The organism is Bacillus sp. AFS077874 (assembly GCF_002566505.1).
Classification (GTDB): Bacteria; Bacillota; Bacilli; order Bacillales; family Bacillaceae_G; genus Gottfriedia.
This window is the reverse complement of record NZ_NUYF01000014.1, coordinates 1-56855: the sequence shown is the minus strand read 5'-3', so window position 1 is coordinate 56855 and position 56855 is coordinate 1. Positions and strand designations below refer to the sequence as shown.

General features: G+C 32.6%; 66 protein-coding genes and 2 pseudogenes (1 of these 68 running past the window's edge). 19 read left to right on the top strand and 49 right to left on the bottom strand.

The window, feature by feature from the left end; genetic code table 11:
- A protein-coding gene (locus tag COJ46_RS16615) for a GNAT family N-acetyltransferase (protein ID WP_286145519.1) crosses the window boundary here: on the top strand, positions 1-207 show its 3' end. 327 nt of this gene lie to the left of the window's left edge; 207 of the gene's 534 nt are visible here — the last part of the coding sequence; its start codon lies beyond the left edge, outside the window; its stop codon occupies positions 205-207.
- A 244-nt stretch (positions 208-451) separates the two neighbouring features.
- Here the strand turns inward: COJ46_RS16615 and COJ46_RS16610 are convergent, their stop codons facing one another.
- Together COJ46_RS16610 and COJ46_RS16605 are read right to left on the bottom strand one after the other, a co-directional pair.
- Complete coding sequence (locus tag COJ46_RS16610) at positions 452-1219, bottom strand: SDR family oxidoreductase (protein ID WP_097973864.1); 768 nt, start codon at positions 1217-1219, stop codon at positions 452-454.
- 31 nt (positions 1220-1250) lie between these two features.
- Positions 1251-2789 (bottom strand): FAD-dependent oxidoreductase, encoded by a 1539-nt coding sequence (locus COJ46_RS16605; RefSeq protein ID WP_097973865.1) that lies wholly within the window; start codon positions 2787-2789, stop codon positions 1251-1253.
- A gap of 173 nt (positions 2790-2962) precedes the next feature.
- On the opposite strand from COJ46_RS16605, the gene hpt reads away from it, so the two are divergent.
- On the top strand, positions 2963-3490 hold the full coding sequence (gene hpt / locus COJ46_RS16600) for a hypoxanthine phosphoribosyltransferase (protein WP_097973867.1): 528 nt from the start codon (positions 2963-2965) through the stop codon (positions 3488-3490).
- A gap of 45 nt (positions 3491-3535) precedes the next feature.
- On the opposite strand, the gene COJ46_RS16595 is transcribed toward hpt, so the two are convergent.
- The gene (locus tag COJ46_RS16595; RefSeq protein ID WP_097973868.1) at positions 3536-3952 is read right to left on the bottom strand and encodes an NUDIX hydrolase; all 417 of its coding nucleotides are present in this window, start codon (positions 3950-3952) and stop codon (positions 3536-3538) included.
- 139 nt (positions 3953-4091) lie between these two features.
- Here COJ46_RS16595 and COJ46_RS16590 point away from each other — a divergent pair, with 139 nt between their 5' ends.
- Positions 4092-5351, top strand: a complete 1260-nt coding sequence (locus COJ46_RS16590; RefSeq protein ID WP_097973870.1) for a TolB domain-containing protein — start codon at positions 4092-4094, stop codon at positions 5349-5351.
- Between the two features lie 23 nt (positions 5352-5374).
- Here the strand turns inward: COJ46_RS16590 and COJ46_RS16585 are convergent, their stop codons facing one another.
- From COJ46_RS16585 to COJ46_RS16575, 3 genes are all read right to left on the bottom strand, one after another.
- A complete protein-coding gene (locus COJ46_RS16585) occupies positions 5375-6139 on the bottom strand; it encodes a 2-phosphosulfolactate phosphatase (RefSeq protein WP_097973872.1) in 765 nt (254 codons plus the stop codon).
- A gap of 108 nt (positions 6140-6247) precedes the next feature.
- Positions 6248-6769: a hypothetical protein gene (locus COJ46_RS16580; RefSeq protein WP_097973873.1), complete on the bottom strand. Its 522-nt coding sequence runs from the start codon at positions 6767-6769 to the stop codon at positions 6248-6250.
- Positions 6770-6798: 29 nt separating this feature from the next.
- On the bottom strand, positions 6799-7161 hold the full coding sequence (locus COJ46_RS16575) for a VOC family protein (RefSeq protein WP_097973875.1): 363 nt from the start codon (positions 7159-7161) through the stop codon (positions 6799-6801).
- Between the two features lie 199 nt (positions 7162-7360).
- Between COJ46_RS16575 and COJ46_RS16570 the strand changes: the two genes are divergently transcribed.
- A complete protein-coding gene (locus tag COJ46_RS16570; RefSeq protein WP_097973877.1) occupies positions 7361-7753 on the top strand; it encodes a GNAT family N-acetyltransferase in 393 nt (130 codons plus the stop codon).
- A gap of 133 nt (positions 7754-7886) precedes the next feature.
- On the opposite strand, the gene COJ46_RS16565 is transcribed toward COJ46_RS16570, so the two are convergent.
- Positions 7887-9074: an RtcB family protein gene (locus COJ46_RS16565; RefSeq protein WP_097973878.1), complete on the bottom strand. Its 1188-nt coding sequence runs from the start codon at positions 9072-9074 to the stop codon at positions 7887-7889.
- Positions 9075-9180: 106 nt separating this feature from the next.
- Positions 9181-9633, bottom strand: coding sequence for a GNAT family N-acetyltransferase (locus COJ46_RS16560; RefSeq protein ID WP_097973880.1), 453 nt, complete (start codon positions 9631-9633; stop codon positions 9181-9183).
- Between the two features lie 265 nt (positions 9634-9898).
- On the opposite strand from COJ46_RS16560, the gene COJ46_RS16555 reads away from it, so the two are divergent.
- From COJ46_RS16555 to COJ46_RS16535, 6 genes are all read left to right on the top strand, one after another.
- Positions 9899-10450, top strand: coding sequence for a cysteine hydrolase family protein (locus COJ46_RS16555; RefSeq protein WP_097973882.1), 552 nt, complete (start codon positions 9899-9901; stop codon positions 10448-10450).
- Positions 10447-11916, top strand: a complete 1470-nt coding sequence (locus tag COJ46_RS16550) for a nicotinate phosphoribosyltransferase (protein ID WP_097973883.1) — start codon at positions 10447-10449, stop codon at positions 11914-11916. The genes COJ46_RS16555 and COJ46_RS16550 overlap by 4 nt, the downstream gene beginning before the upstream one ends.
- The gene (gene nadD, locus COJ46_RS16545; RefSeq protein ID WP_056471873.1) at positions 11909-12538 is read left to right on the top strand and encodes a nicotinate (nicotinamide) nucleotide adenylyltransferase; all 630 of its coding nucleotides are present in this window, start codon (positions 11909-11911) and stop codon (positions 12536-12538) included. Before COJ46_RS16550 ends, nadD begins: the two co-directional genes overlap by 8 nt.
- On the top strand, positions 12535-13356 hold the full coding sequence (gene nadE, locus COJ46_RS16540; protein ID WP_097973885.1) for an ammonia-dependent NAD(+) synthetase: 822 nt from the start codon (positions 12535-12537) through the stop codon (positions 13354-13356). The genes nadD and nadE overlap by 4 nt, the downstream gene beginning before the upstream one ends.
- 116 nt (positions 13357-13472) lie before the next feature.
- Positions 13473-13613 (top strand): lmo0937 family membrane protein, encoded by a 141-nt coding sequence (locus COJ46_RS24185; RefSeq protein WP_216853880.1) that lies wholly within the window; start codon positions 13473-13475, stop codon positions 13611-13613.
- Positions 13614-13768: 155 nt separating this feature from the next.
- A complete protein-coding gene (locus COJ46_RS16535; protein WP_097973887.1) occupies positions 13769-15277 on the top strand; it encodes a flavin monoamine oxidase family protein in 1509 nt (502 codons plus the stop codon).
- Positions 15278-15375: 98 nt separating this feature from the next.
- On the opposite strand, the gene COJ46_RS16530 is transcribed toward COJ46_RS16535, so the two are convergent.
- From COJ46_RS16530 to COJ46_RS16500, 8 genes and pseudogenes are all read right to left on the bottom strand, one after another.
- The gene (locus COJ46_RS16530; RefSeq protein ID WP_097973888.1) at positions 15376-15789 is read right to left on the bottom strand and encodes a hypothetical protein; all 414 of its coding nucleotides are present in this window, start codon (positions 15787-15789) and stop codon (positions 15376-15378) included.
- A gap of 394 nt (positions 15790-16183) precedes the next feature.
- A pseudogene (locus COJ46_RS25360) lies at positions 16184-16303 on the bottom strand (excalibur calcium-binding domain-containing protein); the annotation flags it as partial.
- Between the two features lie 63 nt (positions 16304-16366).
- A pseudogene (locus COJ46_RS16525) lies at positions 16367-16798 on the bottom strand (thermonuclease family protein); the annotation flags it as partial.
- 142 nt (positions 16799-16940) lie between these two features.
- The gene (locus COJ46_RS16520; protein ID WP_353652164.1) at positions 16941-17882 is read right to left on the bottom strand and encodes a DNA-3-methyladenine glycosylase family protein; all 942 of its coding nucleotides are present in this window, start codon (positions 17880-17882) and stop codon (positions 16941-16943) included.
- Positions 17883-17894: 12 nt separating this feature from the next.
- Positions 17895-18869 carry a DMT family transporter gene (locus tag COJ46_RS16515; RefSeq protein WP_097973893.1) on the bottom strand — a complete coding sequence of 325 codons (975 nt, stop codon included), beginning with the start codon at positions 18867-18869 and terminating at the stop codon, positions 17895-17897.
- A gap of 116 nt (positions 18870-18985) precedes the next feature.
- Positions 18986-19357: an NUDIX hydrolase gene (locus COJ46_RS16510; RefSeq protein ID WP_286133431.1), complete on the bottom strand. Its 372-nt coding sequence runs from the start codon at positions 19355-19357 to the stop codon at positions 18986-18988.
- 15 nt (positions 19358-19372) lie between these two features.
- Positions 19373-20308, bottom strand: coding sequence for a DUF1835 domain-containing protein (locus COJ46_RS16505; protein ID WP_097973895.1), 936 nt, complete (start codon positions 20306-20308; stop codon positions 19373-19375).
- 220 nt (positions 20309-20528) lie between these two features.
- Positions 20529-20663, bottom strand: coding sequence for a YuzL family protein (locus tag COJ46_RS16500; protein WP_082459488.1), 135 nt, complete (start codon positions 20661-20663; stop codon positions 20529-20531).
- Positions 20664-20766: 103 nt separating this feature from the next.
- Between COJ46_RS16500 and COJ46_RS16495 the strand changes: the two genes are divergently transcribed.
- On the top strand, positions 20767-21009 hold the full coding sequence (locus COJ46_RS16495; RefSeq protein ID WP_056471845.1) for a YkuS family protein: 243 nt from the start codon (positions 20767-20769) through the stop codon (positions 21007-21009).
- Positions 21010-21219: 210 nt separating this feature from the next.
- Here the strand turns inward: COJ46_RS16495 and COJ46_RS16485 are convergent, their stop codons facing one another.
- Genes COJ46_RS16485 through COJ46_RS16470 form a run of 4 tightly spaced genes read right to left on the bottom strand, consistent with a single transcriptional unit; the run spans position 21220 to position 22921 of the window.
- A complete protein-coding gene (locus COJ46_RS16485; protein ID WP_097973899.1) occupies positions 21220-21744 on the bottom strand; it encodes a chromate transporter in 525 nt (174 codons plus the stop codon).
- Positions 21744-22313, bottom strand: coding sequence for a chromate transporter (locus COJ46_RS16480; RefSeq protein WP_097973900.1), 570 nt, complete (start codon positions 22311-22313; stop codon positions 21744-21746). The genes COJ46_RS16485 and COJ46_RS16480 overlap by 1 nt, the downstream gene beginning before the upstream one ends.
- Positions 22314-22342: 29 nt before the next feature.
- Positions 22343-22546 (bottom strand): hypothetical protein, encoded by a 204-nt coding sequence (locus tag COJ46_RS16475; RefSeq protein ID WP_097973902.1) that lies wholly within the window; start codon positions 22544-22546, stop codon positions 22343-22345.
- A 30-nt stretch (positions 22547-22576) separates the two neighbouring features.
- Positions 22577-22921 (bottom strand): 2Fe-2S iron-sulfur cluster-binding protein, encoded by a 345-nt coding sequence (locus COJ46_RS16470; protein WP_097973903.1) that lies wholly within the window; start codon positions 22919-22921, stop codon positions 22577-22579.
- Positions 22922-23111: 190 nt separating this feature from the next.
- Here COJ46_RS16470 and COJ46_RS16465 point away from each other — a divergent pair, with 190 nt between their 5' ends.
- Positions 23112-23912 carry an aspartate dehydrogenase gene (locus COJ46_RS16465; protein WP_097973905.1) on the top strand — a complete coding sequence of 267 codons (801 nt, stop codon included), beginning with the start codon at positions 23112-23114 and terminating at the stop codon, positions 23910-23912.
- 154 nt (positions 23913-24066) lie between these two features.
- On the opposite strand, the gene COJ46_RS16460 is transcribed toward COJ46_RS16465, so the two are convergent.
- From COJ46_RS16460 to COJ46_RS16430, 7 genes are all read right to left on the bottom strand, one after another.
- Positions 24067-24735 (bottom strand): GntR family transcriptional regulator, encoded by a 669-nt coding sequence (locus COJ46_RS16460; protein WP_097973907.1) that lies wholly within the window; start codon positions 24733-24735, stop codon positions 24067-24069.
- A 262-nt stretch (positions 24736-24997) separates the two neighbouring features.
- Complete coding sequence (locus COJ46_RS16455; protein ID WP_097973909.1) at positions 24998-25477, bottom strand: GlcG/HbpS family heme-binding protein; 480 nt, start codon at positions 25475-25477, stop codon at positions 24998-25000.
- Between the two features lie 13 nt (positions 25478-25490).
- Positions 25491-26963: an aldehyde dehydrogenase family protein gene (locus tag COJ46_RS16450; protein ID WP_097973910.1), complete on the bottom strand. Its 1473-nt coding sequence runs from the start codon at positions 26961-26963 to the stop codon at positions 25491-25493.
- A gap of 58 nt (positions 26964-27021) precedes the next feature.
- Positions 27022-27750: an iron-containing redox enzyme family protein gene (locus tag COJ46_RS16445; RefSeq protein ID WP_056471818.1), complete on the bottom strand. Its 729-nt coding sequence runs from the start codon at positions 27748-27750 to the stop codon at positions 27022-27024.
- Positions 27751-27970: 220 nt separating this feature from the next.
- Positions 27971-29425 (bottom strand): hypothetical protein, encoded by a 1455-nt coding sequence (locus COJ46_RS16440; protein WP_097973912.1) that lies wholly within the window; start codon positions 29423-29425, stop codon positions 27971-27973.
- A gap of 27 nt (positions 29426-29452) precedes the next feature.
- Complete coding sequence (locus COJ46_RS16435) at positions 29453-30220, bottom strand: creatininase family protein (protein ID WP_097973914.1); 768 nt, start codon at positions 30218-30220, stop codon at positions 29453-29455.
- 112 nt (positions 30221-30332) lie between these two features.
- A complete protein-coding gene (locus COJ46_RS16430; protein ID WP_097973915.1) occupies positions 30333-30665 on the bottom strand; it encodes a 2Fe-2S iron-sulfur cluster-binding protein in 333 nt (110 codons plus the stop codon).
- 281 nt (positions 30666-30946) lie between these two features.
- On the opposite strand from COJ46_RS16430, the gene COJ46_RS16425 reads away from it, so the two are divergent.
- On the top strand, positions 30947-31282 hold the full coding sequence (locus COJ46_RS16425; protein WP_097973917.1) for a hypothetical protein: 336 nt from the start codon (positions 30947-30949) through the stop codon (positions 31280-31282).
- Between the two features lie 89 nt (positions 31283-31371).
- Here COJ46_RS16425 and COJ46_RS16420 read toward each other — a convergent pair whose 3' ends face one another.
- Entirely contained in the window at positions 31372-32553 is a 1182-nt protein-coding gene (locus tag COJ46_RS16420; RefSeq protein WP_286133433.1) for a hypothetical protein, read from the bottom strand.
- 653 nt (positions 32554-33206) lie between these two features.
- Between COJ46_RS16420 and COJ46_RS16415 the strand changes: the two genes are divergently transcribed.
- The gene (locus COJ46_RS16415) at positions 33207-33362 is read left to right on the top strand and encodes a DUF1540 domain-containing protein (RefSeq protein WP_088012223.1); all 156 of its coding nucleotides are present in this window, start codon (positions 33207-33209) and stop codon (positions 33360-33362) included.
- Between the two features lie 156 nt (positions 33363-33518).
- On the opposite strand, the gene COJ46_RS16410 is transcribed toward COJ46_RS16415, so the two are convergent.
- From COJ46_RS16410 to COJ46_RS16395, 5 genes are all read right to left on the bottom strand, one after another.
- Positions 33519-33839: an antibiotic biosynthesis monooxygenase family protein gene (locus tag COJ46_RS16410; protein WP_097973920.1), complete on the bottom strand. Its 321-nt coding sequence runs from the start codon at positions 33837-33839 to the stop codon at positions 33519-33521.
- A gap of 111 nt (positions 33840-33950) precedes the next feature.
- Positions 33951-34088 carry a hypothetical protein gene (locus tag COJ46_RS24550; protein ID WP_176522450.1) on the bottom strand — a complete coding sequence of 46 codons (138 nt, stop codon included), beginning with the start codon at positions 34086-34088 and terminating at the stop codon, positions 33951-33953.
- 116 nt (positions 34089-34204) lie between these two features.
- A complete protein-coding gene (locus COJ46_RS16405; RefSeq protein ID WP_097973922.1) occupies positions 34205-35368 on the bottom strand; it encodes an MFS transporter in 1164 nt (387 codons plus the stop codon).
- Between the two features lie 179 nt (positions 35369-35547).
- Positions 35548-35865: an ArsR/SmtB family transcription factor gene (locus tag COJ46_RS16400; protein WP_097973924.1), complete on the bottom strand. Its 318-nt coding sequence runs from the start codon at positions 35863-35865 to the stop codon at positions 35548-35550.
- The gene (locus COJ46_RS16395) at positions 35865-36290 is read right to left on the bottom strand and encodes an SRPBCC family protein (protein WP_069033304.1); all 426 of its coding nucleotides are present in this window, start codon (positions 36288-36290) and stop codon (positions 35865-35867) included. Before COJ46_RS16395 ends, COJ46_RS16400 begins: the two co-directional genes overlap by 1 nt.
- Before the next feature lie 400 nt (positions 36291-36690).
- Between COJ46_RS16395 and COJ46_RS16390 the strand changes: the two genes are divergently transcribed.
- Entirely contained in the window at positions 36691-38790 is a 2100-nt protein-coding gene (locus tag COJ46_RS16390) for a TerD family protein (protein WP_097973926.1), read from the top strand.
- 40 nt (positions 38791-38830) lie between these two features.
- Here COJ46_RS16390 and COJ46_RS16385 read toward each other — a convergent pair whose 3' ends face one another.
- From COJ46_RS16385 to COJ46_RS16360, 6 genes are all read right to left on the bottom strand, one after another.
- Positions 38831-39304, bottom strand: coding sequence for a GNAT family N-acetyltransferase (locus tag COJ46_RS16385; RefSeq protein ID WP_097973927.1), 474 nt, complete (start codon positions 39302-39304; stop codon positions 38831-38833).
- Positions 39305-39431: 127 nt separating this feature from the next.
- On the bottom strand, positions 39432-39722 hold the full coding sequence (locus tag COJ46_RS16380) for a hypothetical protein (RefSeq protein WP_097973929.1): 291 nt from the start codon (positions 39720-39722) through the stop codon (positions 39432-39434).
- Positions 39723-40460: 738 nt separating this feature from the next.
- The gene (locus tag COJ46_RS16375) at positions 40461-41657 is read right to left on the bottom strand and encodes a CapA family protein (protein WP_097978990.1); all 1197 of its coding nucleotides are present in this window, start codon (positions 41655-41657) and stop codon (positions 40461-40463) included.
- 317 nt (positions 41658-41974) lie between these two features.
- Positions 41975-43024, bottom strand: coding sequence for a TolB-like translocation protein (locus COJ46_RS16370; RefSeq protein WP_097978989.1), 1050 nt, complete (start codon positions 43022-43024; stop codon positions 41975-41977).
- Positions 43025-43112: 88 nt separating this feature from the next.
- Positions 43113-44570 carry a sensor histidine kinase gene (locus COJ46_RS16365; RefSeq protein WP_097978988.1) on the bottom strand — a complete coding sequence of 486 codons (1458 nt, stop codon included), beginning with the start codon at positions 44568-44570 and terminating at the stop codon, positions 43113-43115.
- Complete coding sequence (locus COJ46_RS16360) at positions 44567-45256, bottom strand: response regulator transcription factor (RefSeq protein WP_097978987.1); 690 nt, start codon at positions 45254-45256, stop codon at positions 44567-44569. The genes COJ46_RS16365 and COJ46_RS16360 overlap by 4 nt, the downstream gene beginning before the upstream one ends.
- 533 nt (positions 45257-45789) lie before the next feature.
- Here COJ46_RS16360 and COJ46_RS16355 point away from each other — a divergent pair.
- Positions 45790-46122: a hypothetical protein gene (locus tag COJ46_RS16355; protein WP_097978986.1), complete on the top strand. Its 333-nt coding sequence runs from the start codon at positions 45790-45792 to the stop codon at positions 46120-46122.
- Positions 46123-46361: 239 nt separating this feature from the next.
- Here the strand turns inward: COJ46_RS16355 and COJ46_RS16350 are convergent, their stop codons facing one another.
- Positions 46362-47207 (bottom strand): class I SAM-dependent methyltransferase, encoded by an 846-nt coding sequence (locus COJ46_RS16350; protein ID WP_097978985.1) that lies wholly within the window; start codon positions 47205-47207, stop codon positions 46362-46364.
- 74 nt (positions 47208-47281) lie between these two features.
- Entirely contained in the window at positions 47282-47995 is a 714-nt protein-coding gene (locus COJ46_RS16345) for a toast rack family protein (RefSeq protein ID WP_097978984.1), read from the bottom strand.
- A gap of 290 nt (positions 47996-48285) precedes the next feature.
- Between COJ46_RS16345 and COJ46_RS16340 the strand changes: the two genes are divergently transcribed.
- On the top strand, positions 48286-49728 hold the full coding sequence (locus COJ46_RS16340; RefSeq protein WP_097978983.1) for a flavin monoamine oxidase family protein: 1443 nt from the start codon (positions 48286-48288) through the stop codon (positions 49726-49728).
- A 103-nt stretch (positions 49729-49831) separates the two neighbouring features.
- Here COJ46_RS16340 and COJ46_RS16335 read toward each other — a convergent pair whose 3' ends face one another.
- The 4 genes from COJ46_RS16335 to COJ46_RS16320 all read right to left on the bottom strand — a co-directional run bounded on the left by COJ46_RS16335 (position 49832) and on the right by COJ46_RS16320 (position 52505).
- Positions 49832-50335 (bottom strand): GNAT family N-acetyltransferase, encoded by a 504-nt coding sequence (locus COJ46_RS16335; protein ID WP_097978982.1) that lies wholly within the window; start codon positions 50333-50335, stop codon positions 49832-49834.
- A gap of 23 nt (positions 50336-50358) precedes the next feature.
- Positions 50359-50928: a nucleotidyltransferase domain-containing protein gene (locus tag COJ46_RS16330; protein WP_097978981.1), complete on the bottom strand. Its 570-nt coding sequence runs from the start codon at positions 50926-50928 to the stop codon at positions 50359-50361.
- Between the two features lie 61 nt (positions 50929-50989).
- Complete coding sequence (locus tag COJ46_RS16325) at positions 50990-51253, bottom strand: hypothetical protein (RefSeq protein WP_097978980.1); 264 nt, start codon at positions 51251-51253, stop codon at positions 50990-50992.
- A gap of 1 nt (position 51254) precedes the next feature.
- Positions 51255-52505: a helix-turn-helix domain-containing protein gene (locus COJ46_RS16320; protein ID WP_097978979.1), complete on the bottom strand. Its 1251-nt coding sequence runs from the start codon at positions 52503-52505 to the stop codon at positions 51255-51257.
- A 439-nt stretch (positions 52506-52944) separates the two neighbouring features.
- Between COJ46_RS16320 and COJ46_RS16315 the strand changes: the two genes are divergently transcribed.
- Positions 52945-53442: a hypothetical protein gene (locus COJ46_RS16315; RefSeq protein ID WP_097978978.1), complete on the top strand. Its 498-nt coding sequence runs from the start codon at positions 52945-52947 to the stop codon at positions 53440-53442.
- 236 nt (positions 53443-53678) lie between these two features.
- Here COJ46_RS16315 and COJ46_RS16310 read toward each other — a convergent pair whose 3' ends face one another.
- The 4 genes from COJ46_RS16310 to COJ46_RS16295 all read right to left on the bottom strand — a co-directional run bounded on the left by COJ46_RS16310 (position 53679) and on the right by COJ46_RS16295 (position 56060).
- A complete protein-coding gene (locus tag COJ46_RS16310) occupies positions 53679-54140 on the bottom strand; it encodes a hypothetical protein (protein ID WP_097978977.1) in 462 nt (153 codons plus the stop codon).
- A 38-nt stretch (positions 54141-54178) separates the two neighbouring features.
- Complete coding sequence (locus tag COJ46_RS16305; protein ID WP_097978976.1) at positions 54179-54466, bottom strand: hypothetical protein; 288 nt, start codon at positions 54464-54466, stop codon at positions 54179-54181.
- A gap of 243 nt (positions 54467-54709) precedes the next feature.
- Positions 54710-55429 (bottom strand): YebC/PmpR family DNA-binding transcriptional regulator, encoded by a 720-nt coding sequence (locus COJ46_RS16300; protein ID WP_097978975.1) that lies wholly within the window; start codon positions 55427-55429, stop codon positions 54710-54712.
- A gap of 178 nt (positions 55430-55607) precedes the next feature.
- Entirely contained in the window at positions 55608-56060 is a 453-nt protein-coding gene (locus COJ46_RS16295) for a hypothetical protein (protein WP_097978974.1), read from the bottom strand.
- Between the two features lie 216 nt (positions 56061-56276).
- On the opposite strand from COJ46_RS16295, the gene COJ46_RS16290 reads away from it, so the two are divergent.
- Complete coding sequence (locus COJ46_RS16290) at positions 56277-56798, top strand: cupin domain-containing protein (RefSeq protein WP_097978973.1); 522 nt, start codon at positions 56277-56279, stop codon at positions 56796-56798.
- Positions 56799-56855: the final 57 nt, after the last annotated feature.

The window sequence follows — 56855 nt, the reverse complement described above, 5'->3', positions numbered from 1 at the left end:
GGAATTGGAAGTTTACTTGTCTCATCGATGGTGAATTACCTAGTTAATAATCAAAACGCAGAAAAAGTAGTAGTAGATCCACAAACATGGAATGTACGCGCGATTAAATGCTATGAAAAATGTGGATTTAAAAAAATTCGATTACTTCCGAAACATGAGTTACATGAAGGCGAGTATAGAGATTGTTATGTAATGGAGTGCAATTAAATTAAATTAAATTAAATTAAAGGCTGCCTAATTATGCTTACCTAATCATTTACCTGTTCATTATGGTTGGGTTCGACACGATGGAAAGTTTTCATCACAAATAGCTAAGACATTTTTGAATAGATTATCATTAGAGATATAAAAAATAAATTGTTGCTTCACGACTTAATATATTAGTTTACCATGGACTCCTCGGTATTTTTAAAAAGGATGTCTCAACATCTTACCTGAGACATCCTCTATATTATCTTATAAAGCCACCTTCAGAATGGATTATTTGGCCTGTTATCCAATCAGCATCTTCACTTACAAGGAATTTAATTAACTTAGCGACGTCACTTGGCTCTCCTATTCGACCGAAAGGAAAAAGAGGTAATAACTCTTTTTTGATTTCTTCTGTCATCCATCCCGTATTTGTTGGACCTGGATTAACTGCATTAACTGTTATACCTAATTTTGAAACTTCCGCTGATAGTGTAATTGTTAATGCATCAATTGCTCCTTTTGTTGTAGCATAAGCAAGTTCCCCTGGCATTGGTCCTTTAAATTGTCCAGATGTCAGATTTATAATTCTTCCACCTCTTTTATACTTAAATTTTTGTGCGAATAGTGTACTTAGAATGGTTGTCGCTCGAATATTCACTTTATAATGCTTATCTAGTTCTTGAAAAGTTAAATTGGAATAATCATTATTTGTTGAATATGCTGCATTGTTAATTAGTACTCGTGGAAAACCCAGTTCCTTTATCACATACTCAAATAGTAGGTTAGGTGATTCTTCCTTTGTCAAATCAAGCTCTAGACAAGATACTCGTACATCTTTTGCAAGTAAGTCATTTTTCAATTTAAGTGGCTCATTTAACTCAATTCCCCAAGGCATTTCAGTATCGTAACTAGTCCAATACGTAAAAAAGATATCAAACCCATTATCAGCTAATAAATGACAGATTGCCGCTCCGATTCCATTTAACCGACTTGCACCTGTAATAATTGCTATTTTATTTTCCCGCATAGTTTCTCCTCATAAATTTTTCTATTTTAAGTTATTGAACAAAAACTTGTTTTAAAGGTTGATCGGCTGGCCCTTCTAATACGTCACCATAAATTGAAAATCTTGAGCCATGGCAAGGGCAATCCCATGATTTTTCACCGTTATTCCACTCGACCTCACAACCTAAATGAGTACAAGTTGTGTCTACACAATGAACTTTACCATTTACATCTTTATAAGCTCCAACTCTTTTCCCATCTAGTGTTACAACTGAGCCTTCATCATTGTATAACTCTTCTATTTTTCTAGAAACGGGTTCTAATTTTCCTTCAATTAAATGTTTAGCTACATCTATGTTTTGCATTAAGAAATGCTTGATACTAGGGTCTGCTTGGAATCTTGAAGGAGTGAACACATCAGCATCAACAGCTTCTTTTCCTAATATTAAATTACTGATTAACTGGGCGGAGACTGTTCCACTTGTCATACCCCATTTACGGAAACCAGTTGCTACGTATATGTTTTCATGTTTTGATGATAGTCTACCAATATAAGGCATTTTATCTAAAGTGATCAAATCTTGCGTAGACCATCTGAATAATACATCTTCAATTCCAAAGGTTTCTTCACCAAAAAGTTTTAAATTTTCATAAAAACTCATAGTACGAGTTTCTACACCTGTTTTATGACTTTCTCCACCAATTAGTACTAGTTCTTCATTATTAAATTTAAATGATCTTAGAGACCTTTTCGGATTTTCCGCACTTATGTACATGCCTCCTGGATATGCTGTTTTTACTTTTGCAGCTAAGGCATATGAACGATCAGCATGTAATTTCGTAAAAAACAATTGATTACCATCGTAAAAAGGAAAATGGGATGCACTAACAACATGCTTACATTTAATTTTTCTTCCACTTTGAGTGACTACGACTGGATTGTTACCTGTTTCAACGTCAATGACTACAGTTTCTTCATAAACCTTTAATCCGTTTTCAATTGAAGCTTTTAATAAATGGATCAGGTATTTAAGTGGGTGAAACTGAGCTTGATCCCTCATTGTAATCGAATATTTTGTATCAAAAGGTAATAATGTTTTTACTGCTCCAAATGAGTCAATTCCTAACTTTTCATAAGCTTTCAATTCGTTTTCTAGATTTCTTACATAATCATCAGAAGTCGTATAAATTGTTGCATCCTGGGTCTCAAAATTACATTCTATTTGGTTATCATTCGTATATTTTTTAATAAAATCCATTGCATTTTTAGTAGAATGATAAAATATTTTTGTCTTTTCTAATCCAAAATGTTGAATTAGCTCATCGTAAATTAAATCATGCTGTGCTGTTACTTTTGCAGTCGTGTGTCCAGTTGTTCCATTAATTATTTTATTCGCTTCAATTAAAGCCACCTTCATACCCGCTTGCGTTAAAAAATATGCGGTTGAAATCCCCGTAATACCGGCACCAACGATTACGACATCAAACTCTTCGTCATCATTAAACGGTTCAAAAGTAGGAATATTTAGTCCACTTCTCCATATTGGCTTTGAGTGCTTAGGCAAGCCATTATAATCAATCTTTTCATTCATCTTTGAATACCTCCATTTATGTTATGTGGTTATTATTACCAAATTGATGGATGTTCATTAAACTAACTTTTCAATACTACTAATTAGTAAATATTGTTAAAATGGAGATAATGATGAATGCTCATCTAACAAAGCAAAAAAATAGTTAATAATTAGTAAAGAGGGTAATTTACATGGCTTATAGAATTAAAGACACTTTAATTTCTGAAACTGAATTAAAAAATAGAGTAAAAGCACTTGCCGAACAAATTGAACATGACTTTAATAACGAACCACTTATCCTTGTAGTTGTTTTAAAAGGATCATTTGTATTTGCAGCTGATCTAGTTCGTGAAATGAAAAGTAATATTAATGTAGATTTTATTTCTGTTTCCAGCTATAGTAATCAAACTGAATCAACTGGAAAAGTAAGACTGTTAAAAGATTTAGATGAGAATATCACAGATAAAAACGTAGTTGTAATTGAAGATATCATTGATAGTGGTCTAACATTGCACTTTTTACGTGACCATCTTCAAATGCATAAGCCAAAATCGATTAAGATTTGTACTTTATTAGATAAACCCGAAAGAAGAAAAATCGATCTACCAGTTGATTATGTAGGTTTTGTCATACCAGATGAGTTTATCGTTGGCTATGGAATTGATTATGCACAGCAGTATCGAAATCTACCGTATATCGCAACTGTAGAAGAATATTAATTTTATCAAAAACATGCCGTTTGATTTTTTATCAAACGGCTTTTTTTATTTCTTGTTAACTTTTTTATTAATTAAGTCGATTAATAAGTTTCGATCCTCTGGAAAACTAAGCTCTATGTCAAGAATTTCATCTGCAGATTTCCAAGCAATATCATATATTAGTTGATCAGGGTCTTGAATTTTAGCATAACCACCAATAATTCTAACTTCAAAATAATGTACTTCTACTTTAAAACCATACGAGATCCCTTCTTTAATAAACAATTGCTTAATTACTTCTACTTCATATCCTGTTTCTTCGAGTACCTCTCTTTTACAACACTCTTCAATCGATTCATTTTGTTCTAAACCGCCTGATGGAGTAGCCCAAAGCTTTTGTTCATCAGGCTTGCCTTGAAGAACCATTAAAACCTGCCCTTTACGATTGATACAAATACCAGTTGCCCCAATCCATTTCTCCATGAAATGCCACCTCTTTTAGTTACTTTATCTATTCTAGCTATTCGATCATTTAATGTTTTATCCTGTTGAAAATGGTCCTTTTGATATTTATATAATTTCTTGGGAAAAATAACTCAAAATTAGTAAACGGGGTGAATTTATGAATCGCAAATTACTACTCATTTTCTCGGTCGTTGTTTGTTTAATTTTTCCGAACTTTAGTTACGCCGAAACTACTGCTAACCCATTAAAAATTGCGTTTGTTCGCGATGGATTCGTTTGGATAAAAATAAATAATAAAGAGGAAAAAATAACAAAAACAAAAGGGGTTTATTCGAATCAGCCAGAGTGGTCATTTGATGGGAACTATTTAATGTATCAAAAAGAAATACCTACTGGTCCCACTGCATCTTATCCTACTCGCTCAGAAATATGGATCTATAATATGAAAACTAAAAAAGAACAAAGGATCATTTCCGATGGCGAGAATCCTAAATGGTCCCCTACTAAAAACATTTTTGCTTTTTTAGATAGTGGTGTGTTGAATGTTTCTGATTTTAAAAATTTTTACAATATTGCACTAGGTGTAGATGATTATAATTGGATTCCAAACGGTAAAGGCTTTATAGCTTCATCAGCGGCAGCACTAAATCCGGACGGATGGACAAATCCAGTTTTATATAAGATCACCTTACCAAATGATTTAAAAAATATTACTACTGCAACAAATACTGTAAAACAATTTTTTGTTGTTCCTAAAACCTTAACAAAAGGCAATACTTCCATTCCGTCCATAAATGCATCAACATTTCAATTTTCGCCTGATCAAAAATGGATTTCTTTTATCGTTAACCCAACAGCCTCTTGGTCTATGGATAGCGACATGCTTTGTATCATTTCTTCAGATGGAAAGGTTTTTGAAGTTCAAGATGAAATTATTTTACATTTAGATAATCCAAAATGGGCTCAAACTAAAAATATATTAGGATATATTGCAGGTGGGGGCAGATTAGTTTTCGGATACAAAAATAAAAAGATGAATATTACTGAAATGCCAGCATTTACATCTACAAATTTAACACCACCACATTATGCTGAATTAGGATTTACATGGTGTGATGACACTTCAATTGTAGTTTCAAGAGTAAAAGAAAGTGAGTGGTCAAATGATGAAAAGAAACGACCAAAACCATCATTAAATGTGATTAATCTTTCTACTCATAAACAATTAAAAATAACGAATCCACCAACTGGAAAAGGTGATTATAACCCAGTCTACTCTAAGTCTACCAATAAAATAACGTGGACCAGAAAAGGCGAATTAGATGTTGTCGGTAATGTATGGATCGCCAATTTGGATGGTAGTAAACCTAAAATTTTATTAAAAAATGTTAGTTCATATTCTATTTTTGAGCGGTAAAAAGGATGAGGATGAATTTAGTTTCATCCTCTTTCCATTTCAAGAGCATTAACGAAGCAATCATTTTGTAAAACTGGTACTACTTTAAAATGGTTTAATTGACTACAGTGCATAACATCATCTTCAAAGCCCTTCATTCTCAGCTCTCTTCCACTTCCACATTCCCAAATCAATTCTTTAATTTTATGTTTCGAGTGGAGAAACGCGCCAATACAAACTTCCGATTCTGGTGATTTTGTTCCTTCTAACTCTGATAAAATTGCTCCTGCTCCTAAATAATCTTCAATAGAAGGTCGCAGTGCATCCTCATTTTCATGTAAATCATTCCAAACCTCACCGCACGGAATGACTGTTATATTGACATTTTTTTCTTTTTTTAGGCGATTAGCCAAACTTGCAACCGAAGACGCATTAAGTAAAGAACCAATCAATAACACTGGCACCTTTGAAGCGATCCATGAACAAAATGCTCCATTTAGAGAACATAAAACAAATTTATTATTGGTATGACGTTCATTAAATGAGACCGGCGAAAGTGTTGCCTTCCCTAAAACTGCCGCTTCATTTCTTCCTAAAATATACTCTGCTCCAATCTTTTTAGCATAAGCTTTCCCATCTAAATTTGGTGGATACGGATAGACGATTGCGTTTTGAACTACTGCTGAAACAACAGTCGATGAAAAACTAAGAACATCAACAATAATCGTAATATCCCCACGTTCCGCTGCTTCCCTCGCACCCCTTTTCCCCCACTCTACACGGCATTCATAATTAGATTGATCGAACATATTCTCATCCCCTTTATTGGCCTTTTAAAATCATCATTCATAGAAAAAGCAATACTCTTTAAAAGTATTGCATCAGTGTGTAGACAAAGTATAAGATTTTCAGACTGACTAACGATATGTAACTTCTGTATACCCTAAACTATTTTTAGTTGTTTTCATCGGCTTATTAGGATAATAGAACACTAAATCTTTATAATTCATCTTATATTTACTTGTTTTAAAGTACTTGTTCAGATACACTGTTCTCATTTTTTCACCATCTACATAGATTGCTTTTCCTTTAGGGCGATCCTTATCAAATCCATAAATTAATTGATCATTAAAAAAATGCATCCCCTTTCCATCTCCTGCATACAAATGCTCTGCACCTGAAATGGAAGCAAAATTCATATTTAAAAACGATGATGTTTTAAATATATAGATACTATGCGGTATATCAGTAATACAAAGAATGTATGGACTACTCGGGATCTTAACAAACTTGTAGTCCACTTTTTTAAATTCTGGTAAATCCTTATGAATAGCGAAATTAACTGCTTTTTCTTTTGAATTAAAACTGATTGATATATATGTAAATATGCTCACTAATGCAACAAAAATTAGCAAGAATGTAATTCCCTTTTTACTCATGTTATAACTTCCTTATTTAGACATTTATTTTATTCAGGAAAAGAGCATACACCTAAACGATTACCTTCTAAATCTTTAAATTCAAACCATTTAAACGTTCCATCTTCATTCAATTGCTCTAATTCTACATTGTGTTCTTTTAAATGATTATAAGCTTGTTCAATATTTGAAGTATAAAAATTAAAACTCATATGCGTATTTGGATTATCTACTTGATTTGTTTTTCTCACTAACGTTAATGGTGTTTCGCCAATATTTAATGCCGCATATCCGTTCATTGGATCGTTCCATCTAATAGTAAAACCCAATACCGAGCAATACCAATCTACTGCTTTCTCAAAATCAGTTACTTGCAGAAAAACTGTATCAATTCGTTTAAAATGCTCTGACATAGCTAAGTCCTCCTTTTTTACTACTTACTATTAATTCAACACTTGTAAACTATTTCCTTTTCTATTTCATGCTAAAAATAAAGGGATTTGACTATAATTAGTCAATTATTTATAAATATTGAAACTAGACATTGGAGGGGAAATATTTGATAAAAATTGTTAAAGTAAAAAAAAAGAGGAATCTAAATTACACAATTTAATGCAATTTTATATTTATGAATTTACTAAATATCTTCCTGAAATTAAACTCGGGGAAAACGGTTCTTATCATAAGTTTAATTTGGAAAAATGCTGGCAGGATCTAGATTATCATGCTTTTTTTGTGTTGTATAAAGAAGAACTGATCGGATTCGCTATAATTGAGGCTTCATTAGAATCAACTTCAAATTGCATAGAAGAGTTTTTTATTATTGAAAAATATAAAGGACATGGTTTTGGTAAAAAAGTTGCAATTGAACTTTTCAATCTGTTTCCAGGAAAATGGAGTATCTCACAAATTGAAAAAAATGAACCTGCTAAGGCTTTTTGGAGAAATGTAATTAATTATTATACAAAAGGCAACTTTACTGAAAGAGTTGATGAAAAATGTTGATGTTTACTTACTCATGACAGGTTCATGAGTTAATAATTAAGCTAAAGTAAAAATCCAATATTCATAAATGGTTCATTAGTAAACAATCTTAAAGCCACCCTAAAGGTGGCTTTGTTATGTAATATAGATTGATTTAATTTGCTTTGAAATTATAAAGTGGTTTAATCACTTTTATAACTTCGATTGCATCCTTAGTATTTTCAATGATTTCTTTCATTTCCTTATAAGCCATTGGACTTTCATCAAGTGTGCTCTCTAAAACTGAAGTACTCCAAACATCCTTCATTGTTTCTTTAAACTCATCAAGTGAAAGAGTTGCTTTTGCTTTTGAACGACTAAGAATTCGTCCTGCACCATGAGGGGCCGAATAGTTCCAATCTGGATTTCCTTTTCCGATTGCAATTAAACTACCATCTCTCATGTTGATTGGAATCAATACTTTCTCACCTTTTTGAGCGGAAATCGCTCCTTTACGGAGAATCATATTTTCGATATCAATATAATTATGAACAGTCGTAAATTGTTCAACAACTGTTAAGTCCATATTCTTTACGATTTCATCCATCATTGCCTTCCGGTTCCATAAAGCATATTCTTGGGCAATTGCCATATCATGCATATATCGATCAAACCAAACTCCTTCTAAATAAGCTAAATCCTTTGGAATATATTGCGACGGAAGGCTTTTTAGAGCAGCCTCAATTTCTTTCTCACGGCCTTCATCCCTTAATTGCTGAATGACTTTTGAACGATTTTCTGACTGGCTCTTTAACAATTCATACGCCTTTTTCTGATAAAATTCCGCTACAACTTTACCTAAATTTCGGCTCCCAGAGTGAATGACGAAATAAATATTCCCGTCTTCGTCAGCATTGCATTCTATAAAATGATTTCCACCACCAAGCGATCCTAAGCTTAGTTTTGTTCTTGTTTCATTTAATTCTTTAAAACAGTACAGCTTTGAAAAATCAACTTTCTTCACAAATTCATGCTTATTATTACGAATTGAAAACCCTGATGGAACATGTTTACGAATGACAGCATCTAGTTTTTGAAAATCGATTTCTTTTTGTGAAACTGTTATTGTTTCCATTCCGCAACCTATATCGACTCCAACGAGATTGGGAACGATTTTATCTTGAATCGTCATTGTGGTTCCAATTGTACATCCCTTACCTGCATGAGTATCAGGCATAATTCTAATTTTAGAACTTTTCACGAACTCTTGATTACATAGTTCAATAATTTGCCCGATTGCTCCTTGCTCCACATTATCTGTAAATATTTTAGCTTCATTAAATGAGCCTTTAACTGTAAGCATCATGTTCTCCTTCAAGTTAGTTTTATTTTGAGGCCTAACTTTATTAAGCTATTTCAAAATATTTGATAATAGTTCATTAATTTTATTAGCTACAATTATTTGAAGATCACTTTAGATTTTCTAAATTTAATGAATACGAAAGAAATTCTTTATCAACTTGATAGCCATTTTTTTCATACAAAGCTTGTGCCGATTTATTATCAATCGCTGTTTGTAAATCTAATGCTTTTGCTTTCGATTCGATTGCAAATTTCTTTGCTGCATTTAACAACAATTGAGCTACTCCTTTTTGCCTAGCCGATTCAGTTACATATAAGTCATTTAAAATCCATAACTTTTTCATTGATACCGAAGAAAAAGACGGATATAACTGAGTAAATCCCATATATTGCTCTTCTTCTTTTACGAGAAAAATAACAGAATCTTTGTTATTGATTCGTTCCGTTATAAAATCAATCGCTCCGTTTAAATTGCTTTCTTGTTTATAAAACATTCTGTACTGATCAAATAAATTTGCTACTTCTGTAATATGCTCTGATTTTGCACGAACGACTTCCATCATGTCACCTCTTCTAACTAATAATTAATCTATTAGTTAGTTCGGTACATTTCATTAATTTCCTCTAATCGATACAAAGGATAAAAACCTACGAAAAATAGTAATTTTTAATGGTAAAGTTAATAATATAAACATGATTTAATAAATTTCCAAAATTTAGGTTTTCATATGAATTAACTTATAATAAGATTGAAGATGAAAAACTAATTTAATTTTTTCTATTATGTGAAGAAATTAACATTCTTACACTTGGGGTGATTAATCAATGGATAAAAAAGCGCTCATTATTATTGATTATACGAACGACTTTGTAGCAGATGCTGGTTCATTAACTTGTGGTAAACCGGCACAGGAAATTGAGCAAAGTATTCTTAAACTAACTAAAAGTTTCATTGAAAATCAAGATTATGTTGTATTTGCAGTAGATGTCCATGATGAGAACGATCCGTTTCATCCCGAAACAAAATTATTTCCACCTCATAATATTAGACTTACTAAAGGAAGAGATTTATATGGTGGATTAATGGATTTATACAATTCAACAAAAGGCAATTCAACTATTCAATGGCTCGATAAAACTCGTTACTCCGCTTTTGCAGGAACAGAACTTGAGATAAAACTAAATGAAAGAGGCATAAACGAACTTCATTTAATAGGAGTTTGCACTGATATTTGTGTATTACATACCGCGGTCGATGCTTATAATAAGGGTTATAAAATAGTCGTTCACGAGCAGGCTGTTGCAAGCTTTAATGCAGCTGGGCATGAATGGGCATTAAGTCATTTCAAAAACACTTTAGGGGCGGAAATAAAATGAATTACAACTTTCAAGATGATAGCTTTGCACTTCATACAGACCTTTATCAAATTAATATGGCGGAAACTTACTGGGGAGACAATATTCACAATAAAAACGCTATTTTTGAACTTTATTTTCGTAAACTCCCATTTGGAAATGGATATGCAATCTTTGCGGGTTTAGAAAAAATAATCAGTTATCTACAGAACTTTAAATTTAGCAGTTCAGATCTTGACTATTTAAAAGAAGAACTCGGATATAGAGATGAATTCATTCAATTTCTGTCTAATGTAAAATTCACAGGTTCAGTTAGAGCAATTCAAGAAGGTGAATTAGTATTTGGCAATGAGCCAATCTTAAGAATTGAGGCACCGCTATTAGAGGCACAATTAATTGAAACGGCCTTATTAAACATAGTCAATTATCAAACATTAATTGCTACTAAAGCTTCACGAATTAAACATATCGTTGGTAATGATACGTTAATGGAATTTGGAACAAGACGTGCTCAAGAATTTGATGCTGCCATTTGGGGAGCAAGAGCCGCTTATATTGGTGGATTTCATGCGACTAGTAATGTTCGTGCTGGTAAATTATTTAATATTCCTGTTTCAGGAACACATGCTCATGCACTTGTGCAAGCATATCGGGATGAATACATAGCTTTCAAAAAATATGCAGATCGTCATTACAACTGTACATTCCTAGTTGATACATACGATACACTAAAAAGTGGAGTGCCTAATGCGATTAAAGTCGCAAAAGAACTAGGTGATAAAATTAACTTTGCAGCGATCCGACTAGATAGTGGTGACTTAGCTTATTTATCGAAAGAAGCTAGAAAAATGCTCGATGAAGCTGGTTTCGTAAATACAAAAATCGTTGCTTCGAATGATTTAGATGAATATACAATTTTAAATTTAAAATCGCAAGGAGCAAAAATTGATTCGTGGGGAATCGGAACAAAGCTTATTACAGCATATGATCAACCAGCTCTTGGAGCTGTTTATAAATTAGTAAGTATTGAAGATGAAGATGGGAAAATGATTGATACAATAAAAATTTCCCAAAACCCTGAAAAAGTAACAACTCCTGGACTTAAGAAATTGTATCGAATTATTAATACAGTTAACCATCACGCTGAGGCTGATTATATTGCACTTGAAGATGAAGATCCAGAGTCTGAGGAAAAAATAAAGTTATTCCATCCAGTCCATCCATATATCAGTAAGTTTGTAACTAATTTTGAAGCTAGAGAACTTCATCACCAAATCTTTACTAAAGGTGAATTAGTCTACAAAGTGCCTGCAATTAAAGACATTCAGGATTTTGCTGAAAACAACTTAAGTGTACTTTGGGAAGAATATAAACGTGCATTAAACCCTGAAGAATATCCTGTAGACTTAAGTCAAAAATGTTGGGATAACAAAATGGAAAAAATAGCAGAAGCTAGAAAGAAAACAGAGGAAATGAAAAATGGCTAAAATTGGGATTTATGGCAGTTCGTTTGATCCGATTACAAACGTTCATTTATGGACTGCAAGTACGATTGCTCATCGTTGTCAATTAGACAAAGTTATCTTTTTACCATGCTCTTCAAAAAGAAGAGATAAACAATTACATAATACTGATGAACATCGTTGGAATATGTTAAAATTGGCAATTCAAAACAACTCAAAGTTTATTGCAGACGATTATGAAATGAGTAAAGAGGCTTGGGAAGTATTCACTTACTATACAATGAACCATTTTAAAGCGAAGTATAGTGAAGATGAAGTTTATTTCATAATGGGAGCCGATCTCCTTGAAGATATTGCAGAAGGAAAATGGAAATACGGGGATCAATTAGTTTCCGAAAATAAATTTATTGTTATGGCCCGTGATGGAATTGATATGCTAAAAACCATCTCTCGTTCTCCACTATTACGAAACAATGATAATGGTTCAAGATTTCACCTAATTGATAAAGGACTAGCGATGGAAATTAGTTCAACATATATCCGAGAAGAGTTTGCTAAAGGCGGCGAGCCAAGATATTTATTACCTGAGGATTGCTACGCTTATATTAAAAAATACAATCTGTATCAAAAGGAGAATGAAGATTGAACAGTTTACAAAAAGAAATCGTCGAAGAAATGAAAGTAAAACCAGTGATCGACCCTAAAGAGGAAGTAAGAATAAGTGTTGATTTCCTAAAAAGTTATCTTAAAAAACATCCATTTTTAAATGGTTTTGTATTAGGTATTTCAGGTGGTCAAGATTCAACTTTAACTGGTAAACTTGCACAAATGGCAATAGATGAATTAAATAGTGAGCAATCAGAAAAAAATTATCAATTTATCGCAATTCGATTACCATATGGCGTTCAAATGGACGAAGAGGATTGCCAGGAAGCGTTAAAGTTTATCCAGCCAACTAAGACATACACAGTGAATATTAAAGCTGCTGTAGATGCTAGTGTTAAAACATTAAAGGAAATTGGCGTTGACCTTACAGATTTTGCAAAAGGGAATGAAAAAGCTCGTGAAAGAATGAAAGCTCAATATAGCATTGCTGCTATGAATGGGTGTGTTGTCTTAGGTACTGACCATTCCGCTGAGGCTATTACTGGTTTTTACACTAAATATGGCGATGGTGGATCAGACCTATGTCCGATTTTCCGTCTAAATAAGCGTCAAGGAAAGATGCTACTAAAAGAATTAAATTGCCCACCTAAGCTATATGAAAAAGTTCCGACTGCTGACCTTGAAGAAGATCGCCCACAATTAGCAGATGAAGTCGCTCTTGGAGTTACATATGATGATATCGATGATTATTTGGAAGGTAAAGAAATTAATCGTGACTCTCAAGCAAAAATCGAATCATGGTTTAATAAATCTAGACATAAGAGACAAATGCCTTACACTGTTTTTGATAAATTTTAATTCATTGAAAGCCGCCTATTTTGGTGGCTTTTTCACTTATGTAATCAATAAACGGATATGAAAGTTAAAATTGGACAAGGTAATAATACAGTCATTAAGAAAGGAATGTTCATATTATGTGGATTTTATTTTTTATTCTTTTAATCTTATGGGTATTAGGTTATTTTACTTTCCATATCGCAGGTGGACTAATTCATATTGTATTAATTATCGCAATTATTGTATTTATCGTTAACCTATTTAGACGTAAAAAGTAGCAAACTTTAAGTGACTTTTTCAAAACTAAGAGCTTGATTTTTCAAGCTCTTTTTCTTATGCCAGTTCTATTCCTAAACCTGCTTTTAAACTCTTCTATATTCCTCTATTTTTGAATAAACTTCTATGAATGTCATAAATAAAGAGGAGCGAAATTATGCCAGTTAGTATGGAGCCTCCTATATCTATGGAACAAATGCTTCAAACAATTCGTACAGGACTTCCAAAAACACTTGAACCTAAAAAGATCATAATTGTTGGTGCTGGGATATCAGGTTTAGTAGCTGCTTCACTTTTAAAAGGAGCAGGACATGAAGTAACAATTCTAGAAGGAAATAATCGTATTGGTGGTCGTATTTTTACTAATCGTAATTTTTATGCAGGACAGTATATGGAAAATGGTGCTATGAGAATACCTTCTATTCACTTGCTTGTTTTAGAATATATTAAGAAATTTAACCTTCCTTTAGAAGAATTCATTAATAGCACACCAAACGATATTATTTTCGTAAACAATGTAAGAACCATTCAAAAGCTTTATGAAGACAATCCAGACATTCTTAACTTCCCTACTTCACCATCTGAAAAAGGCAAAACAGCCGAATATTTGGCTCAATACGCCATGCAACCTGTAACTGACTTCATTAAAAAGAATCCAAAAAAGAATTGGGAAATCGTTATTAAATTACTTGATCGTTATTCGATGGAATATTATTTGAAATATAATCCTTATGGCAGAACATTATCAGTTGGAGCCATTGATATGATTAAGGTTATGCTTGGGATGGAAGGCTTTCCTGAGCTTTCATTCACAGCCTTACTACGAGAAGTAATGATTCTATTTACTCCTGGACTAAAGTTTTATGAAATAAAAGGTGGAAACGATCACTTACCGTATTCATTCCTACCTGAATTACAAGAAAATATTATTTACCATCAAAAAATGAAAAAAATTGAACAACACGACTCTTCTGTAACGATTCATACTGAGGATACACAAACCTCACAGGCATATACGGTAAATGGAGACTTAGCCATTATTACCATACCTTTTTCTTTACTAAACTTCGTTGAAATCATTCCACGCGATTTATTTTCTTATAACAAATATAAAGCAATTCGACAATTACATTATGTTGCTTCGACTAAAATTGGTTTACAATTTAAAACTAGATTTTGGGAGAAAGCGGGTTTTATTGGAGGAAAAATGACGTCTGACCTACCTGTTCGTTATTCCTATTTCCCAAGCCAATCCGTTGGTTCAGAAGGCCCAGGTGTCATATTAGCAAGCTATACATGGGAAGATAACGCATCAATTTGGGATAGCTTAACTGAAAAAGAACAAATAGAGAATGCGCTAGAAGATTTATCGAAAATTTACGGAAAAGAAATATACAATGAGTTTATTACTGGTAATACATTTAGTTGGGCAGAAAATCCTTTTTCAGGTGGAGCTTTTGCTATTTTCAAACCGGACCAGCAAACAGAGATTGCCCCATATATATCAACTCCAGAAGGACTAATTCATTTTGCTGGTGATCACACCTCTACAGCCCCAGGTTGGATTCAAGGTGCAATCGAATCCGGAATAAGGGTGGCTTATGAGGTTAACGATTTACCTAAAACAACGGCAAATGAGAATTTTGAAACACATGATCAGGTTTAAACACTAGAGTTTTGGATTTCTAACCTTAGATCGTATGCCACGAAATTCAAGAAAAACATAAAACCCACAAGGAACAACTTGTGGGTTTCATCATGATATTATCCAATTTTTAAATAACCTACTGAAGGAACAAAAGAGTATCCTTGATTAATAACCATATCTGTTATTTCTGTCGTTTCAGTCTCTCTGACTTGATGAAACAATTTATATTTTATTGATTTTACTTTCTTTCCTCTTAATACATTATTTAAATAAATTAACTCAATGTCTAAAAAAGGTATTCTGTACTTTAAATTATTCGTGATTCTATTTGTGATTAGTTCATTAAACTCAATATCGGCAATATTAACTGAATTTTTTTTCATATCATCTACTAATTTATTCTGTTTATCAGTAAACTCACTAATAATATATTCGATTTCCACTTTTGAAAGGGAACGAGTTTCTTTTAATGGCAATGTAACTTGATTTGTTTTTTCTTTACTAAATAATCGTTTAAAAAATTTAATCATAGTCCCGTCCTCTTCAATTTTTCTTATTTATATTTTGTCATGTTTAAACAAGATTGTAAAAATAATTTTTTAGGCACTAATACTATTCTATTATTAAACCGAAATTCCTTTGTAGAATTGCCTCTCTTATAAAATTTTTAGAACAAAATTTAATAATTACAAAAGTTAGGAATTGAATTCGAAAATAAAAGACCTAATCAGATAAAAAACACCTAGTAATAGGTGTTTTATTGTGTAGACAAAGTACTAAAAACTTGATTTTCAGACTGATTGCAAGCGCTTGTCTTTCGAGGCGCGAAGNNAGGAGCGGAGTTACCCTAGAAGGTAATGAGCACCGAAGACAGGCGAAGTAACAAAGAAAGCGAGCGTTTGTCAACAGTCTGAATAGGTGTTTTTACTCCGTTTCACATGCATAATTATCATGATCACGATCCATTTGCGATTGGTAGGCTTTATTCCCTTTTGGTACTCCATTTGGATAGACTTTTCTTAAGTCTGCGCAGTTTTTAAAATACTGTTTATTATTGTTAGACGAATTATTCGTTTTTGTTTGATTGGTTTTATTTTTGCTCCATAATCCAACCCTCTGCTGCTGGGCAGTTGCTTGTAAGCTTCTAAGCTCTGATTCATAGGCATAATTTCCATAATCATAAAATTTTTCTACATAGCCTTTTTTTATGATTTCTTTTTGAATTAGTCTGCCATCAATCCAAACCCATGCAAGCGTTCGATTATATTTATCCTTTTTTGGACCATCATATTCTAGCTGAATTGTTTTTGCATTTTTTAATAGATTACATGTATATGCTGAAGCTTCTTTTCCATATGGCTCAATCGTCCTTGTGCTTTCTGGCGTATCGATATATAAGAATCTTGTTGTACCAACTTCAGTAAATTTGGCAGTATCCCCATCAATACATTTTATAAGCTCAACTGTAAATTTGGAATCGGTTTTCGTATTAACTGATGCTGTTGACTGTGAACATCCACTAAGTCCAAGAATAGCCATTACAGTTAATAAAATAAGTCTTTTCATGTTGTTCCCCCAGTTATTCTTGTTACTACACATTATTTTAACAATAAAAACCAATTATGTATTGAAATAGTGGGGGATTTTTCAATTTTAAAGGACTTTGCTTTGTATTACTTATTTAGGAATATAATGATCTCCATAAATAAAACGTTACGTAAGCTTCCCAGCCTTTCCATTTTTTACCCATTTTTTTAATTTCTTCAATTGAAGGTTTTTTCTCTAATGATAGTTGATTTTTTAATGCATTATGTATTCCTACATCGGCTATGGGAAACGCGGATTTCTCTTGTAAACATTTCATCAAGACGTAATCAGCCGTCCAGTTCCCAACTCCTCGAATTTCTAAAAGCTTATTTAACTTTTTCTCGTATGATTCTAAACGATTTAGAGATTCTTTTGAAATGAGTCCATCTGTCATTAATTTTGCAATCCCAATCACGTATTCAGCTTTTCGTGTAGTAAATTTCATACTAGTTAAATCGGAAACCTCAAGTTTGGATATTACATCTGGAGTTGGAAATAGCCAAACTATTTCATCCTTCCATCTAAAGCTTTCTCCATATTTTTCAACAAAGCTTCTTTTTAAAGAAAACGCAAATGTCAGATTGATTTGTTGACCCATAATTGCCCATGTAAATGCTTCAAATAAATCCGGAATTCCAATTACGCGAAGTCCAAAATGCTGATCAATTAACAACTGTAGCATTTGATTATTTTTACTTAATTGATAGAACTCTGTTAAGTCTCTGCCTAAATCAAATAAATCCCATATAAATGCTGCTGCAGCTACTTTTATTTCTTCACTTGGATGTTGGTCTGGAAATTCAATTAATAATTCGTTATGAGCACTACTTACTTTTAGTAAAATTAATCTATTTTCTATTTTAATAAGTTTTAAAAAATATTCCTCTTTAACCTGATGAAGTACCTCATTTTTAGATCGTGCTAGGAATACTAAGCATTCATTAAAACTAAAATCTATTGGTGTTAAGATGGATATCGAATTCTTATTTTTATCTAATACAAGTGATGCATTGAATTCTTTATACAGATTAATCACCTCTTTCCACATTCATAAATTAACAGTTTCCTTATCTTGCTGTACGGAATTTCCCCTCTGTGATAGATAGCTATGCAAGATCATGCCGATCATGATAATAATCATTCCAATCCAAGAAATAATTGATGGAGATGCCGTTGATAAGAAAATCATTTCACCAATTACTGTGAATAATACTTCCATGGATTGGGTTGCTTCTACTGCTCCTAATTTTTGCATATTTCCCCTTACTAAATCAGTAGCTTGAAAAAATAATACAGTAGCAATTACGCCTGATGAGATCGCTACAATTAATGATTGTGATACTTGATTTTGACCTGGTAGTCCTTCAGTATATAAACCATAGATTGATAGAATGATCCAAAACGGTAAACTGGCTAAGGTCATTCCTAAAACGCGTTGATATACATCCAGCTTTCCATCACATAATTCCATCATTTTTCGATTGCCAAGGGGGTATGCAAAGGAGGCAATAATAACTGGTAAAATACCTGTTAAAACTGTTGAAATAGCTATTTTTGTAGCTAACTCAATCTGCATTAATAATATACCAAATATAATTAATAAAGACATGCTTAATCCTTTAAAAGGAATTTTCCCACGAACCTTTTGGATTCCATTTGATGTTTGAATTGAGATGAAGAAAAATGGTGCTAAAAGTGACCCAGATAAAATTGTGATCTGCCATGAACTAGCAATTAGCCATCCTGGTGAATAAACTGCTGCTAGACATATTGGTGCATAAAATAAACCGAATCCAATTGTTGACCATATAACCCAACTTTTTAACTTGCCTTTCATTTCTTTCAATAGATCATTCAAATTTCTTCTAGAGATTACGATGATCAATAAAAAAGGCACCATAAAAAAGTATCTTAAGGATGCGCTCCAAATCCAACTTCCACCAGATAATTCCATCGAGCGGTTTAAAATAAATGTGATTGAAAAGAAAAATGCCGCTAATATTCCAAATAATATCGGGCGCATATGACCACCTCTATAACAATTTCAATTATCTTTTACGATAAAATGATTTTCGGTTGAAACTTCCTTTAATTTCTTCCGTAAAAATTCAGGGTATAATTCGATTTCTTCTAGATTTTCTAAACTGACCCATTAAAAATTAGTCGGTCCCCTTCAATACCGTAAAATGATTCATTCAATGAATTAGTAAGCTTGTTCTCTGAGTTTATTTTATAGTAAAGACCAACTTCGTGAATATCATTTCCTTTATAAGAAAAGAAATTTTCTACTGTCCACATCATCTGATCAATTTCAATTTCTATTCCTAGTTCTTCTTTGATCTCCCTTTTTAAGCTTAAATGTGACTCTTTATTGAATTTTATTCTACCACCAGGTAAGGACCAAATTGTGTCACTTGCTAGTCTGTGTATTAAGACATGCCCATTTTCAATCCATATACCTGCTACCCTAAAATTAAATACTTTGTTCTCTGATTTAAATACAACATCCATTATTAATACCTGACCTTACTTGTTATTATTAGAGGATTTTTCAACTAAATGAACCCCTCCAACCCACCAGTCTATTCCTATTAAATTCATTCGATTTGCTTTTCCCATTAGTACGTCTAATCCCCATTTAGTTAATTCAATTTTTGCTTTTGGGTTATGTTGTTTATAACTTGGTAATTCACTGTCACTACTTATTAAAGGGAAATCACCTTTCAATAATTCATTTAAAATTGCTGCGAAATATAAATCGCTTAATCCATCATTTGTTCTTTGTCTTACGAGTTTATTAAATAGTTCTGCAAAGGAGTTAATACCTTCATTGATCATTGATAATGCTAAAAATTCTACTTCATTTAATCCATTCTGTTTAGAAGGAAAATATGTCATATGACTTAATAAAGCTTGTTTTAGAAACGGAAGCGCATGACATTTTTGAATAAAATCATCAAGTTCATCTAAATTATTTGAACAATAAGCTTTCCATCCAGCACATGCTTCTTCTATTTGTTCGTCTGAAACTTCTTGTTTAGTTGGGAGTAATCCAATTAATTGTTCTGAAGATAATTGACCTAATCCGTGAAATGGTTCAATTCCTTCATATTCATTTATACTAACCATCGAAATTTTATGAAATCCAAGTGTCGATAATTCCGATAATAAATAAAGTATTGTCACCTGATCGTATCGATCATGTTCGAACCATAGGACAACTTCCTCAGAACGAGATAGTTCATTTAATAATTGAAATTGGCTTCGGCAATTTTCAATAAAAAAACTCGAAGGAATTTGTAGCTTTTGTTCAAAAAATTCTGCTCTTCTTTTATATGTTTTTTCTAAAGTCCAATCTCGACTCAGTGGCCCAAAATCATACATTTCTCGCCATACAACAATATTATCATTTAAAGACTTTATTTTTCCTCCAACCACATCACCATTTACAACATGATTCATCTATTCATCTACTTTCTCCATTGTTTATTTAAAAAGAAAATACAGTTCTTAATTCTTCTTAACGATCGTAGATTCCTCTTACATATAATATTATTATTTTTTTTCAAAATAAAACCACCTATATAAATAGGTGGCGAGACATTTTCTTATAAAATAGAGTTCTTGTCAGATTAATTTGAATGTCACTGACAAATTCCCAACATTTGAATTCTAAAAGTCTTTATTTAATCTCTCTTTTTTGTTTTTTTCTACTAGAAGACATCTCAACACCAGTTTCAGATGTTGTAGTCCCTTGACCTTGTACATTTGGTGATCCTAAGCCAACTCTCGATGGATCTTTTTTAGTTTTTCCCATTTTAAACACCTCCATCTTTACTTTTTCTAAACTTAAACTTCTTTATTCAAAGAATATTTTTCCTGTAAATTGCAAATCTTATATATCTGAGGAGGTGTTTTTTATGGCTAGAATCGGAGTAGAACAATCTTTAACTAATGTCCAAGAAGCATTACGTTCAGCGGGACATGATGTTGTTGAATTAAAACAAGAATCAGATGCAAATGGTTGCGATTGCTGCGTAGTAACAGGACTTGATTCAAATGTAATGGGAATGCAAAATGTAGCTACACAAGGATCAGTAATCGAGGCAAGTGGCTTAACAGCTGATGAAGTTTGTCAACAAGTTGAAAGTAGATTACAATAACAAATTACAAACAAAAGTTATATCAAACATTCAAAAGAAAACTCGCCGATTGGCGAACTTTAAAGCGAAGACAGAGACTAAAGTTGCACTTCTCCATTTCCTAAATATGCGACTACGTCAAATCCCCTTCGCCGCTAAAATATTTATACTTACTAATGTGCAAAAAAGGATAAGCAAAATTCAATGAAATTTGCTTACCCTTTTTTCAAATTATAAATTTAATCCACCGTATAGCAAAGCTCCTATTACAATAAAAGCCGGATGTAGCTTTACTTTCTCCATTAATATGTAACTGATTACTCCTAAAAATAAAAACTGTCCAATACCAATTTGAGAATATGAATCATGAAATGAATTATAAGCCATAACGCCAAGTAAAACTGCGATTGTTGGCTTGACGTAAAGAGTCATTCGCTTAACTTGAATCGAATGACGATATTTATACAAAATTCCCATTAAGGTCAGCATGAGGATTAATGACGGTGCAACTGTAGCGAATACAGCCAAAAATGAACCTAGTATACCACCTTCATGGAATCCGATATACCCTGCCATTTTCGTAGCAATCGGTCCAGGTAGGGAGTTTCCCATAGCAAGAGCCTCATTAAATTCTTGATGTGTAAGCCAACCTCTTGTGACAACTTCTTTTTGAATAAGAGGAATGGTCGCAGGGCCTCCTCCATACCCTAAAATATTAGCAACAAAAAACGCCCAGAAAATGTTCCAATATACCATTATGCAGACAGTCCTTTTGATTTTTTACCTTCAACTGATTTGGTTGGCTTAACGACCGCAAATAACAGTAGCCCTCCAATAATAAATCCTGGATGTATATGAAAATATTGCATTAAAACAATCCCTACTATAATATGTCCGATTGTAAAGGGCCATTTTAACCCCTTAACGGAAGCTTCTACAAATTGCCAAGTTAGTACACCAAGCATGACTCCAACCACTGGTACAATTGCTTTAGTCATTCCTTGCACCCATTTTAGATCTTTAAATGTCACTAGAGTAGTCAATAAAACTACCATTAAAATAATCGTCGGCAGGATCGTTGCAACTATTGCATTAATCATCCCAATTTTACCACCTACTTTGAACCCAATGTATCCAGCCATTTTTGTATTAATCGGTCCTGGCAGTGTGTTTCCAATAGCGAGCACATCTCCAAATTCTTCATCATTCATCCATTTAAAGCGTTCAACCACTTCTTTATGTACTAAAGGAATGGTCGATGGTCCACCTCCGTATCCGAGCATGCTGCTCCTAAAAAAGGCGATAAAGATGTTTAACTGTTTCATAAAATCCATCCCTTTAGTTTATCTTTCTTTTAGTTTGCAATAAGACAAGAGCACTTCACACAATTACCGCATGGTTTTTTCATCACTGGAATAGGTTGATTGACCATATTCATTAAAAGCGAAGTCTCCACATTACAAAACGAGCATGTCTCACCAGTTTGAGCTTTTTGAATATGAGGCATTTCTACTAACTGTAAGGCTTCTTTCATATGTTTGTCGCATACTAACAACATATCATTCACTCCCGCTCTTAAAATTGGATTTTATGGTGTAGATGTCACTTTCTTTTTCGGATGATCTAATTTACGTTTTTTTACTTCATCTGTTACTTCTTCGTTCCATGAAATCGTTACATCATCTTCAGTAATGAAAGCTTGGCAACCTAAACGGAACCCTTTGCTTAACCATTCTTCACCAAGTTTTCGACGCTCCTGTACTTTTATATGATCAACAGTACCCTCTTCAATTTTACAAACGCAGGATCCACAAACGCCGCCACCACATCGATTTGGTAATTCTCCATCAAATCTAAGAGACATACGTAAAATATTGGAGTTTTCCGGTACTTCTAATACTTTTCCACTAGTAGCAAAATTCAGTTTTGGCATAATTCAAATCCTCCTCTTCACCTCTTTGGTATACAATATACCATATTTATAATTTTCTGACAATATAAAAATTACATATATTAAGCTATTTTTCTTAATTTATATTACTCTATTTGTTTTTATATACCGGTCTGATATAATATTTTGTATACCAAATGCGTCTTAATATTCAAAAAATGAGGTGATGTATGTGCTTACTATTGGATTAATTGGATATGGAGCAATCGGACAAGATATCGTCAAATATATAAACGAAGGCAAGGCTGGTGATGTATCATTAAAGGCGGTTCTCGTACGGAGAAAGGATCAATACGAATCGCATATAAGCGATTTATTTTACGACAATGAAGAGACTTTTTTTGGATTGGGATTGGATCTCATAATTGAAGCTGCGGGTCATGAAGCTGTCTATAAGTATGGAAAAAGGACGCTGTCTACTAGTAGTGACTTTATCATCTCTTCTGTAGGTGCATTAGCAGATGACGCATTATTAGCAGAACTTGAAACTACTGCAAAGCTTACTAACAGCAAGATTATCATCCCTTCTGCTGCGATTGCTGGATTGGATCGTGTAGCTGCTTCTATACTACAAGGGGTTGATGAAGTAAAACTTGTAACGAGAAAACCACCGAGTGCATGGAGAGGAACGATTGCAGAGGAAAAGGTCGATTTAGACACCGTTACGGAGCCAATTTGCATATATAATGGTGTTGCTAGAGAATCTTCTAAGCTTTTTCCGGAAAGCACAAATGTTTCAGCAACCTTGAGTCTTGCTGGAATCGGATTTGATAAAACAAAAGTACAAGTTTATGTAGATCCAAACATAACCAGTAATACACACCAAATTTTCGTAAAGGGATTTTTTGGTGAAATGGAAGTAAAGGTGCAAAATATTCCTTCTTCTACTAATCCAAAGACGGGATATATAGTTGCAATGAGTATTTGTAATACTTTAAAAAATAGAACGTCCTCGATCGTTGTTGGTATCTAGTATTTTCTCTTTATTATTTGTGAAATACGAAACTAAAATAAAAAGCCCCCCTTAGTCTAGACGATCTAATAGTCTATCTAATAGGGGTTTTATTATTTATAGAAAATTGATTTTTCCATACAAGAAAAGAGACGCAAACATCCACAAACTATTTTTATGTCGTTTTTTCTTTTCTTTTTTCTATGTAGTTCATGTACGCACGTCTAGAATTTTCGATATGAATTTTCGTTAAATACTCCGACATTTCTATTTCTTTATTTCGTACTGCTTTCATAATTTCAATATGTTCCCTCAATGATTCCTTACGTCTTCCAGGCGTTTCGTACCCCATATTAGCAGACATATGGATATAATCTGTTAAGCCGGATAAAATTTCAAAAAGCTTCGGACTTCTCGCTGCCTTATATAGTAGGAGATTCATTTCGATATGCTCATTCTCGAAGGTTTCGTCTGAGTGTTCCTCAATATAAAGAAGCTCCTTGATTTTCTGATCAAACTCTTTTTGAATTTCGTCCGTCATTTTTTTAGCAGCCAATTTTGCTGCTAACACTTCTAATGAAGATAAAATCGTAAACACTTCCATAATGTCTTCATCAGAAATATTCGAAACGATGACACCTTTACGCGGAACCGTTTTTACAAACCCTTGTGATTCTAAGCGGAATAAAGCTTCTCTAATAGGTGTACGACTAATATTTAGCTTAACAGCAAGCTCCCGTTCAATTAAGCGATCACCTGGCTTATAATGCCCCTCTAAAATCAATTCTTTTAAATATCTATACGCATGTTCCCGGATTGAAAGAAAATTAGTTTCCATCTCCATTCCATTCACCTGCCTCCTATTTCTTGCCTATTTTAAAATAGTGTATCATCATTTTGTTAAAAGTAAATCGATATTTCTATTATAGTATCTTTTAAATGAGTAATCGAGCACATAGATGGAAATCCATTCCAATCATGTTCTACTTTTAGTTAACTACTTTTATAGCCTATAAATACAAACTTTAATCCCAACTATTTTCTATACGAATGTTAGTACACCAAAAAAGGCGATGTAGGAACAACACCTAACCGCCTCCAAAGTATTATTTTTTAATGTCTGCATCAGTAACAACTTCATAACCGTCATTTGAAAGGAACTCTTGCAATGCTTGTAAAGCAGCTGTTCCGACCTCTGTATCCTGTTCTCCATTTCCACCGCTGATCCCCACACCACCAATGACTTCCCCATTAACTACAATTGGAAATCCGCCTACAAAAATTGCAAATTTTCCATTTAGCATATGTTGTATTCCAAATGCTTCATTTCCCGGAAGGGCTGGTCCGTTTGGTTCTGTATTAAATAAATGAGTGGAGCGTTTATGTCCCGCTGCCGTATATGCTTTAGCAATAGCAATTTCAGGACCCGTAATACGAGCACCATTCATTCGTTCAAGTGCAATGACATATCCTCCGTCATCTACAATTGCAATCGTCTCAGGAACGTTAATATCCTCTGATTTTTTCTTAGCAGCCTCAATCATTACTTTTGCTTCATCTAGTTCTAATTTTAAAATTTTTTTCATTTTTAAATCCTCCTCAGTAACCGATATAGACTGTTTTTATTTGTGTAAAGAATTCAAGTCCAACTCTACCTGACTCACGGAATGTAGAAGTACTAGAACGTTTTACTCCACCAAATGGTGCATTCATCAAATTACCTGTCGTTGTACGATTTACTTTAACTGTCCCTGCTTGAACATCTTTAGTAAATTGATGAGCGAGTTTCAAATTATTCGTAACAATCGATGCAGATAATCCATATTCAACATCGTTAGCAATTAAAACGGCTTCTTCATAGCTTTCTACCTCAATTACAGCAACTACTGGGCCGAAAATCTCTTCTTTAGCAATGCGCATATCGGGCTTTACATTCGTAAAGATCGCCGGTTCAATATAGTAGCCGTTTTCATATTTTCCATATGCAAGCTGTTGGCCTCCATATTCAAGAGTAGCCCCTTCTTCTTTACCAATTCCTATATACTTCAGCACGTTTTTTAACTGCTTTTCATTTGCTAAAGGTCCAATAATGACACGATCGTCAAATCCATCGCCAATTTTTAAAGCACTTGTTTTTTCTACTAATTTCTGCACAAATTGTTCCTTTACTTCCTTCATAACAATTATACGGCTAGTGCCTGTACATGCTTGACCAGTAAGGTGAAAGCCTCCATTCACGGTTAGGTTAACTGCTAAGTCTACATCTGCGTCATCCATTACAATAAGAGGATTTTTTCCACCAAGCTCCATTTGTGTTCTTGTAGTAAAGGATGTGTTTTTATGAATATGTTCCCCAGCACTAGTAGACCCAGTGAAAGTAACTCCTCGTATAGCAGGATGTTTAACTAAGATATCCCCGATATCGGATGAACTTCCAGTTACAAAATTGATGACTCCTTTTGGTATACCAGCTTCATGAAGCGCCTCAACGAGTCGAAATGCAATTAAAGGTGTATCAGATGAAGGCTTGAAAACAACTGTATTTCCAGTAATTAATGCCGGAGCAATCTTTCTTGATGGTATGGAGATTGGGAAATTCCATGGTGTAATGACTGAAATAACACCAAGAGGCTCCCTTTCTGTTGTGACTCTCATATTTGGATCATCATTTGGGAACGTTTCCCCCGTAAAGCTTTGTCCTTCAATTGCATAATAACGAAGCGTTTCTGCTGAGCGAAGCACCTCCTGTTTGGCTGCGCTTATAACTTTTCCTTCTTCTCGTGTTAATTCCTCTGCTAGTTGTTCCACTCTCTGTTCTAATATTGCTGCCGCCTTATTTAAAATAGCAGCACGTTTAGAAGGTGGAGTTTGTGCCCACGCAGGAAAAGCCTGGCTTGCTGCATCAATTGCTTGAATCACGTCTTGTTCTGTCGAAGCTTGAAATGTGCCGACAATATCTTCCTTATTAGAAGGGTTTACGCTTTGGAACGTTTTATTATTTACTGACTCGACCCAACTTCCAGATATGTAATTTTTATAAGTTTCTAGTTTAGTAGTTAGCAAATTTATCATCCTTTCTGAACAAGATGGCAGTTCCCTAGACGGAAACTGCCATTTTATTTTCTAATTATTATGCTTGTACTAGAGCACCTAAATCTTTTTCAAGATATTCTCTCCATAAGCCATCCATATACATGCGACGCATTTTTGCACCAGTACGAACTACTTCTAAGCAACGTTGTTGTAACTCAGGAGTATCAGCATGATCAAGTACAATTTTGTATCCACGCTCTCCGTGAATTTCATCTGATACGATGTGTAAGTCGAAGAATTCAATCTCTTCATCTGTAAAGTTGTACTTCTCACGTAATGCTGGAGTTTGCTTACGATAAATGTCTGGAACTTGAGATTCAAGTCCTACAACTAATGCTGCAGTTGCTACTACGAAGTTTTCACGTGCTGCTACTGCAAAACACCAGCTTTGTAAACCTAGCGTTGTTGGAGCCATGTTATTAGGATCCAATACACGCTCACGAGTTGTTCCGCAAGCTTCAGCAAATCGAATTAATAAGTCTGTATGACGATCGCCAGCGATTTCTTCTTCGTACATGTTTTGTAATGTGAAATCTTTTGCATCTTCATATTTTGGTAAGTTTGGAGTGTTATGGTAGATATAAGCTAAGTAATCTGCAAAAGGTCCAACATAATGGTAATGATTTTCAGCCCAGCGAGCGAAGTGACTACGCTCTAATTTTCCTTCAGCCCATGCTACAGTAAAAGGTGCTTTTTGGCTGTGGTTCCCTTTAATCGCTTCTTCTAATTCCTTACGAAACTCATCTTTAGATAATAATCTAGTCATCCAAACTCCTCCTCCAATATGTTTATGTAGTTTAATAGTTTAGTTAAACAATCGAAGTATACCAAATCACTTAAAACACTTATAAAAACTACTAAATACGAGGTATTTATTTGTATTTTGTATTTGGTATACCAACTAACCTTATAGTAACCCATTGTTTTTTATTTGTAAATACATTTTCACTAAATTTTCTAATTTTTCTAAATTTTAAAGAGATGCTCTACCATATAACGAGAGCGACAATGGTAGAGACTATTAAGCCTGTAGCAACAGGAAGTAAGTTTTTCCTAGCTAACTCTAAAACATTCACTCCACAAAAACTAGCAACCGCTACTAATGAGGACCACGCAATTAACGTTCCACCACCTGTCCACACAGATCCCATTTGACCGATTGCTCCTAGCGTTCCAGGCTCCATACCAACTCCAGGTGCCAACGCTCCTGATAAAGCTCCCACTAGCGGTAATCCAGAAAACCCTGAACCCTCTAACCCAGTAATCGCTCCAGTAATTAATAGACCAAAAGATGTTAAAACCGAATTATGTGGAATGATTGATTGACCAGCCTGAACTAAATCAACTAAAAACGCTGGCTTTGCTACATTTTCTCCTAAGGAAAAAATGGTACCGCTAAAGTCCGAACTACCTAAGAAGAAGAATGCTGCAATCGGAATAACTGGTCCCATTGCACGAAATGCAAATACGAATCCTTCTGTAATATGCTCACTAATTTTATCAAGAGCTTGTAAACGACGGAACGCTACACATGTTACTACTAACAACATAGTGGCAACACCACCGATAAATGCTGCACCGTCCCCTCCCTCAAAACCACTCATTTTACCATTACCGATTTTCGTTGAAAACATAAATATGATAACTGCTAGTAGTGATAGTGGGACTAATACAGCAAAGATTTTCCCCCATTTTTCACGCTCTCTATCATCTATAGTAGCTTCTGTTGCAGCAGCTATTTCGTTTGCAGAAGAGTTTTTGTTTACAAGTGACTGTAAATGTTTCAATGAAGCTTCACTTTCTGATTTACCGATTGATTTGCGTTCAGTAAAGTAAGTAATCGCGATTGCAACTCCCCCTGTAATTAAAGAGAGAATCATGACCTTACCTGACACAGCTGATGTTTGAATACCTGCTGATTTTGCAGTAAGCATTGGAGCGATCTGCATAATATAGTCTGAAGATAATGCCATACCTTGTCCTGCAATAGAAACAACCATGGCACAAGCAATTGGCGATAAACCAGCACGAATAGCCGCAGGTACTAATAGCGTACAAATAAGCGGAACGGCAGGAGTAGGCCAGAAGAATAAAGAAATGACGTATGTGACAACTAATAGAACAGCAAAAGCAATATGTCCGTTTTTCATTACCTTTTGCATCGGAGCAATCATTCTTTCATCTGCACCAGTATCTTTTAAGGAATGTAATAATGCCACCATAAAAGTGATGATTAAAAAGATGGTAAATAGCTCCTTTGCTGCTACAAGATTTGCGTTGAATAACGCTTGAAATCCACCAACAACTGATCCTTTATAAGCAACAGAAACAAGAAAGGTTCCAATGATGGTAGGCAATACAACCCCTTTTCGAAACAGCATAGTCACAATTACAACAAGTGTCATGATACCATAAAGCCAGTGAGCAACAGTTAAATCCATAAACCCCACCCTCTCATTTATAGGTACTTACAACTTACATTCTTCTAGATGTAAAAGCTTTTGGAGTTCGTTTGAAAGGTTTTCGAGTGCTTCACCTACAATCTTTTCCCCAATTTCGAAACTTGATTTCGTTGCATCCCCAATGCAACCATTAGTCGTCATCTCTTCATATCGATAAAACCCTTGAATAGCTTTACCAGGTCGTAGTTGCTTCCATCTACCTTCGTTTTGGATGCTTCCTTTAGTAATTTTATTTGGTCTAATTAAGTGAGGAGCCAAGTAAAGTGCTTCTGACACTTCTCGTTCACAGCTGTGACCGAACAATGGCGAGTGAATAGATTCTGAGATTGAAAGTTTGGCAGATGCCGTCGTTTTAGCATAATAGATTTCTGTACCTAGCTCTTCTGACAACATGGTGCAAGCAACATTTAAAGTTGACTGATTGCCACCGTGAGAGTTTAATAATAAAAATTTTTGAATACCATGATGTTTAAGAGATATAATCATATCTTTTAAAATTGCTATAAGCGTAGTCGGTTGCAATGAAATGGTTCCTGGAAAGTTCAAATGATGGTGCGAGACTCCCATATTGACAGTAGGTGTCACAATTACATGAGGATACATTTTTTCAGCTAATTTCTCAGCCATTTTCTCAGCTAGTACAGCATCACAGCTTTCAACCATGTGAGGGCCATGCTGTTCGTGTGCACCGATTGGAATTATTGCTAGTTTTACAGTATGTAATGCATCCTTTACTTCTTCCCAAGTCATCTCAGTTAACAAATAGGCTTTCATATTTTCACCCCCTTTCATTGTTGTATCCGCTTTCAAAACCTTCTACTTTCGTCCTATGAATTCAACATTTAAATTAAAGAGGTATTTTGTATACCTAGATGATGCAAAAAAATTACTGTGCATTTACTGTCTTTGCAATTTTCGGTATTGGGGCGTTTATATTTTCTTGTGAAATGACAATATCATCTTTGATCGTTAACTGACAGCATAATCGAATGCCTTCTTCAACCTTTTCACCTAGCATTTTTTGCTCTTTCCAGTTTGGCGGATCAAGCTTTTCTGCTCCTTCTAGCACTCTACATGCACATTTTGTACATTTACCCATCCCGCACCCGTATTTCAGTTTTGGGAATTGACGGATGCCTGCCAACACAACTAAATTCGCGTGATCACGCACTTCTTGCTCAATAATTTCTCCTTCTACATGCAAGCGTACTTTTGGCATATGTATCCCTCCAATGTAATTTTCTTAAAATTTCAAAAATTTACTCTGATTATAATTCGAATTTTTTAGAAAGTAAATACTATTATTTATTTGGAAATCTTTAACATAAATGGCCATGTCCATTCAAACAAACTTGATCTTAAAAACGTTTATTGTTTTTATTAAAAATTCAGAAAATTATATTGATTAATATTTTTTTCTGTATTACACTATGAATAGAAATTTGGTATACAAAATACCTTATGCTCAATACTACATAATTTGATGAGGAGTGTGCAAAGATGGGTAAGTATATTGTTTTGACGAATAAAGACACGTTTCAAACTATTGTAGATAACGAAGGATTAAAGGCAATCGAAACATATCACTTCTATTTTTTTAACGAGCTAAAAGCTAAATATACAATTGCCGAAGTGTTGGACGACAATATTAAAATTAAACTTTACGAAAAGTATGAAGGAAAAGAATACGTGAATGATATTCGCGTAAAGTTCTTTGAGACATTTGAAACGATTGAAGCAGCACTAGAAGAGTTATACGAAATAGTAAAAGCTCAAGGAAACAGCGAGGACTCACAGGATTCCAAATTAGTGAAGTCAGACGTACTAACTGTATAGATTACATAGAAATAGCACTGATCCAGTGCTATTTCTTAATTTTACATATAAAAAAAGACAACTATCATAATGTTGTCCATAAAATCCCACTAAATAAGCCACTCTAAACCAAACAAATAAAACATTACAATGAGTAAATAACTAATTGTATAAGGAATATTCCAATTCGATACTTTAAAGGAGCTTTCTTTAACGATGCTCGACATTAATCCAATCGTTGCATTATATGGCCCTACTAAAAACGCAGAAATCGCTCCGGCTAGTAAAGACACCGTTAAAATATAAGGTGAAATACCTAAGCTTTGTGGATCAAGCGCTTCAGCCATTAACGTCAAGGTTACTGCAGGATGTAGCCCTGTAAACGCAAATGCTAACGGAATTAATGGTAATAGAATTAAAAATACCTCTGGACCTACAATATCTTTAAAATGAGTGACTGCTATATTGACCGTTTCATTTAAATTTGTACCTTTTACAACGGAAATAAAAAAACCAGCTGACAAAAAGATAAAAAATTGATCTTTCATTTTAAAGGAATAGGAATGAAAATATTCCTTTAAATTATGTAAAAATGCTTTTTGTTGCTTAATGAGAACAGACCACCCAAGAGCAAACGGAATTACTAGAATCGATACGATAATCACAAAAGAATACGAAAAAAGATGTTCTGCAAATGAAATGATGAGATTGAATAGAATAATAGCTATGAAAATATGAAAAACTTTTCTTTGAGGAGCTACACCTTCTAGTGAAGCAGCAGTTTCATCTTTTGCTAAATCATTTCTATGTCCTTTCGTAACACTTTTCCGTGAATTCCTTGACGCCAATACCCAATCTAACACAATCCCCAATATACTTAACGGTAATACATATGGCAAAATAGATATCCATCTTACCCCAGTTACGCCAATTACGATTCCTACGATTGGTGTAATTGGAGCCCATAGTAGAGGCATCGCAAATCCATGTGTAATAGCTCGACTCATAAAACGCTCTTCTTTTTTTATAGAAAAAAGACTTAAGGATGGTTGAATAGAATAGTAAGTCATTGGTAGAGTTGCCAAATTCATAAACATACTTAAAAAGTAGGATATTCCTGATGTCATTATGTACAACTGGCCAGATGTGTTTACTTTCTTCTGTATGATCGTTTGAATACCCTTTGCATATCCTCCCAGTTTAACCGGAAAACCTAATATTGGAATGACTGCAAACATAGTAAGCAAATCTAGCATTGGACCGAATGAAAGAATATATTCTTTTATACTCATATTGCTTCTCCAAAGAAGAATACATCCAATAAGTAAAAAAATACTCCCTATTGTTCTAACGAGCGATTTAACTGTAAACATCGTATAAAGAACAATAAAGGCACATAAAGAAGAAATAAAAAATTGTAAATCCCAATGGAACAAGCAAGAAAATAAATATAAAAAAATTACTAATCCAAACACATACTTCAACATTGTATCACCATCCTCCCTTCAACATTGGTATACCAAAAGATATTAATTAGTATATTTTACTAGAAATTATACCATAAATACCTAGTTTTGGTATACAATTTTATCTTTTCTGCTTTTCACTGAAAAGATCGGTATAAGTTATAGGTGAATACTTGTTGAGCTTTAAACTTTAAATAAGTTACTTCTTTTTAACTTCCTTTAAACTTTATAAAATTAAATAATTGCTTAAAAAAGCACAATCTTTATCTAGTTTTAACTGTTATTATATTCAATTTCCATTATGTTTAACCAACGTTCAAGGAGTGCACAATTTTAAAAACCTTACCGTATTTTGATAAGGTTTTTAGATTGCCTATTTAGATTTCCTCACTTGAATTAATTTACATTAAAAAAAGAGATAATGAATGTATCAATCCCCTTATTAATGTAAAAGATAAAATTAAGGGAGGTGTCTTATAATGGCAAAAGATGTACTTTGCGAAGTTGATAACTGTAAATATTGGGCTTCTGGAAACAAATGTAGTGCGGATTCCATTTATGTTGTGAGCCATAAAGGGAAACAAGCTAAAAACAATGCTGAAACAGATTGTAAAACATTTGAAGCTGGAATGTAATTGTCTCAAAGGGTAACCTACTTAGAAGGTTGCCCTTTCTTATTTATAGTATTGATAATAACTATCATTTTCATTCAAATTTATTCCAATTATTTTATATTATTTACATCTCGATATTGGGTCTGTATCAATTTAATCATTTTTCAATACTACATATCAAAAAAAATTATCCCTTTCAACTTTACACACCCTTAATGCGAAGGATTCATACCAGTCTTTTTTTCCACGCTCTTGAGCAACTTTGTGGGCTGCGTGCTCTTTCCATTTCTTAATTGCATTCAATGACTCCCAATACGATACCGTTATCCCCATCTCAAGATCACGAGCGCTTTCAACTCCTAGGAATCCTGGTTGACTCGATGCAAGTTTAACCATTTTTTCAGACATCTTACTATACCCGTTATCTCCAACCGTTCTTTTAGAACAAAAAATTACAGCATAATATGGAGGATTTGGCGTTTTTGCAAATGAACTCATTTTTTCCCCCTCCTTCTTCTATTAATCATATTTGATGAAAGAGTTAAATAACATAGACAAATTCAAAAAATGTAAATAAAAAAGCGATACTCAATGTATCGCTTTCAAATATTACTCAAAAATATATGGATTTCCGCTTATGTTATTTCTCATTTCTTCTGTTACTTGAAAATCCTCTTGTTGGTAATTTTGTTCTAATGTTTCTTCATTAATTCCACTACCATCATAATGTACTGGTTTATTTTCCATTAAAATCACCTTCTAATTAAGATTAGTTTTAAGTCGTAAAACTTCATTATTAGAATATCCAATTCTGGAAAATAAATAATAAAACGATGCAATAAAAAACGCATCGTTTCATTTTTTTATATTAATTTAGTCTCATTCACTTTATTCGTTAAAACAAAAGAATAAATCGCAGAAAGTAAAGCAAAAATAACAATAATTCCTCCTACAAATGCGTTCATTGTTACTGCATATTGAGTAATTAGGATCCCACCTAAACTTGAACCTAAAGCAATTCCTGTATGAGAAAAAGAGTTATTTAATCCAACTTGAATATCAGCCGAATCTTTTGCCACCCTCGCTAGACTATCTTGAACTGCTGGACTAATTGACCAAGATACAGTTCCCCAAAGAACAACTATAATAAATAAACTAATAATCGAACTAGGAGCGAATGTTAAGGTTAAAATAGAAATAGCTAATAACCCTAAATTAAACACTAATGTTTTACTTCCACCAAATTTATCAGTAGACCAACCACCTAACCATCCACCTAAAATCCCTGCCATACCAAATACTAGTAAAACAATACTGATCATATTAGTAGATAATCCCATCGTTTTCATTAAGTATGGTGTAAAGTAAGTATAAATTGTAAAATGTCCTGTTAATTGTAAAAAAGAAATTAGTTGAATCGATAAAATACGTTTATTTTTTAGTGTTGCTACTTGTTTAATCAATGGGATTGTAGGCTGACCTTTAACTTTTGGTAGAAATTTATAAATCCCTAGCATAGCCAATAAGCTTAATAAACCGACTAGAACAAATGTCATTCTCCAGCCGAATTTTTCACCGATCACTGTACCCAAAGGGACACCAAAAACTAGAGATGAACTGATCCCCATAAAAATAACGCCAATTGCTCTACCTCTTATTTCAGGCGAAACGATGTTTGTTGCGGTCGTTATTGAAACAACTATTACAACTGAGCAACTTGCTGCAAGTATAATACGTGCGATTAATAATACAGCGAAATTCGGACTAATAATAGAAAGAATATTTCCTAAGAAAAATACTGCTAATGCGATTAATAGTAATTTTTTACGTTCTATTTTTGAAGTGATCGCTATAAAAATAGGAGCCCCAAAAGCAAATACTACTGAAAAAATTGAAACTAGTTGACCAACCGCACCGACCGAAACATGTAAATCACCTGCAATCATTGACAGTAAACCAGTAATAATAAACTCAACGGTTCCTGCGACAAATGTTGCAATAGCTAAAATATATATACTTTTATGCATTGCTTAACTCCTCAAGTATGATCCTATTTATTCATATTAATTTTTTGCCACATTAGTTTATTATATAGATATAACTAAAAATGTCTATGCAAAAAAAACGAACCCACTTTAGATTCGTTTTGAAATTACTCTTCATTATTGTCTATATTTGATGTAACTAGTTTTATACTTTGATCTTCTTAATTTTCAACTAGATGTTGTAAAATGGATAATTTATTTGCCCAAAATTGCTCGTAATATGATAACCATTGTTTAATCTCTAAAAATGCTTCTGGTTGTAGTTTATATCTTTTTTCTCTGCCAACTTTTCTTCCACTAATTAATTCAGCTTCTGAAAGGATATGGAGATGTTTTGCAATTGCTGTTCGACTCATTGGAAAATTACTTGATATCTCTGAAATCGGCAATTCATTATTAGCTAATAATTTAAGTACTTCTCTTCTAGTAGGATCCGCGATTGCTTGAAATACGTCATATTTTTGTGCAGAACTGGACACTAGTTTTCAACAACCTTTTTAAGCTTCTGAACAATACCAGCCCAACCACCATTCATATTGTCGCGTACTATACCACTTTTTTGGTTTGGTTTTGGAAGAATTTCATCAGCAGTTTTCCATCCACTATGGATTAACGTAAATTCAGTTTGATCCCCTAAATCTTTTAAATTAAATGATACTACCCATCCATCAACATCCCAAGTAAATGATACTCGATTTGGTTCATCAATTTCTAAAACTTTACAAGGTGATGGACCGAATGGGCCTTGCAAATGAAACTCGTGACCTACGACTGGTTTAAAGTCATTTGGCATGAACCATGCGGATATACCTTCCGATGTTGATACGACCTCCCAGACTTTTTGAATAGGTGCATTATATATAAGAGTTTGTTTAATATCTTCAACTTGGTTTTGTACGCCCATTTTAATCCTTCTTTCTAGTTAATATAAAACCTTTTGGTTATATTTGAAATTATATACAACCGTTTGGTTTCATGTCAATCTAATTTTACGAACTTATTTTTTCCTTATGTTATTAAATTATTATAAATCGAAAAAATACCTTACATTAGTCAACAAGACTATGTTATCTGTTGCAAAACGCTTTCATACATACTAAACTAATAAAACAGGCTATGACTCAGCTTCCTTCTACATTCACTGATTAGAGCGTCTAGCGGGTCTCTTTCCTGTATTCCTTATCAGAATTGATAAGGTTACGAGGCTATATTGAATCTTCCTTCTATTAGGTTTGTACTCTAAGTACTTTTTCTAGATTCAATAATTTCCTCGTTTTTTTTATTATAAAATTTGGAGGCTATACATGAATCAAACAAACATCCTTTTCCGAAGAAAAAATTCCCTCTCTATCGAAAAACAAGAAAACAACCTCCCAAAACCATTACTTGCAACAGCCTTGAAGCAAATAGAAGCGTTCGGTTATACTTTTTCACTTGAGCTTATTGAAATTTTACAAACATGGAACGATCAAGAATTCATAGCTTGGTTTATAGATTTCAAGGAAACGATTACGAATGAATTAGGCTATAATATTGACCATATTCCTTTTTACAAAAACTTTCCTAATGACGTAATGAAAATTGATGAAGCGGAATTATATATCAATAGCTTATTGTATTATATATTTGATGTTCAGCCTCTTACTCTAATTCAAAAACGACCACCGCTTAGAAATAAAAAAAATCTAAAAATAATTAATCTTGCAAAACAAGATGATCTAATTCAAATTATTAAAAGATTAATTGATAGTACTGGTTCTTTTAAAGCCCAAGACATTGAGGATATTCAATTTGTACTCCTAGCTCAAAATAAACCATTAAACTTACTTCCAGAACTATTTTTATCAAAAGAAAAAATGGTTATAGTCCTAAAACTTTTGTATCAATCTAAAAAAATAAGTGAAAATGAAATCGGAAATTATTTAAAAACGGCAACAGATATTTTACGCTTTTGTGTTGCATTAAGTGATGGTGATCCTTCTTTAAGCATGAATACTAAATTTAAATCATTTAGTAGAAAAGAGCGTAAATTCGTACTTTCATTATTAAATGAAATCCCTCATGCAATTGAAGAAATGGTTAAAAGACGAAACGTATGGATAAGAATTGGAGAAAAACTACATCCTGGTGAATATTCAAAGCGTTTTCCTCATGCTGAAAATTTATTCAATATCCTTAGAAACGAAAAACAAGTAAGTACATACCAAAGTAAAATTACTAAATACTTAAGTGAAAAGAATCTCACTAATTTAACAAATGAATTAATAAAACGCCCTGGTGAGTTTGCTAGAAAACTAGATTTTGTTTTACGTTCATTTACTGAAGAAAATGATCAGCAATATATTGTTTCACAGTTTTCAAACGTTTGTAAAGATGTTTCAACTCCGGTTTTATTGAGTCTATGGAATCATTTTAATAAACGTAATGATGAGAGAAGAATTCGCACCTTTTTTCCTAAAGGAAATATTGCGAAACTCTATGCAATTGAAAATAAAATAACAAAACTTAGCGAAGTTATAATTGATGCTGTTTTAAATCTTATTAAAAAAACTTTGTCCGTACGTTTTTCTGTTAAAGAATCTCTTGGCAAAGTATGGATCGATGAGTCCTATCGTAACTTTACATTACCTACTGGATTGCGCTCGGCAAGTAAGTCGCTTAGAACAATACCTCGAGGTTCAACTATTCCGATTGGTGAAGGTGATATTATTAGATTCTTTCTTTATTGGAAAGAAGGAGATGTAAATGGAGTACATACAGGAAATGTTGATATTGATTTAAGTGCAGTATTTTACGATGATAATTTTAATTATATAAGTGATATCTCTTACTATGAACTAAAAAGTAAACAGCTTAAATGTTATCACAGTGGTGATTTCACAAGTGCTCCTAAAGGGGCTAGTGAGTTCATAGACTGCCATATTCCTACACTTAAAAATAATGGGATTCGTTATGTTGTATTAAGTGTAAATAGTTTTTCAGATCATTCATTTTGTAATTTACCTAGTTGTTTTGCTGGCTGGATGCTAAGAGATGATTTCAAGTCTGGCAAGGTCTTTGAGCCTAGTACTGTAATGGATCGCTTCGATCTAGCAAATGATCAAAAAATAAGTATTCCACTAATTTTTGATACTTTCGAACAGAAAGTTATTTGGTGTGATTTAGGTTTACAAGACAATATTGAGTACTATAACAACGCAAAAAGTAATTCGAATAGTTTAGCAATACTAACTGAAGCTATGACTGAAAAGAATAGTATTTCTCTTTATGAACTATTAGAGTTACATGCTGTTGCCCGTGGCGGGCTTGTTACGAATAAAGATGAAGCAGATACAGTATTTTCATTCAATGAAGAAGTTACGCCATACCGTTATGATTTAATAGTAAGTGAGTTTATGAGCTAAAGTTATCCCCCAGACAATCTAATAAAATCTGGGGGGATATTTAGTTTCCTCTTACCATCGTTATAAATCCAGCACGCTCAGTACAAAACTCATTTTCCTCTTTAAATCCAAAATTTTCATAAAGTCTAATTGCCCTTTTATTAAACTTAGCAACTGTTAATCTGAGTGTAAAAAGATTAGTCGTTTCATGAATTCTTTCAAGAATAAACTTGAAATATTCACTCCCAAATCCTTTCCCTGTTAGATCTGGTCTAACTCCTAATCCAATATCAACCATCCTTTTTTCATATACACCAAACTCGTTCCCTTTTGGTACTTGAGCTGACTGACCAATACAATAAAAGCCAATTAAGTTCTCATTTTGGTCAATAACTGCTAAATACTGATTATTTACTAGTTCATCTAGTCCTTCTTGAGACAATTCATTATTATAAAAATCGTAAGGGGGAGCATAGCTCCAATTAAGAATATCTGTAGCGTAAGACTCTGTCATATGACTAATGTATAATTCCATGGTTTCTCCTCATCTTTCTCCTTGTTAAAACTTCAAAAATAAAAAGCATTACTCATTTAAAATAGAGTAATGCTAGATTTAAATTAAAGTCTATCTAAACTTAACTACCTAATCGAGCATAATAAATTTACGAAACTACCCTATTTCTAACAAAGAAGAATACTCCGATATTAATTAATAAAATTCCAAAAAATGCAGCTAATAATAACTGAATACCCAAAAGCAGGCTTGCATTATCACTAGAATTAAGGATCCACCAAATACTCGCAATGCCTAAGATGAATAGGTTAATATTAAATGCAATCGACATTGTAGCTAAAACATTGTGTGTTTTATTTTGCATTTTAACTTCTACCCACACAGATAAAATCAAGGATACGAAAATAATACTAAGGAATTCAATAAACTGTAGATTCATTTCTTATTCCTCCTAAATTTTATTTGGCAATCAACTTACTATTAGGTTATTCTTTTGATTCGTTATAAAAAAAGATATTCCTTCCAAAAAATAGCATTATCCTTTTAAATAAGGACTTGTACCTATAACATTTGATCTAAAATTTATCGAACTTAAATAAAAAGGAACTTGTTCAATAAAATGTCAAAATTCTCATCACTAAATTAAATAAGTTCTGTCATGATAGATATTTCAGCACTCAATAAAAAAGCAATCTTTTCATAAAGAATGCTTTCAGAGTTTTGAAATATAAAATGGTCTATAGGGAAAAATTGACATTAAATGAACAGTTATTTAATGATGAAATTATCATTTTTTGGATGATCTATTAATGGTTTTAAATGTTAATTGTTTAAGCAATTTCATGATTCCAATAACACTAGTAATGATATTTTTCAGAAGTTAAAAATATTATGAGCTAATTTTTAGAAAAACAAATTCAACTGATTAATTTAATTTATGTTCGATATTAATTGTCCTGCAATCTGATTAATAAACAAATTTTAGTTTACGCTAAGTAAATGCTATTTGATTAGGATTTATTGCAGACTTTTTTTGATGAATAAGTTGATTGGAACGGAGGGATGCTCGACTCCTATGGGATNNTCCTTTTACGAAAATTTGGTAATTTAATTGAAAAGGTAGTTTTCCAACAGAGTGAAAGCAATCTTTTCACAAAGATTGCTCTCTTTTGTCTGTTTATTTTTCATATTGAGTCCAACTAGATCCATGAATCTTATTTGAAACATCGATTATTTTTTTCTTAACTCTTTGTTCTTCAGAGCCTTTTAAAAATAATGGTTGATAATTATTTCGGCTAGAAACTGAAGAAATTGAAAATGGTACAACTCTTATTTCTTTTTGATTTGTGAGTACTCCATTATTTAGATGAAAAGTTTGTTGGAAAACAAATGTATCTTTATCTTTTGGATTTTTATTTCCTCCGAACATAAAATTCCCTAAACTATATACGATAAATTTCCCTTTATACTCTTCAATTCCTTGAACAACATGTGGGTGATGGCCAACTATTAAATCCGCTCCATGGTCGATTGCATAATGGGCTAAATTCTTTTGAGTACTATTCGGTACATAATCTCGTTCGATCCCCCAATGGAAATGGATTAAAATAATTTTCACGCCACTTTTTCTTAAATTTTGTATATCATTATTAATTTTAATCCTTAATTCAGGTGAATCATTCCATCCTTCATAACCTAGTGCAGCAACCTTAGTACCTTTAATCGTTGTTACATATTGGTCGTTATAGCCAAAATAACCTATCTTTTCTTTTTTCAAATTGTTAATCGTATCTTCAAAACCTTTTTGCAAATAATCATGGCTATGGTTGTTAGCTAAATTGACCGCTTCAATACCACTTAAAGTTAATATTTTTGCATAAGAAGGATTCCCTTTAAAGCGAAATGTTTTAGTTGCTCTTATTTTCGCATTCGTTAACGTCGTTTCTAAATTAACAGTAGATAAATCATCTTGTTTAAAGATATTATTTAGCCCTTTTGTAAAATAAGCTAATCCATTTTTATTTGCTTCTGCTGGAAAAGAATTAATATATTGAAAATCCTCATCTGATCCAAGTGTAAAATCGCCAGCTGCGCTAATTTTTATAGTCGTTTCTATGTTTTCTGGTTTTGCCGTATTGTTATTTTCTGGCTTTTGAACTGGTGGCTTAATAGCTGGCTTTTTAATCGATTTTGGTTTATCTACTACTTTATTTTTAGTCGTCTCGTTTTTTACTAAATTGCTTTCTTCATAAACTTTCTTATAAACAAAATAACTAAATCCTGATATACAGCCAAATAGAACTAATATCATAATCCATATAAATATTTTTTTACTATTTCTTTTTTCAGTATCTTTATCCTTCCGACTCCTCATATGTTTTTATTTCTCCTTTTTATATCTTTGCTAGAAATATATTTTCGATTATTAGTGAAGTAAAAAAATCTATTTCTTTTTAGTACGGATGCCTGAACCTCCCCTACCACATTTAGACAAAGATTTCCGCTCAAAATATTGATAAAGAATACTCGTCGACTGACGAGACTAAGCGAAGGCAGAGACGTAGTTGAACTTATACTTTATTCCTAAAATTGGTGGTGACCACGCCTTAGCACGACTCCTCGCTGCTAATTTATACTTACTCAAGAGAAAAAAGAGAAAGTGAACTTTCCCCTCACTTTCTATAGAAGAAACTATTTCGTTTCTGAACTTTTCAACGTTAAAACATATGCCACAAATTCATTTTGATTTTCTTTTAACATCACTTTAGAAACCAATATTTTTTTACCGGATGGACTCCAAGTAATTGGCCCAGCAATCTCGTCCAAATCAGTCGATAATTGTGTTATCTTTCTAGATTTGACATCGATCACGAATAATCCTCTTTCTCCCTTATCTTCCGAAATGACGGAAAAAGCTAATGTTTTAGAGTTTGGCGACCAACCTGCACCGAAAATTTGAGTTCCCGTAGCTAAAGATACGGTTTTTCTTCCATTTTCATCGGTAATGAACAACTCTCTTTTCGTGGCTGCAATTTTTCTAACAATAGCGAATTGCTTTTGATTTGGTGATGGAATAACCCATTCAACTTTTTGCTCGTTGTATTTTTTTCTTATTAAATTAACTTTATCAGAGTTAGCATCAATCTTATTTACTTGTCCATTTAGATCAGCCGAATACATTTGCTGAAATATTGTTGAATAAATGATTGTCTGTTTATCGATCCATCTTCCTTCTGTCGCAAATGCATAAATGGTATCAGGATCTGACACTTTAACCTTCCCAGTTCCGTCAGAATTTATAATAAAACCTGTACCAGAATTTCCATCCTCTGTTTGTTTATAGAAAATATGCTTTTTATCAGGTGAAATAACGGCACCTACTTGATCATGCTCCTCGCTTGCTAATACTTTTGATTTGTTTGTGTTTAGATTATATGAGAATAAATTAATGTGATAAGTATAATCACCATTATCTGTCATTACTGATTTTGGTAATTTTGTATTTTTTTGTTCAGTTAAAATTGTATGATCATCCAACCAATCCGTCCCACGAATACCCTCATAACGATCTATTTTCTCAAGGGCTAACTCGTTTGTTACAACCTCTTCATTCCCTGTTAATACGGTAATTTTTTTATGTTTTTTTTCAATTACTATATCTTCATTTTGACTTTGACATCCAGATATTAATAGTATTGTACTACCTAGAAAAAATACTTTAAGCATGTACTTTTTAAACATCACATCACCTTCCTACATTCTTACAAATTTTATGATACGTTTAGAATGTTTCTATTTTTAACATATCATGTTTCCAATTTGTAAACTTTTACTTCGCTAGCGGAAATGTAATGATAAAATTTGATCCGCTACCTTCTATCGATTCAACATGAATCGTACCATTTTGCTTTTCAATTAAATCCTTAGTTAAAGCAAGCCCTAAACCCGATCCACCAGATTGACGAGAACGATCTTTATTTACAGTAAAAAATGGTTCAAATATTTTATCAACTAATTCCGACGAAATACCAATACCTGTATCTGATATATTAATAACTAAACGATTATTTTCAATCCTATTCGAAACGTTTATTTCACCATTTGTTTTATTATATTTAATTGCGTTATCTAATAAATTCATAATAATTAATGTAAAGCTTTCTTTATCAATAAGAATCGTTGCATGTTCAAAATTTGTATGGATAGATAAACCAAACTTAGTCATTTTCCCTTTCATTCTTAAACAGATATCTTCTAAAAGGGAATATACATCAACTTTTTCTTTTACAATTTCAAAGTCATATTTCTCAAGTTCTGCTAGCTTTAATATTTTTTCAACCATATCGTAAAGACGAAGTGATTCTTTTCCTATATTACTAATTGCTTCTTCTAATAATTTTGGATCATCCGAATACATGTCTAATAAATCAATATAAGCCCTAATTACAGTCAGTGGGGTTTTAAACTCATGTGTAATCGATCCGATAAACTGCTTTTGTTGTTTTTCTAAAACTTTAAGCTTTTCAACAGCTAATTGCAGATTTTCTTTTTCTTGTTGAATGCCTTTTATATTATTTTGAATTTCATTACTCATGTAGAAAATTGCTTGGCTTAAATAACCCAACTCATCTTTTCGACTTAAAGTAGATCGGTCTGGATAGTTTCCTAATTGAATTTCCTCCGTTACTTTTCTAAGTTTTAAAATACTCATAACAAGAGAATTAAAAAAGAAATAACCTATGATAAAACTAAGAATTGTAGTTACTAAACCTATTTTAATAAACAGGTTAATTGTATTATCATAAAATTTCTGATTATTAATTAATGTATAATCGAACTGAACAACTCCAAATTGATTATTCGCATTATAAATTGGGGCAAAATAAGATAATGTTTCACCGCTCTCCTGATATGCAATCTTACCTTTTAACGCATAACTTAAGGTATCTCCTACATCTCTTGTAGATTCTAAAGGAAGAGAATCTCCTACAACTTTTCCAGACATATTAAAAATTGTGACATGAAGACTACTAATAATCCCAATCTGTCTAGCAATTTCCCGACCATATCGTTTAAAAAAATCTTGAGGATTTTCTGATGTTTGACTTAAATAAACTTGCTTTACATATACATTTGCTAATTTACTTTGCCTAGCAAGTGTTTCTTCAGTTTGATTTTGCTGGTTTTGTTTGATACCTTGTAAGACTAATATACTTAATACAATGACAGTTCCGATTAATAGAATGGCTAAAAATAAACTCGACTTAACTTTAATACTCAGTTTCATTTATTTTCACTAGATATTTTATATCCGACTCCAAAAACAGTTTGAATTAATTGTTGATAGGAATTGCCTAGCTTTTTACGTAAACGTTGGATATGAATATCGACCGTTCTCGTTCCACCTATATACTCCATTCCCCACACTAAATCTAATAATTCATCTCTACTAAAAATTCGATCCATATTTGAAATTAATAAAACAAGAAGGTCGAATTCTTTAGGGGTTAATTCTATATTCGTTCCATCAACTGTCACTTTTCTTTGAGCAGGAATTACTTGTAGTTTATTAATTGAAATACTCTTTTTTTCATCAGGCGTTGATTGTTTTTTTAGTCTTCGGAGTAGAGATCTAGTTCTAGCAAGTAATTCCCTAATATCAAACGGTTTTGTTATATAATCGTCGGCTCCAAACTCTAATCCTAAAACCCGATCAATAATATCATCCTTAGCTGTAAGTAAAATAATGCCAAGTTCTTCTTTATTCCCTATTTGTTTACATAAATCTAAGCCGTTCATTACAGGCATCATAATGTCCGATATTAAAATATCTGGATTAAAATCTGATATCTTATCTAATGCTTCTTTTCCATTAAAAGCGTTTTCTACGATAAATCCTTCTCTACGAAATGCGTAAGTTAATGGATCTACAATACTTTTTTCATCATCTACAATTAATACTTTCCCTTGCAATTACCTCACCTAAATTCATAATTTATGTTTTTATTTTTACTTACTTAAACTTTATTTTTGGCTTATTAATATTTTCCTTAGGAAAAATTATAGATGGCTCAGTACTGAATTACTAAACGTTTTTACTATAAATGCAAAAAATTTACAACTTGGAAACATCTTGTTCTTTTTTAACATAATCAGGATGCTATACTTTTCCTATGAATTGTTCTTTGATAAGTAGTATATAAGGTTGAGTGGACAAATAAGACATAGTGCGAAAACCAAGCCCGTCACCCTTCCACTCGTAAAATAACTAAGGTAACGAAAGAACCTCCATTCGTTGGACATCTACCACAGGAACTGTGGGAAGTAACGCTCGTGGAGATGAAAGGTTGCTTTCGTCACGGAATCGAGAAGCCCCTACTTCAAGCGTTAACTAAGCGGTGGGAGTGGTTCACTTCTTTGTTCTGATCATTAATTAGTTTGGACAATATTCTAGTCCTTTATCTGACATCATACATTTAGTAATGAGTACAAATGGGAGGGATTCCATGGAAAGTTACCATATTCGAAATATGCAAGATAAATGTAAAAAATATAAACTCTGCCATGTAGTGTTTCAAACTTCTGAAAGAGCTTTATTAGAAGGGATTTTATTAGATAACAATTTGAGTAGCGCAGACTTACTTGTCCCAGAGGACCTCGCCGCACCCGAATCGCGTTATTTTGAAGTAAGACAAAGTAGCGGGGAAACTTTTCGCCCTAGATACCGAATATATAAAAAGGTCACTGTACCACTTTCTTCAGTTGCAGCAATATACTTGTATCCGTATTACTACCCAAGTTACCCATATATTTATCAAAGAAATTATCATCCTCAATAGTAAAAAAAGCATCTACTGATAATAGATGCTTTCAGACTGTTGACAAACGCTCGCTTTCTTCGTTACTTCGCCTGTTGAGCGGTGCTCATTACCGTTTAGGGTAACTCAGCTCCTCACCAGACTTCGCGCCTCGAAAGACAAGCGCTTGCAATCAGTCTGAAAATCAAGTTTCTTGGACTTCGTCTACATACTAAAAGCATCTAAAAAATAGATGCTTTTTCATTTTAGATTGTGAAGTTTTATTTCGCTACAAATGAAAATATCGATAAAGGTTTGATTTCATTAGAAGTAACAGACTCTTCTAGCATTTTTATTTCTGAACGAATCAGTCCATTTAATTTACTAGGCATATTCTCAATATCGTTGAGTTCAATATCGATATCAGCTAAAGTCTTATTAATCTCCCATTTAGCATCCTGTAATTTTGGAGAGAATATAGATGTTTCATTCATTATGTTCCACCCTGAAGCTTCACAGATATTTTTTATATCACTTGGAGTAAAAAGGGTGCGAATGTTTGATTCACTATTTTGTTTTAATGACTCATACTGAGCTTGAATTAAAATAGATAATAAATGTGGGTATTGCTCAATTGAGCTAATTCTTGTATCCCATTCGGCAAAGCATAATTTTTTACCCCATTTTTTAATCTTTTTTAAGACAGCAATAAATTCTTCATGTGATTTTAAATACCAAGAACAGTGAGACATCACAATATAATCAAACTCATTTTCATGAAAATCAACAGTTGGTGATAATATGTCAATTTCAAAATCCATTTTTAATTGTTTACCTAAATTCGATTGTAATAGGAAGTCTGCTGAATCTCCTAATGAAATTGGACTTCCGTATGTTCGTGGGCCGATATCAATTCCATGAACTAATCCATTTTCCCCGACCATGTATGCTAAAACGGCAGTCGTATCTCCTTGACCACAGCCTATTTCTAATACTTTACTTCCCTTTTCTATATTCCAAAACTCAACTAATTTAAAACGATGTTCTGTTTGAATTCTTTGTATATCAGACATCCCCTTACCTGATGCCATACAATCAATAACTGATTCAACTGCAATTTTTAGCATTGAATTCCTCCTTAGAGATAAAAGTCTTTATGAAACTATTTTTCTATTACTTTCAAATTGATTTTTATATTAATCTATTTAAAGTTTACCTCTCCTACACCTAAATCCACGTTTATTGTTAATTTAACATCAGCTTTTTCGAACGCTTCATTAACATAAACACCATTTCCTTTCGAAATTAAATCGACTACATTTGCCTTGCCAATTCCCTTACTTAGATTGATCTTTACACCAACATCAGAAGGTAACACGATGGTCGTTTTCCCAACCCCTGTTTCAATATTTGCTTCGAAGCTTTTATTCCAACTTCCACCTAAATTAACATTTAGCTCTCCGACTCCAGCCTCGATTTCTAAATCATTTAAATTCAATCCACGTAAATCGAGATTTGTTTTTGAAGCACCAGTATTAACATCTAAATCAATCGGAAGTTTATTCGAAAGCTTCAAATTCCATTCATTCTTTAATTTACCAATTTTCACTTTTGGAAAATGCTTTTTAGATTGGTCAATTCTTATTTCTCCCGTTGAATCTTTAAGCTTATATGATACATCTGGATTAAAATATTTATTGTTATATTCGATCGTTCCGTCTACCCAATTTTTTGTACCTTTAGAAACATTCATTAATCCGGCACCTAAATCTAAACTAACATCCAATTTTTTAGCTTGATCTTTATGAATAGAAACAGTTTCTTCTTTTACCTTTTCATCGTTAAAAATTGAACAACTAGCAAGAACGAATACCGAAGTAATCATTAATAAAGCAGAAATAATAATTTTTTTCATTTTTTAACCTCCAATTAAAAACTTCTAATAATCACATTTTATGGAAATTAAAAAATCTAGATAACATCCTACAGTATCAATCCGTCTACGACCAAAGTATGAAAGTAAATAAAGTACGAGATATCCATTAATAATTATTAGATTTTTTGACCGCATTCTCCTTTAATTGTTGATAAAAAGATGAATAATTCCAACTGAAACTAGCTATTCCTTCAAATTCAAATCAATTTACATACGTTTTCTTGAATGCGAATAAAATGTTATGAAGGAATTGTAAAGGAGGAGAATATATGACAAGTTCTCCACTAACAACTGATCAAATGATTTCAATCATTCAAAACGGCCTTAGAAAAACCGAATCCACAAAAAAAGTAATGATCGTAGGCGCTGGAATGGCTGGTTTGACGGCAGCTTCATTATTAAAGGATGCAGGACACCATGTCACAATCATTGAGGCAAATGATCGAATTGGTGGTCGTGCTTATACTTTACGTGCTCCATTTAGTGATGGGTTATATTTAAATGCTGGTCCATTACGAATCCCAAATGTCCATCATTTAACTTTAGAGTATATTAGAAAATTCAATTTACCAGTAAATGAATTTATTAATGAAACCCAAAACGATATCATTTATGCAAATGGAATAAAAACGAATCAAGCTAACTATAAAAGCAATCCCGACATATTAAATTATCCAGTAGCACCAAACGAAAAAGGAAAAACTTCAGATGTGTTATTGGATCAAGTATTGCAGCCATTTATCAATTTTATTAATCAAAATCCATTAACTAATTGGGAAATAGTCGAAAAAAGGTATGGTAATATTTCATTTGGTTCATTCTTAAATTCGTACTTTTCTGTTGGTGCAGTCGATATGATTGGAGTGCTCCTTGATTTTGAAGCATTTATGGGAATGTCCTTTTTAGAAGTATTAAGGGAACAGGTCGCTTTTAAATCCGCAACAAAATTCTACGAAATAACAGGAGGAATGGATCTATTACCAAAAGCGTTTCTTCCTCAATTAAAGGATAATATACTATTAAATCAAAAAATGACGAAAATTATTCAAAATGGTAATTCCCTAACAATCCAAACAACTGACAATAATACCGCAAACCAATACATTATGAACGCAGATCTTGCCATCATAGCTATACCATTTTCACTCTTAAGATTTGTGGAAATTGAACCATTCCATTCCATATCTTATTACAAGCGAAAAGCAATTCGCGAAATCAACTACATGTCAGCAACAAAAATTGGCATTGAGTTTAAAAGTAGATTTTGGGAGAAATATGGTCAATTCGGTGGTATGTCTACAACCGATTTGCCTACTAGACTCTCACTCTATCCTAGTATGGGGATTGGCACCACTGGTCCAGCAGTAGTGAATGCAAGCTATACGTGGGCAGATGAGGCGCTAACATTGAGTGCCTTAACTGAAGAAGAGCGCATTCATTATGCTTTACGGGACTTGTCTAAGATTTGGGGCAACCAAGTTTATTCTGAATTTGTAACTGGAACGTCCTTTAGCTGGAGTCAAAATCCATTTTCTATTGGTGCCTTTACATTTTTTGAACCGGGGCAAGAGGAAGAACTGAATTCTTATATAAGCAGTCCAGAGGGAAGGTTACACTTTGCAGGGGAGCATACTTCTCGGTCTCATGCTTGGATACAGGGCGCGATTGAATCTGGCGTACGTGCTGCTAATGAAGTGAATAGCATATACTAAACTACTTAAAAAGAAGAAAGACCGGGTAATCACTGCCCGGTCCGCTTTAAGGTCTGTTCAACTTGCCCAAACAAAACCTAATTTCAACAATAAATAACTATTATTATTGTATAATACCATCTGGCCTAAATCGGCACATCATAATTTCATCAACAAAACGGCCATTTGCTTTAATATTCCCTTTCTTAACTCCCTCGACCTTAAACCCAAACTTTTCATATAATGCTTGTGCCTTAGGATTTGTCTCCAATACTCCTAGCTCTACTCTTTCTAGCATTAACCAATGATCTGCCAAATCTAATACTTTCGTAAGCAAAGCTTTTCCAATTCCTTTATTATGATGATTTCCATCAGTTGCGATAAATAAATCTCCTACATGTGACCTGTGACCTGTTCTTTTCACTAAACCAACTAACCCTACTACATCTCCATTACATTCTGCGACAAATTCAAATTCGTTTGCTTGTAAGTTTCTAATTCTATTTTCCATCATGTCTACTCGCATACTAGGTAGAAATATCATATATGGAAAAACATTTTCTTGGGTGCATATACGATGAAGTGCCTTAGCATCATTTATTTCTACTGGTCTAATCAATACTTCCATCTATGCTCACTCCTACAACTTTTTTATATTAAATCTTCAAGCCATTCATGATTTGGATGATGGATTAAGATTGATTCACGTAACCATGTTTTCTGTGAAAGGTTCAAATAATCTTTCACGTTTTTAAAGTCCTGATGATCCTTTTCTCTTGTATTTCTAACCTTATATAAAAGCACTATTTCTGGATTCAAATAAGGAATTCCTTCATTTGTAACACGATAAAATGAGTCCAGCTTACAAGTAATCGATTCATCCCTTCTAAACTTCCAATCATTTAACTCGATTTCATTTAATAAGACTTCTAATTCATCTTTTGTCTCATCATTTTTGCCATGTATTTCGTGAATAGGTAATTCTAAATATTCATTCTCCCAAGTTGATAATACCCCTTTAATGACCTTATTAAACGTCCAGTTATGTAAATATTCTTTAAGATAAAGTTGATCCTTACGCGCAATGGCGATTTCAATATCATAGTGGTTTCTCGTTTGTTTTCCTAAGAAAAGGTCAATCGCCCATCCACCAGCTATATACCATCCTTTATTAAAATCCTTTATTCGTTTAAGAACTTTATAACATTGTTCAAAAGACATACCGTTCCTACCTCCTAATTAAAAAAGTACCACACAAAATGTATGATACTAATTAATTGATTTATTTAGTTCGAATAAATAAAAATTTTTCTACCTTAGGATGAATTGGCTCATCTGCATAAGAACGATTTGATCGATTATATGGTTGAAACCCATTATCTGAAGACTCACTTTGATCATTATTATCCGAATAAAGTTGTGTTCCTGGATTACCTGAAACAATTGAGGTCTCCGAACCATCAGAAACTAAATTAGGACCATAATTAATAGATAGTACAGTGAACAAACACAATATTGTCATCATGTGGGATAGTCTTTTCATCATGTTATTTCCTACTTTCGATAATTTTTAATAGTGTGCTATTGTATTCTTTATATAACATGTTTTGTTTTTCTAACGATTCGTGTTTTTCATAGTAATCTGTAACAACATCATAGTATTTGATTAATTTTTCATGATCATTGGTTTGAACCCATAATGGCAAGCCAACTTCACGTAAATATGGAACTAAATTTGCTTCATCCTTTTTTGCTTCTAGTAATAAAACCTTCATTCGAATATAGGATGCACTATTTTTATCCTTTATTTTGGAGAGATTCTTACATAACAACTCAGTAGCCGTCTCGTAATCATTTATGATCATCATATTATTCGCTATATTTGAAATGACTAAAAAGTATTCTTCAGTCCCCTCTTGTATATTAGATAAATAGTCTTGATAATACTTTATTGCTTTTTTATGTTGATGAGAATGATAGTATAAAAAGCCTAAATTATGTAAAGCACTCATATGTATTGTTTTATCACTTAATATGACAGAAGAATCTAGTATTTCAATTAGAAATTGTTCGGCTCGATCTAACAACTTGCTCTTAATTAATTGAAGTGAAAGTAACATTTTTGCATCAAGGATCCGTTTAATATTATTATTTTGTAAAAAAATAGGAATTGCTTTATTACAAAAATACATCGATAAGGAAGTCTGATTAATAAAGCTATATACTAAAGCTCTATAGAAGCAATATTCCTGGAAATCGATCTCTAGGTTTGGCGTAATTTCTTGTACTTCATCCATTACTAGAAGAGAGTCATTATATCTTTTTTCTTTTATGTAATATATTGATAGTGTAAACAAATATTTTATCGTTTCATATTGGGAAAATTTCTTCTTTTTTGCCTCAAGTTGTTTCCATTTTTTCTTTGCCATTTTAAGATCTTCAACAAAAATATAATATCTCCAAATTGTAATACAAAAATCATTTGATATATTAGTATAATTTATACTTTCTTCTTTACCAATCAATTCTTCAAACAGTATTTTACTAGAATCATAGTCAGCTCGTTCTATTGAATTCCATAATCGTTTAAGTTGAACAGTCACTTCATCTATACTATCATTTTCATCTATTTCAACTCGCATCTTTCTTAAAAGTAATTCAATTGTTTCTATACCAGCCTCTTTTGTACCGTTTTCAATTTTACTTAAATGCGAAACAGAGCATATTCCTTCACATAATTTCTCCTGGGTCCACCCTAATTTTTTTCGATGATGAAAGATCATCATGCCATAATCCATAATAAAATCTCCTGTTCACCTTTATTTAAAATAGATATTTATATGACTAGAAACTATTAATTTCTTATATTAATATTTTTAATTTTCTCTTAATAATTAGATTTTATTAGATTTTCCGATACATTTATATACTTTTTCGATTTTTTTCAGACAAATTATATTCAAAAAATTTTCCCAATACAAAAAAGTCAAACAGAATGGTATGATTTTAGTACAAGCAATTAAACGATACTAACGACTAATAACTTCATTAGTATTTTTTAAATGCACCCCCATTTAATAACCAGTTTAAAGCAAGATGTAATCATTACATCTTGCGATTTTTTTGATTAAAGCCATTTTTAATAAATAATTTAAATATAGTTTTCTAGCCATCAAGTAATTTAATAAATTCAAGCTAGTAATCTTCCAAATTAATTTATACTCGTAGAGGTCCCATATGACAAAAAAACCAATTACTTTATATTTGGTAATTATTGGAATATTCATCATTATTATATTAACATTAAAACTATCTATTGAAAAAGAAAAACAGAAGAGATTGGACGATGAAGCGTCTACAGAATTAATAATTGAACAAAATGTTCAAAATTCTGTAAGAAACTACATTACCGCTTTAAAGTGGAAAGATGTTGAGATTTATAACTCTGTTGTAGTAGATTCATTAAAAATCAGCAATCACTCTTACTACTTTACTAAGATAATGTCTAACGTACTTGATGCAAAATTCATCGGTGATAATTTATCTGTCATTCATTTAAATAAGAAAGATCATAAAACTACGGTACATATAAAATACGAAATAACATTTGTTGACGGGATAAAGCCTGAAGGAAATTATAAAAACGGTAGAAATAGATGTAATGTAACACTGGATCTTGTTAAATTAAAAAATAAATGGGTCATTTCAAGTATTTATGATTTAAAAGTTATTTAAATAAAATTACGTTCTTAATAAAGACCTTTATAAATGAAGAAAGTCCACTAGGTGATTAATTTTCCTTGTGGATTTTTTATGAATTTAATTTTTTTCCTGCATTAATCTAAGCATTTTTGCCAAAAAATTTATACAAAAAAGGAGAACTCAAAAGTACTCTGACTTTGAGTTCTCCTTTTTAAGTCATTTGTAGTTTCTTCCCAAATCAATTAGCCTAATTACTAAAACAAAACTGATTAAATTTTATCTAAATCTTTCAGCAACATCTCTTTACTGTCTTCAAACTTTACGTCTTTTACATATTCATATGCTTTAGTTTTAGCAGCTAAGCTTTCAGCAGACTGATTTAGTTTTGCATACGCTCTTGATAAAGCCTCATATGCATATGCTATATAAAACGGCTCAACCTCTTTTTCTAAACTAATCTTGACACATTTTTTTGCGTAATCTAAAGCCGTTTCTCCTTGCCCTATAACAGCGTACACTCGTGATAATTGCCAATATCCAATCGATATGTTTCTTGGTGTATGGCTCTCTACTTTTGTCCAATGCCAAAAAGAGCTATGACATAAATGAACCATTTCTTCTGTTTCACTTTGAGATCTATTTTCTAATTCAAGTAGATCCCACACTTTATTAAAACATGAAGCAGCAAGCTCCCTATGTGTGAAGCTATTTTGTTTAATCGTCTCTTCCATAATTTACTCCTCCATATACCTCAAATCTAGGTATAATTTTATTGACATACCGAGTTTGAGTCAGCATCACAGCTAACTTTGGTTTCAAAGCCTGTTGAACTATTTTTAATTTGAATAACTGCATTTCTTCGTTGCTCTTCTAACTTCAATCCTTTTTCGCCAACGGATTGTTCGTAATAGTTTATTTCTTGGTCTTGTCGCTCATCAGCATTAGCATTAAAGCTCATTAAAATACCAACTGGAGTTGCTAAAACTAACAAAAATACACCAATTCTAAGAGCCGCGTACTTAAATGCTTTGTACCCGTTTTTTAATAATTTATCCATATGTATAGATCTCCTCAAATTGAATATAATATTCGAAATTAATTAGCAAATATTGACTAACAATACTATTCTCTGTCCTAGTCATATTTTCCTGTCTTCCTCTTATGGAACATAAAAATTCTATGAGTAATCCCGACCAAATGAATTCAAAAAAAAACAAAAAACGTGTTCATACAGATGAAAATTAATTCATCTATATGGACACGTTTATCTTAATTCATTGTGTTTTTTGTTGTTAAGCTTCTATTCACCTAAATCTACATTGTGGTAAACACGTTGAACATCTTCAATATCTTCAAGAACGTCTAACATTTTTTCGAACTTTGCAAGGCCATCTTCTGGAAGAGTTACATCACTTTGCGCTAACATTGTTAATTCTGCTACTGTAAACTCCGTAATACCAACGTTTTTAAACGCTTCTTGTATTGCATAGAATTGGTCTTGATCAGCATAAACAATAACAGCTTCATCTTCTTCTAAAATATCGCGAACATCAACATCTGCTTCCATTAAGATTTCAAGAACTTCATCAGAAGTTTTACCTTCAAGTCCAATTACAGCCGTTGCATCGAACATATATGATACTGAACCTGTTACCCCAAGGTTACCACCGTTTTTACTAAATGCAGCACGAACCTCTGCAGCTGTACGGTTTACATTATTAGTAAGTGCATCAACAATTACCATTGATCCATTTGGTCCGAAACCTTCGTAGCGAAGTTCATCGAAGCTTTCTTCAGAACCACCTTTTGCTTTTTCGATTGCACGATCAACAATATGTTTCGGTACACTATAAGTTTTCGCACGCTCTAGTACAACTTTTAAAGCTTGGTTTGATTCTGGATCCGGCTCACCTTGCTTCGCTGCTACATATATTTCACGTCCAAACTTTGCATAAATACGACTAGTATTTGCATCTTTTGAAGCTTTCTTCTCTTTAATATTATTCCATTTACGACCCATCTTGTTCCACTCTCTTTCAACTTTAAATCTACGTTTAATTTTCTATGTATTTGACTTAAGTCAAACATTTACCATTTAATATTATACCTCATTTATACTTTTTTTCGAAATTAATCGTTATTAAAAATTAGTGGAAATAAAAAACATTACTTCTTGTTTTGAAGTAATGTTTTTATTTTTATATTACTTTTACCTTTATCAAATAAGTAAAATAATTATTCCCCTTCCAGATACCTTTTACTTCATATATTCTTTCCCCTTTTTTAGATCCAAGTTGGAATGAGTAACTTCCGTAATTATCTAAATTGTGGTCATAAATATATGCTTTTTTAGTCCCACTGTGTTCTAATATTTCCACATTTTCAGGTTGTTCCGAAAAATATATCTTTAGAAAATCACCTTCAAATGCTGGAATAGCTACTTCTTCTTTAATATTTTTATATGTACCATTTGTAGATATATCTTTATCTAATAATTTTCCCCAAGAATAATTTGCTATTTTATAAGGAATTGTTTTATCTGCTAGCTCAAATTTAACTTCCGGTTTTTCATCTTTTGACAAAATTGTTTGGTTAATAATGATCGAAATCGTAAAAATTGCAACTAAATATAAGATCCCTTTTTTAAACATCGAACTTCCGCTCCATATTTTTTCATTTAATAAGTTTAATGTAATCTATTTCTATTAAATTGTATATTGGGAAAATTCTGTAGTTATTTAAAATGTTCCATCAATTAATTTATTATACTCACCTTTTTAAAATAAGATAATTTTCAACATATTTTTTATAGAAATAACAAAAATTAAGGTAATATGGTGGGAGAAGTAATAGAAAGGATTGATAAAATGGTTAACAATAATCCAGAATATTGGATCTCTAAGCTAGGACTAGAAGCACATCCTGAAGGGGGATATTACAAATCTACCTATCAATCAAAGGAACAAATATCTGATCGTGAATTAACGGTAAATTATGATGATCATAGATTGCTTTATACTAGTATCTATTTTTTGCTACAATCACATGATATTTCTCATTTTCACAGATTAAAGTCTGATGAATTATGGTATTTCCATGCAGGAAGTTCTTTAACCGTTCATGTTATACATGAGAACGGTCAATACGAAGAAATAAAATTAGGACTTAATTTAGAAAAAGGAGAAGTTCCTCAATATTTAGTACCGAAAAATTCAATTTTCGGTTCATCAGTTATGGAAGAAAATACTTTTTCATTAGTAGGCTGCATGGTTTCACCAGGATTTGATTTTAAAGACTTTGAATTATTTACTCAAGAGCAATTACATACTAAATACCCTGAACATAAAGAGATTATTAATAAGTTAGCTTATAAGGTACTTCCTTATTAGTTCTAAATAAAGAAAGTGAGCTTTTTAGCTCACTTTCTTTCACGTTGTTGAAAAACA

Bases quoted from the DNA above. Each gene is read 5' to 3' on its own strand.
- COJ46_RS16610 (WP_097973864.1), bottom strand. From the start codon at position 1,219: ATGCGGGAAAATAAAATAGCAATTATTACAGGTGCAAGTCGGTTAAAT.
- COJ46_RS16605 (WP_097973865.1), bottom strand. From the start codon at position 2,789: ATGAATGAAAAGATTGATTATAATGGCTTGCCTAAGCACTCAAAGCCA.
- hpt (WP_097973867.1), top strand. From the start codon at position 2,963: ATGGCTTATAGAATTAAAGACACTTTAATTTCTGAAACTGAATTAAAA.
- COJ46_RS16595 (WP_097973868.1), bottom strand. From the start codon at position 3,952: ATGGAGAAATGGATTGGGGCAACTGGTATTTGTATCAATCGTAAAGGG.
- COJ46_RS16590 (WP_097973870.1), top strand. From the start codon at position 4,092: ATGAATCGCAAATTACTACTCATTTTCTCGGTCGTTGTTTGTTTAATT.
- COJ46_RS16585 (WP_097973872.1), bottom strand. From the start codon at position 6,139: ATGTTCGATCAATCTAATTATGAATGCCGTGTAGAGTGGGGGAAAAGG.
- COJ46_RS16580 (WP_097973873.1), bottom strand. From the start codon at position 6,769: ATGAGTAAAAAGGGAATTACATTCTTGCTAATTTTTGTTGCATTAGTG.
- COJ46_RS16575 (WP_097973875.1), bottom strand. From the start codon at position 7,161: ATGTCAGAGCATTTTAAACGAATTGATACAGTTTTTCTGCAAGTAACT.
- COJ46_RS16570 (WP_097973877.1), top strand. From the start codon at position 7,361: ATGCAATTTTATATTTATGAATTTACTAAATATCTTCCTGAAATTAAA.
- COJ46_RS16565 (WP_097973878.1), bottom strand. From the start codon at position 9,074: ATGCTTACAGTTAAAGGCTCATTTAATGAAGCTAAAATATTTACAGAT.
- COJ46_RS16560 (WP_097973880.1), bottom strand. From the start codon at position 9,633: ATGGAAGTCGTTCGTGCAAAATCAGAGCATATTACAGAAGTAGCAAAT.
- COJ46_RS16555 (WP_097973882.1), top strand. From the start codon at position 9,899: ATGGATAAAAAAGCGCTCATTATTATTGATTATACGAACGACTTTGTA.
- COJ46_RS16550 (WP_097973883.1), top strand. From the start codon at position 10,447: ATGAATTACAACTTTCAAGATGATAGCTTTGCACTTCATACAGACCTT.
- nadD (WP_056471873.1), top strand. From the start codon at position 11,909: ATGGCTAAAATTGGGATTTATGGCAGTTCGTTTGATCCGATTACAAAC.
- COJ46_RS24185 (WP_216853880.1), top strand. From the start codon at position 13,473: ATGTGGATTTTATTTTTTATTCTTTTAATCTTATGGGTATTAGGTTAT.
- COJ46_RS16535 (WP_097973887.1), top strand. From the start codon at position 13,769: ATGCCAGTTAGTATGGAGCCTCCTATATCTATGGAACAAATGCTTCAA.
- COJ46_RS16530 (WP_097973888.1), bottom strand. From the start codon at position 15,789: ATGATTAAATTTTTTAAACGATTATTTAGTAAAGAAAAAACAAATCAA.
- COJ46_RS16515 (WP_097973893.1), bottom strand. From the start codon at position 18,869: ATGCGCCCGATATTATTTGGAATATTAGCGGCATTTTTCTTTTCAATC.
- COJ46_RS16510 (WP_286133431.1), bottom strand. From the start codon at position 19,357: ATGGATGTTGTATTTAAATCAGAGAACAAAGTATTTAATTTTAGGGTA.
- COJ46_RS16505 (WP_097973895.1), bottom strand. From the start codon at position 20,308: ATGAATCATGTTGTAAATGGTGATGTGGTTGGAGGAAAAATAAAGTCT.
- COJ46_RS16500 (WP_082459488.1), bottom strand. From the start codon at position 20,663: ATGGGAAAAACTAAAAAAGATCCATCGAGAGTTGGCTTAGGATCACCA.
- COJ46_RS16495 (WP_056471845.1), top strand. From the start codon at position 20,767: ATGGCTAGAATCGGAGTAGAACAATCTTTAACTAATGTCCAAGAAGCA.
- COJ46_RS16485 (WP_097973899.1), bottom strand. From the start codon at position 21,744: ATGGTATATTGGAACATTTTCTGGGCGTTTTTTGTTGCTAATATTTTA.
- COJ46_RS16480 (WP_097973900.1), bottom strand. From the start codon at position 22,313: ATGAAACAGTTAAACATCTTTATCGCCTTTTTTAGGAGCAGCATGCTC.
- COJ46_RS16475 (WP_097973902.1), bottom strand. From the start codon at position 22,546: ATGTTGTTAGTATGCGACAAACATATGAAAGAAGCCTTACAGTTAGTA.
- COJ46_RS16470 (WP_097973903.1), bottom strand. From the start codon at position 22,921: ATGCCAAAACTGAATTTTGCTACTAGTGGAAAAGTATTAGAAGTACCG.
- COJ46_RS16460 (WP_097973907.1), bottom strand. From the start codon at position 24,735: ATGGAGATGGAAACTAATTTTCTTTCAATCCGGGAACATGCGTATAGA.
- COJ46_RS16455 (WP_097973909.1), bottom strand. From the start codon at position 25,477: ATGAAAAAAATTTTAAAATTAGAACTAGATGAAGCAAAAGTAATGATT.
- COJ46_RS16450 (WP_097973910.1), bottom strand. From the start codon at position 26,963: ATGATAAATTTGCTAACTACTAAACTAGAAACTTATAAAAATTACATA.
- COJ46_RS16445 (WP_056471818.1), bottom strand. From the start codon at position 27,750: ATGACTAGATTATTATCTAAAGATGAGTTTCGTAAGGAATTAGAAGAA.
- COJ46_RS16440 (WP_097973912.1), bottom strand. From the start codon at position 29,425: ATGGATTTAACTGTTGCTCACTGGCTTTATGGTATCATGACACTTGTT.
- COJ46_RS16435 (WP_097973914.1), bottom strand. From the start codon at position 30,220: ATGAAAGCCTATTTGTTAACTGAGATGACTTGGGAAGAAGTAAAGGAT.
- COJ46_RS16430 (WP_097973915.1), bottom strand. From the start codon at position 30,665: ATGCCAAAAGTACGCTTGCATGTAGAAGGAGAAATTATTGAGCAAGAA.
- COJ46_RS16425 (WP_097973917.1), top strand. From the start codon at position 30,947: ATGGGTAAGTATATTGTTTTGACGAATAAAGACACGTTTCAAACTATT.
- COJ46_RS16420 (WP_286133433.1), bottom strand. From the start codon at position 32,553: ATGAGTATAAAAGAATATATTCTTTCATTCGGTCCAATGCTAGATTTG.
- COJ46_RS16415 (WP_088012223.1), top strand. From the start codon at position 33,207: ATGGCAAAAGATGTACTTTGCGAAGTTGATAACTGTAAATATTGGGCT.
- COJ46_RS16410 (WP_097973920.1), bottom strand. From the start codon at position 33,839: ATGAGTTCATTTGCAAAAACGCCAAATCCTCCATATTATGCTGTAATT.
- COJ46_RS24550 (WP_176522450.1), bottom strand. From the start codon at position 34,088: ATGGAAAATAAACCAGTACATTATGATGGTAGTGGAATTAATGAAGAA.
- COJ46_RS16405 (WP_097973922.1), bottom strand. From the start codon at position 35,368: ATGCATAAAAGTATATATATTTTAGCTATTGCAACATTTGTCGCAGGA.
- COJ46_RS16395 (WP_069033304.1), bottom strand. From the start codon at position 36,290: ATGGGCGTACAAAACCAAGTTGAAGATATTAAACAAACTCTTATATAT.
- COJ46_RS16390 (WP_097973926.1), top strand. From the start codon at position 36,691: ATGAATCAAACAAACATCCTTTTCCGAAGAAAAAATTCCCTCTCTATC.
- COJ46_RS16385 (WP_097973927.1), bottom strand. From the start codon at position 39,304: ATGGAATTATACATTAGTCATATGACAGAGTCTTACGCTACAGATATT.
- COJ46_RS16380 (WP_097973929.1), bottom strand. From the start codon at position 39,722: ATGAATCTACAGTTTATTGAATTCCTTAGTATTATTTTCGTATCCTTG.
- COJ46_RS16375 (WP_097978990.1), bottom strand. From the start codon at position 41,657: ATGAGGAGTCGGAAGGATAAAGATACTGAAAAAAGAAATAGTAAAAAA.
- COJ46_RS16370 (WP_097978989.1), bottom strand. From the start codon at position 43,024: ATGTTTAAAAAGTACATGCTTAAAGTATTTTTTCTAGGTAGTACAATA.
- COJ46_RS16365 (WP_097978988.1), bottom strand. From the start codon at position 44,570: ATGAAACTGAGTATTAAAGTTAAGTCGAGTTTATTTTTAGCCATTCTA.
- COJ46_RS16355 (WP_097978986.1), top strand. From the start codon at position 45,790: ATGGAAAGTTACCATATTCGAAATATGCAAGATAAATGTAAAAAATAT.
- COJ46_RS16350 (WP_097978985.1), bottom strand. From the start codon at position 47,207: ATGCTAAAAATTGCAGTTGAATCAGTTATTGATTGTATGGCATCAGGT.
- COJ46_RS16345 (WP_097978984.1), bottom strand. From the start codon at position 47,995: ATGAAAAAAATTATTATTTCTGCTTTATTAATGATTACTTCGGTATTC.
- COJ46_RS16340 (WP_097978983.1), top strand. From the start codon at position 48,286: ATGACAAGTTCTCCACTAACAACTGATCAAATGATTTCAATCATTCAA.
- COJ46_RS16335 (WP_097978982.1), bottom strand. From the start codon at position 50,335: ATGGAAGTATTGATTAGACCAGTAGAAATAAATGATGCTAAGGCACTT.
- COJ46_RS16330 (WP_097978981.1), bottom strand. From the start codon at position 50,928: ATGTCTTTTGAACAATGTTATAAAGTTCTTAAACGAATAAAGGATTTT.
- COJ46_RS16325 (WP_097978980.1), bottom strand. From the start codon at position 51,253: ATGATGAAAAGACTATCCCACATGATGACAATATTGTGTTTGTTCACT.
- COJ46_RS16320 (WP_097978979.1), bottom strand. From the start codon at position 52,505: ATGGATTATGGCATGATGATCTTTCATCATCGAAAAAAATTAGGGTGG.
- COJ46_RS16315 (WP_097978978.1), top strand. From the start codon at position 52,945: ATGACAAAAAAACCAATTACTTTATATTTGGTAATTATTGGAATATTC.
- COJ46_RS16310 (WP_097978977.1), bottom strand. From the start codon at position 54,140: ATGGAAGAGACGATTAAACAAAATAGCTTCACACATAGGGAGCTTGCT.
- COJ46_RS16305 (WP_097978976.1), bottom strand. From the start codon at position 54,466: ATGGATAAATTATTAAAAAACGGGTACAAAGCATTTAAGTACGCGGCT.
- COJ46_RS16300 (WP_097978975.1), bottom strand. From the start codon at position 55,429: ATGGGTCGTAAATGGAATAATATTAAAGAGAAGAAAGCTTCAAAAGAT.
- COJ46_RS16295 (WP_097978974.1), bottom strand. From the start codon at position 56,060: ATGTTTAAAAAAGGGATCTTATATTTAGTTGCAATTTTTACGATTTCG.
- COJ46_RS16290 (WP_097978973.1), top strand. From the start codon at position 56,277: ATGGTTAACAATAATCCAGAATATTGGATCTCTAAGCTAGGACTAGAA.